The following is a 51704-nucleotide window of genomic DNA, read 5'->3' on the forward strand; positions in this document are numbered from 1 at the left end:
AGCACCTGACTGATGGTCGCGCCCTTGTTCAGGGATTTGCCCTTGAGGCGAATCATCAGCGGCGAGGTGACGGGGATCGGCTGCTGGCTGGACTGGCGTTGACTGCCGACCACCACCGAATACTCGGTGACTTGCAGCAGTTGTTGCTGTTCCGGTTCCGCGTCACGCAGGTTCAGGTCATCCGGTGGCAGGAATTGCCCGTGCATGGGGGCCGGGGCGGCCGCCAGAGGCAGGCTGAGGGTCAGCAACAGGGCGGCGCAGCAGCGGATCAACAGACTCATGACGGACTCCGGAATCGGGGCCGTGCACTCTAGCATGGGTTTAAAAGCAAAAGATCGCAGCCTGCGGCAGCTCCTACAGGATGAACATCAAACCCTTGTAGGAGCTGCCGCAGGCTGCGATCTTTTGATCTGGCTTGAATCAGTCGAACTGCGCGCGCATCCAGGCCTGATACTCGGCAACACCGGGCTCGCCTTCACGTGGCGCCCAATGAGCCAGCTCACCTTCGCCGACCGGGCGGTAGGGGCCCGCCTTGCACTCGAACATCAGGCTATCGGCTTCAAGCACCACCAGGCCGTGGAACACACCCGTAGGCAGGTCCACGCCGACACACTCGCCACCTGCCTGCAAGACCGTCTTGCTCACGACAGCGCCGGATTCGTCGAAGATCAACACGCCCAGCCGCCCCTTGAGCACCAGCAAGGTTTCGGCCTTGTTGTCGCCCAGGTGACGATGAGGCGGGATATACGTCGAAGGTTGCAAGCCCACGGCCATGCGATGGCAGGCGTCTTCCATCTGATGGAAGTTGTGATGCTGGCGTCCGCGAGGGTTGGCCGCCGCTTTCTCGGCCAATTCCGCGAACAGGGTGTGATCAAGAAAGCGAGGCGTGGTCATGTCTTACATTCCTTTAACGGCAAAAATCCCGTTAGCGTTGCGCCAGTAGCCTTTGTAGTCCATGCCGTAGCCGAAGATGTAACGGTCGATGCACGGCAAACCGACGAAATCGGCCTTCAGGTCCGGACGAGCCTTGCGGTCGTGGTCCTTGTCGATCAGCACGGCAGTGTGCACTTTACGCGCGCCGGCGTGCTTGCAGAAGTCAATGATCGCGCCCAGGGTATGACCTTCATCGAGGATGTCGTCGATGATCAGTACGTCACGGTCGATGAACGACACTTCCGGCTTGGCTTTCCAGAACAGCTCGCCACCGCTGGTTTCGTTGCGATAGCGAGTGGCGTGCAGGTAGGACGCTTCCAGCGGGAATTGCAGGTGCGTGAGCAGCTTGCCGGCAAAAATCAGCCCGCCGTTCATCACACAGAACACCACCGGATTGCTGTCCGCCAGTTCATCGTTGATGTGTGCACCGACGCGGGCAATGGCTGCCTCGACTTCAGCTTCGGTGTACAGGCAGTCAGCCTCTCGCATGATTTGACGGATATGCTCGAGATCAGCGGACATGGCGCTCTCCAGGGATGGCGGTTTCGGAAAAGCCGGCAAAGGTACGCATCTGGCGAGGCCAGATCAAGCGATTGTGGACTAACGTACTCTATGTCTATAGGACATCAACCTCGGATAGATTAATCTAGGCCGGTTTTTTTGCCCGCCGCCGGAGCCTTTCCCATGCCCATCCTCGAGATCCGCCACCCGCTGATCCGCCACAAACTTGGCCTAATGCGCCGCGCAGACATCAGCACGAAGAATTTCCGCGAGCTCGCTCAGGAAGTCGGTGCCCTGCTGACCTATGAAGCCACCAAAGACCTGCCGCTGGAAACCTACGATATCGAAGGTTGGTGCGGCACCGTGTCGGTGGAGAAGATCGCCGGCAAGAAGATTACCGTGGTGCCGATCCTGCGCGCCGGTATCGGCATGCTCGAAGGCGTGCTGAGCCTGATCCCGGGCGCCAAAGTCAGCGCCGTGGGCGTGGCCCGCAACGAGGAAACCCTCGAAGCCCACACCTACCTCGAGAAGCTGGTACCGGAAATCGACGAACGCCTGGCGATGATCATCGACCCGATGCTCGCCACCGGCGGCTCGATGGTTGCCACCATCGACCTGCTGAAAAAAGCCGGTTGCAAGGACATCCGCGCCATGGTGCTGGTCGCTGCACCAGAAGGTATCGCCGTGGTCGAGAAAGCTCACCCGGACGTGATCATCTACACCGCTTCCATCGATCAGAAGCTCAACGAACACGGTTACATCATCCCGGGCCTGGGCGATGCTGGCGACAAAATCTTCGGCACCAAGCAGAAGGACGCGTGAGCATGCAGCAAGAGTTCAACGATCCGCTCTGGCGCACGGTGCTGTCTGGCGCCCAGATGCTGTTCGTGGCCTTCGGCGCCCTGGTGCTGATGCCGCTGATCACGGGTCTCGACCCGAACGTGGCATTGTTCACCGCGGGCCTGGGGACGATTCTGTTCCAGGTCGTCACCGGGCGCCAGGTGCCGGTGTTCCTGGCGTCGAGCTTCGCGTTCATCACCCCGATCATTCTCGCCAAGGGCCAGTTCGGCCTCGCCGCGACCATGGGTGGCGTGATGGCGGCCGGTTTTGTCTATACGTTCCTCGGCCTGGCAGTGAAAATCAAAGGCACCGGTTTCATCGACCGCCTGCTGCCGCCCGTGGTGATTGGCCCGGTGATCATCTCCATCGGACTGGCCATGGCGCCGATCGCCGCCAACATGGCGATGGGCAAGGCCGGTGACGGTAGCGAGCTGATCCATTACCAGACGGCAATGCTGATCTCGATGCCGGCGTTGCTGACCACCCTGATCGTCGCCGTGTTCGGCAAAGGTATTTTCCGCCTGGTGCCGATCATTTCCGGCGTGCTGGTGGGGTTTGCCATGGCGTTCTACTTTGGCGTGGTCGATACCGCGAAAATTGCCGCTGCACCCTGGTTCGCCATTCCCCACTTCACCGCGCCCGAATTCAACTGGCAGGCGATCCTGTTCATCGTTCCGGTGGCCCTGGCCCCGGCCATCGAGCACATCGGCGGCGTGATCGCCGTGGGTAGCGTGACCGGTCGCGATTACCTGAAGAAGCCTGGGCTGCATCGCACCCTGCTGGGTGATGGCATTGCCACCACCGCCGCCGGCCTGTTCGGCGGTCCACCCAACACCACGTACGCCGAAGTCACTGGCGCGGTGATGCTGACCAAGAACTACAACCCGAAAATCATGACCTGGGCAGCGATCTTCGCCATCAGCCTGGCGTTCATCGGCAAATTCGGTGCGTTGCTGCAAAGTATTCCAGTGCCAGTGATGGGCGGGATTCTCTGCCTGTTGTTCGGCTCGATTGCGGCCGTGGGGATGAACACGTTGATCCGCCACAAGATCGACCTGGGCGAAGCGCGCAACCTGGTGATCGTCTCGGTGACCCTGGTGTTCGGTATTGGTGGCGTGCTGGTCGGTACGGGCACAGGTCCCGACGACTTCGGCCTCAAAGGCATCGCGCTGTGCGCGGTGGTGGCGATTGCGCTGAACCTGATTCTGCCGGGCAATGACAGCTGGAAGCACAAGAAGGCGCAAGATCCGTTGATCTAAGCACCCTGTGGCGAGGGGATTTATCCCCGTTGGGCTGCGCAGCAGTCCCATTTCTAGGGCCGCTGCGCGACCCAACGGGGATAAATCCCCTCGCCACAATTGGGAACGATCACAACACCAACGGTGCTCGCTCGCACAACGCACTCAACGCCTTCGCCCACTGCGGGTCATCGTTGAGGCACGGCACCAGCACCAACTCCTCTCCCCCCGCTTCGCGGAATTGCTCCAGCCCGCGATCGCCGATTTCTTCCAGCGTCTCGATGCAATCGGCCACGAAGGCCGGGCACATCACCAGCACTTTCTTCACGCCGCTTTTGCCAAGCTCATCCAGGCGGGCTTCGGTGTAGGGCTCGATCCACTTGGCTCGCCCCAGGCGCGACTGGAATGACACCGACCATTTGCCGTCCGGCAATCCCATGCGCTTGGCGAACGCTGCGGCGGTGCGAAGGCATTGACCGCGATAACAGGTCGCGACCACTTGCGGCGGTGCACCGGCGCAGCAGTCGCCCCCGCCTTCGAAGCTGTGCCCCGGGTTGAGCTTCGTCAGGTGCCGCTCCGGCAAACCATGGAAGCTCAACAGCAGGTGATCGTAATCCTGTTCCAGATAGGGCCGGGTCGTGGCTACCAGCGCATCAAGGTATTCCGGTTGATCGTAGAACGGCTGGAGCACCGACAATTGCACGTCGAGGTTTTTCTCACGCACTACGCGCTTGGCTTCTTCGATCACCGTCGTCGTGGTGCTGTCGGCGAATTGTGGATAAAGCGGTGCCAGTGTTATCCGCTTGTGCCCTTGGGCTGCCAGGCGTACCAGTGTCGATTCGATCGACGGCTCACCATAGCGCATGGCCAGTTCCACCGGGCCGTGATGCCACTGCGCCGTCATGGCCTGTTGCAGGCGCCGGCTGAGCACCACCAGCGGCGAGCCCTCCTCCCACCAGATCGACGCGTAGGCATGCGCCGACTGCTCCGGGCGCTTGATCAGGATCAGCGATACCAGCAAGCGCCGCAGCGGCCATGGCAGGTCGATGACGTACGGGTCCATCAGGAACTGATTGAGGTAGCGGCGTACATCCGCTACCGAAGTGGAGGCCGGTGAGCCCAGGTTGACCAGAAGCAACGCGTGATCGGTCATGCAACGTCCTATTTCAAAGGCGGCTGGAAAGGTCGTCCAGGGCCGCGCGCAAATCAGTGAACTGGAAGGTGAAACCCGCTTCCAGCAAGCGAGCCGGTACCGCCTTCTGGCCGCCCAGCAACAGCAATGACAACTCGCCCAGGCATACCTTTAACGCCAGGGCCGGCATGGGCATGAACGTCGGGCGGCTCAGCACGCTGCCCAACGTCTTGGCGAACTCGCGGTTGCGCACCGGTTTGGGCGCGCAGGCATTATAAGGACCACTGGCGCTTTGCCGATGCAGAAGAAAATCAATCAGGGCAATTTGATCGTTGATATGAATCCACGACATCCACTGCCGGCCACTGCCGATAGGCCCGCCCAGCCCCAGTTTGAACGGCAACAACAGGCGCGACAAAAAGCCGCCCTCTGCCGACAACACCAGTCCCGTGCGAATGAAGATCACGCGCACGCCCAAACCTTCGGCGCGCTGGGCAGTTTCCTCCCAGGCGATGCATAACTGACTGGCGAAATCATCTATGACCGGTGGCGAATCCTCGGTCAGCTCACGCTCACCGCCATCGCCGTACCAACCGACCGCAGACCCTGAAATCAATACCTGCGGTTTCTGTTCACGGCTTTCGAGCCAGGCCAGAAGGGTTTCCGTCAGGGTGATGCGACTGCTCCACAACAGGGCTTTGCGCTTGTGGGTCCATGGACGATCGGCGATCGGCGCGCCGGCCAGATTGACAATGGCGTCCACCGGGTCTTGCCCGATCTCTTCAAGCCGGGCAATGCCACGCACCTGGGCACCGCAGATTTTGGTGACTTTTGCAGGCGTCCGGCTCCAGACTGTAAGGCGATGCCCTTGACTCAACCAGTGACGGCAGAGCTGACGTCCTATCAAACCAGTACCGCCGGTCAGCAATATGTGCATGACTACTTCCTCGCGTGGCGTTTTACCCTGATCACTAGTCTATTTTTATAAGCAAGGGATCTTTTGGTATCGGGCAGGCCCTGTGTTTAACAATAGGCCAAGCTGTCAGAACGAGAACGCTGAAAGTTATACCAAAAAACAATATTGTACAGGTTTCAACCCCGGCGTAGTCTGTACAGACAGGTAAACGAGGCCCTTATGACTGTACCTATCGCAATCATCGGCACCGGCATTGCCGGACTCTCAGCCGCACAAGCCCTGACCGACCTGGGGTATGTCGTGCAACTTTTCGATAAAAGCCGCGGCAGTGGCGGACGCATGTCGAGCAAGCGCAGCGATGCGGGTGCCCTGGACATGGGTGCGCAATATTTCACCGCCCGCGACCGTCGCTTTGTCACCGAAGTCCAGCGCTGGCAGAGCAAGGGCTGGGTCGCCGAATGGACCCCGCAGCTGTATACCTTCCATGGCGGCCGGCTCGATCTGTCACCGGACGAACAGACGCGCTGGGTTGGCACCCCGCGGATGAGCGCCATCACCCGCTCCCTGCTGGGCGACCTGGAAGTGCATTTCGCCTGCCGCATCACCGAAGTGTATCGCGGCGAAGAACACTGGCATCTGCAGGATGCCGAAGGCTTCACCCATGGTCCGTTCAGCCATGTGGTCATCGCCACTCCGGCACCCCAGGCAACCGCGCTGCTGGCCTCCGCGCCGAAGCTCGCCGGCGCCGCCGCCGGGGTAAAAATGGACCCCACCTGGGCCGTTGCACTGGCATTCGAAACGCCTCTGGAAACGCCGATGGAAGGCTGCTTCGTGCAAGACAGTCCACTTGACTGGCTAGCGCGCAATCGCAGCAAACCAGGGCGCGACAACACCCTCGACACCTGGGTGCTGCACGCCACCAGTGCCTGGAGTCGCCAGCACATCGACTTGCCAAAAGAAGCGGTGATCGAGCAACTGCACGGTGCGTTTGCCGAGCTGTTGCACGACTCCATGCCCGCACCCAGCTTCAGCCTGGCCCATCGCTGGCTCTACGCCCGCCCCGCCAGCAGCCATGAATGGGGCACCTTGGCCGATGCGGACCTGGGCCTGTATGCGTGCGGCGACTGGTGCCTGTCCGGACGCGTCGAAGGTGCATGGCTCAGCGGCCAGGAAGCCGCCCGCCGCCTGCATGCACACTTGCAGTGAATGCAACACCCGACATGGCCTTGCCAGCGATGAACGATAACGCGGTGCGGTTGAACACTGCTGCACCTGGATCGCTGGCAACATCGCTCAAACCAGACCCTTCGTGCAAAAAACTTATACAACAAATTTGACTTGTACATCTTTGAATCTATGATGAACCTATGTTGTACAGACTTTCAGCTCTGTACAGGTTTAGATTCCGAGGTGCTCGATGCCCCTTCCCCCTGCCAAACCGAAAATCGCCATCAGCGCCTGCCTGATGGGTTTTGACGTGCGCTACAACGGTGGGCACAAGGCATCGCGACTGTGCAGACAGGTCCTCAGCGACTACTTCGACTTCGTCCCGATCTGCCCGGAAGTGGCCATTGGCCTGGGCATTCCGCGCCAGCCAATCCGGCTGGTGGGAGATTCGGATGCACCCCAGGCTGTCGGTACGGTCGACCGTGACATCAATGTCACCCAGCCGCTGGCCAACTATGGTCGGCAGATGGCGGCGGAGCTTGGCGATATCTGCGGTTACATCTTCATGCAGCAATCCCCTTCCTGCGGCCTGGAGCGGGTCAAGGTCTACCACGCCAATGGCGCACCAGTGAAGGGCGGTGGCCGGGGCATCTACGCCCGGGCGTTCTGTGCCCAGCAAGCGGACCTGCCGGTGGAAGAAGACGGCCGGTTGAACGACCCGGTGCTACGAGAAAACTTTCTCACCCGCGTATTCGCCTACAGCGCCTGGCAACAGTTGTTGCACGAAGGCTTGAGCCGCCGCGGCCTGACAACGTTTCACTCGCGCTACAAGTACCTGCTGATGGCCCACAACCCGGTGCAATACAAAATTCTCGGCAATTTGCTGGGCAACATGGGCCAGAACGATCCGAAAGAACTTGGACCGCGTTACTTCAGCCTGCTGATGGCAGCCCTGAAGCAATGCGCAACCCGCCGCACCCACACCAATGTATTGCAGCACCTGAGTGGCTATTTAAAGAAGGCCATCAGCGCCGAGGACAAGCAGGAAGTGCAACACCTCATCGCTCAATACCGCCAAGGCATCGTGCCGCTGGTGGTGCCGCTGACGTTGCTCAAGCATCACTTTCGTCAACATCCGGACCCGTACATCGATCAGCAGGCCTACCTGCAACCCCATCCGGAAAACCTCAGCCTGCGAAACGCCATCTGATGAAACCTCTACTCGACAGCAGCGCCAGTGAAGAATTTGCTGCGGACTTCAAGAAGGCCCTGGACGCCGGCTGGCTGCCGATCCGCGAAGTTGCCCGGCAGACCGGGGTGAACGCCGTGACGCTGCGAGCCTGGGAACGTCGCTACGGCCTGATCGTGCCGCAACGCACGCCCAAGGGCCACAGGCTGTTCTCGGCCGAGCATGTCCAACGCATCCTGGCGATCCTCACGTGGATCAACCGCGGCGTTGCCGTCAGCCAGGTCAAGCAATTGCTCGACACACCGCAGGCTTTCAGCGGGTTCGTTGAAAACGATTGGCAAGTGTTGCGCCATACCTTGTTCAATGCCGTCACGCAGCTGACTGAACGCACCCTGGACGACACCATCAACCAGGCCATGGCGCTGTACCCGCCGCGAACCCTGTGCGAGCAGTTACTCATGCCCCTGCTGGCGGAGCTTGAACTCCATTGGCAAGGGCAGTTCGGCACGCAGATGGAACGGGGATTTTTCTACTCCTGGCTACGAAGCAAATTTGGCGCGCGCCTCTACCATAACAATCGTCAGTTACACGGCGCGCCACTGCTGTTGATCAATCACTCGGACCTGCCCCTTGAACCCCACGTGTGGCTCACGGCCTGGTTGATCAGCAGCGCCGATTGCCCGGTGCAAGTGTTTGACTGGCCACTGCCGGCCAGTGAGCTGGCATTAGCTGTCGATCTATTGCAACCACGCGGCGTACTACTGTATTCCAGTAAAGCGATTAACCTTTCACAACTGGTGAAACTTTTAAACGGCGCCAGTTGCCCAAAAATGATCGCCGGACCCACGGTGTGTATTCACAACACCGAGTTGTCCGCAATAACTTCAGAGTTCGCGGATCTGTACCTGGCTGAAAACCCCGTGGCGGCGCACCAGGCACTCGTTCAATGCGGACTCATTTAAAGGCACTTGTGCAATGAATCGGGCGACCACCCACATGCAATTGATCTGGCTGCGCAGCGACCTGCGCCTGCACGACAACACTGCCCTCTCGGCCGCGGCGGCGTGCGGCCCGACGGTGGCGGTGTATCTGCTGAGCCCGGAGCAATGGCGCGAACATGACGACGCCCCCTGCAAAGTGGACTTCTGGCTGCGCAACCTGCAGGTACTGAGTGGTGCGTTGGGCCAATTGAACATTCCCCTGCTGATCCGCAATGCCCCCCGCTGGGATGACGCCCCGAACGTGTTGCTCGAGTTGAGCCGGCAACTGCAGATCGACGCGGTGCATTTCAACGAGGAATACGGCATCCACGAAACCCGTCGCGATGCAGCGGTGGCCCAGACCCTGGAGGCCGAAGGCATCGAGGTTCGCCGCTACCTCGATCAACTGTTGTTTAAACCCGGCAGTGTGCTGACCAAAACCGGCAGTTACTTTCAGGTCTTCAGTCAGTTCCGCAAAGTCTGTCATGAACGGCTGCATCATTCGCTGCCCGGCCTGGTATGCACACCGGCGGCGCAAGCTGCGCTGAACATTGCCAGCGACGCCGTTCCAACGCAGGTCGAAGGTTTCGACCCGCCTTCTGACAGGCTGCGTGACCTGTGGCCGGCCGGTGAAGACGAAGCCCGGCGTCGCCTCGACAGCTTTACCGAGATGCAGATCGACTACTACCAGAGCGAGCGCGACTTCCCGGCAAAACCCGGCACCAGCCAACTCTCGGCTTATCTGGCCGCGGGGGTGATTTCTCCCCGCCAGTGCCTGCACGCCGCGGTTCAAAGCAATCAGGGCGAGTTCGAAAGCGGCAAGGTCGGCGCCGTCACCTGGATCAATGAACTGTTGTGGCGCGAGTTCTACAAACACATTCTGGTGGGCTACCCGCGGGTTTCCCGTCACCGCGCCTTTCGCCCGGAAACCGAAGCCCTGGCGTGGCGCAACGCCCCCGAAGAACTGGCCGCCTGGCAGCAGGGCCGTACCGGCTTACCGATCATCGACGCGGCCATGCGCCAACTGCTGGAAACCGGCTGGATGCACAATCGCCTGCGCATGGTGGTGGCGATGTTCCTGACCAAGAATCTGTTGATCGACTGGCGCGAAGGCGAACGCTTTTTCATGCGCCACCTGATCGATGGTGACCTGGCAGCGAACAACGGCGGCTGGCAATGGAGTTCGTCCACCGGTACCGATTCGGCGCCTTACTTCCGGATCTTCAACCCGCTGAGCCAGTCGGAAAAATTCGATGCCGAGGGCCTGTTCATCAAGCATTGGCTCCCGCAACTGTCGGGGCTCGATAAAAAGGCTGTGCATAATCCGGCGCATCTTGGCGGCTTGTTCGGCGTGGCCGGTTATCCGGCACCGATCGTCGACCTGAGCACCTCCCGCGCCCGCGCCTTGGCCGCGTTCAAGAACCTGCCGTCGCGACAAACTGCCGGGAGCTTCTATGAATAGCCTCCTGCAGCATCTTTATGAACACCTGATGGAATCCAGCCAGGCATTGACCTGGCTGCAAAGGAGAATGGGATGAGGCTGACACCTCCACGACGATATTGGTTGACCGGTGCGAGCAACGGCATTGGCGCAGCGCTGGCCGAAGAAATACTCAAGAGCGGCGGCCACCTGGCCGTTAGCGCCCGTTCGCTGGCCCCGTTGAAAGTCTTGTCCCTGCGTTATCCCGGGCAAGTATTGGTGGTGGCAGGCGACTTGACCAACAGCCAGACGGTCCGTGAAATCGGCGAACAGATTGCCCGGGACTGGGGATCTCTGGACACCGTGATCCTCAACGCCGGTACCTGTGAATACGTGGATTCCAAGCGGCTCGACACCTCGATCATCGAGCATGTGGTGCGCACCAACCTGCTCGCCAGCAGCTATTGCATCGAAGCGGCGTTGCCATTGCTACGCTCCGGCACCGCGCCGCACCTGGTGGGCCTGGCCAGTTCGGTGACCTACCTGCCACTGCCCCGCGCCGAAGCCTATGGCGGCGCGAAAGCCGGGATGCGTTACCTGTTCGAATCCCTGCGCATTGACCTGGCACCGGAAGGGATCGAGGTCACCGTGGTCAATCCCGGAGGTGTCGAGACGGTACTGTCCGCGAAGAACGATTGCCCCACGCCACTCACCTGGCCAGCGGGAAAAGCTGCGCAGCACGTTTTCCACGAAATCAGGAACCGGCCACTGGAAATCGCGTTGCCGGGAATGCTCATGGCCGCTCTGTGGCCGCTGTCGAAAATGCCCGAGCGGACGAAGCTGGCGATTGGCAAACGCATGGTTCGCAGCGGCCCGCCGATCATGGATCAATTGTGATCGAAGGACTTGCAGCGGATGCCAGCGACTGAGCGTCCGTCAGAGCTTTCACACGACACCGGCTGACTGCCTTACACTGCGCGCCATGAAAACCATCCCCCACACGCAAATCGCCACAGCGGCGGTGACCTGCTCGACCTGTGCAGCCTGCTGCTGCCAGCTCGAAGTCATGCTGATCACCGATACCGGCGTGCCCGAACGATTCATCGACACCGATGATTGGGGTGGGGAGGTCATGCTGCGCCTGGACGACGGCTGGTGCGCCGCGCTGGATCGCAACACGATGATGTGCACCATCTACGAAAAACGCCCGCTGATCTGCCGGGAATTCGAGATGGGGGCACCGGAATGCATTGAGGAGCGCCAAGGGATTTCGACGGCGTATCGCTGAAGCCCAAATCACAGAAATACAAATGTGGGAGCAAGCCCCCACATTGACCAGGGCTTACAACGGCATCGTGTAATGCAGTGCGTAACTTTCTATACCGTCGTTCGGACTGGTAATCCCGGCATTGGAATAGTGCGTCGCGCGAATTCCGACTTCATGCCCGCCGGCAAAACGCAGGCCCACACCGAAGCGGTCCTCGAACTGAAACGCGCTGCCCAGTTCGTTGCTTTCGACTTCGGTACTGGCAAACACCGCCACGCCAAAACCGAGCTCGACATAAGGTTTGACGCTCTGACCGGCAAACTCGTAAACAAACACTGGCGAAAACGAAAGGCTGTGGTTGCTGGAGGTCTCTTCGCCATCCCAATAGGTGTAGGCGCCGCTCCAGTAACCGGTCAAGCGACCCACGTCGCTCTGCCACCAACTCTTGTCCCAATCGAATTGCATGCCCAGGCGATAGGTCATGCTCGATTCGCCGGTCTGGCCGACCCCGAACTCCACGCCTGCCGCTTGTGCAGTGAAACTGTGCCCCATCAGTGCAGCCGCAATCGCGGCCAAGCAAAATAGTCGCTTCATAGAAACATCCTTTTCCGAACGATTACGTTTGGTTTTTTTGTTGCTCTACGTTCACAGCTATAGAAGTCGACGGTTATTCAGAAGTTCAGCCCAAATTCTTCCCCTGCCCCGAAACTTGCTTACCCTTCAAAGCTTCGCACAACGCCAGCGTTATTCCACAAGGTCGGCAATATATTTGTGAAATGAACGGGATCGGCGCTCGTCCAGAATTGCGCAGAACGGGCAGGCCCGGCGGCGAGCAGTTCGCGCTCGGCCAGCAAGCGTTGAAGCTGACGCGCGACCGCCGCACCGGTGTCGATCAGGCTGATGTCGTCGGGGATCATCTGCTTGAGTAGCGGCTTGAGGAACGGGTAATGGGTGCAGCCCAGAATGATGGTGTCGGCACCCTCGCCAAGCAGCGGCTGGACGTAACCCTCCAGCAACTGACGCAGGGCGGGACTGTGCAGGTCGCCTTTTTCGATCAACTCAACCAACCCTGGGCAAGGTTGGGTGATGACCCGAACGTCGGTGGCGAAACGGTCGAGCAACGCGGCGAACTTGGCACTCTGCAAAGTGCCCGTAGTGGCCAGCACGCCGACCACGCCACTGCGGGTAGCGGCGGCGGCCGGCTTGACGGCGGGCTCCATGCCGACGATGGGCCACTGCGGGTAATCGCGGCGCAAGTCGGCAACACCGGCGACCGTGGCGGTGTTGCAGGCCAGGACCAGGGCCTTGGCACCCTGGCCTTGAAAAAATTCGGCCATGACGCTGCAACGCTGGCGGATGAATTCCGGGGTTTTCTCGCCGTAGGGAATGTTCCCGCAATCGGCGACATACAACAGGGATTCGTCAGGCAACAGGCGCTGGATCTCGGCCAGCACCGAAAGCCCACCGACACCGGAGTCGAACACGCCGATCGGCGCTTCACGCATGCTTGGGCCCACAGACGCTGCAACCCGGATCACGCTTGACCCGCAACTCACGGAAGCGCGTACCCAAGGCGTCGATCAGCAACAGGCGCCCCACCAGCGGCTCACCAAATCCTGCCAGTAATTTCAACGCTTCAAGCGCTTGCAGACTGCCGACCAGCCCCACCAGCGGCCCGACCACCCCGGCTTCGCTGCAGGTCAATTCGGCTTCGCTGCCGTGCCCGTATAAACAGTGGTAGCACGGACTTTCTGGCCGACGCGGGTCGAACACCGACAATTGCCCTTCAAGGCGTATCGCCGCGCCGCTGACCAGTGGTTTACCGGCGCTCACGCAAGCCGCGTTAGCCGCTTCACGGGTGGAGAAATTGTCGGAGCAATCGAGCACCAGATCCACGGCGGCGACAGTAGCCGCCAGGGAATCTTCATCCAGCGCTGCACGATGAGCGATCAAGCGGATCTCGGGGTTGATCGCGGTCAGGCGCTTGATCGCCGAATCGACTTTGCCCATGCCGATGCTGTCGGTGTCATGGATGATCTGGCGTTGCAGGTTGGTCAGGTCGACCGTATCGAAGTCCGCCAGATGCAATTCGCCGACCCCTGCGGCGGCGAGATACAGCGCCACCGGCGCGCCGAGGCCTCCGAGGCCGACGATCAATACGCGGCTGTCCTTGAGCCGCAACTGGCCGTCGATATCGATGTGTTGCAGCAGGATCTGACGGCTGTAACGCAGCAATTCTTGATCATTCAGCACGGCAGGCGCCCCAGACTGATGCGTTGGTGACCGCCCAGATCGGTGCGGCTGTGAATGTCCTCAAAACCGCGGGTCAGCAGTAAATCGCGGACCGCCTCGGCCTGATCATAACCATGCTCGAGCATCAACCAGCCGCCAGCGTCGAGATGGTCCGGTGCCTGGGCAATGATCAGGCGCAAATCGTCGAGCCCGTCGACACCGGCCACCAAGGCGCTGGCCGGTTCGAAGCGTACGTCGCCTTCCACCAGGTGCGGGTCGGCGGACGCGATATACGGCGGGTTGCTGATGATCAGTTGAAAACGCTGACCTTCCAGGGCGCTGAACCAATGGCTGCTCAGTACCTTGGCGTTATTGAGGTGCAGGCGCTGGCGATTGCGTTCGGCCAAGGCCACGGCTTCCAGCACGCGATCCACGGCGGTGACGTTCCAGGCCGGACGCTCGCTCGCCAGTGCCAGGGCAATCGCGCCACTGCCAGTGCCCAGGTCGAGGACGTTGGCGGGGGTGGCTGGCAACAGCTCCAACGCGGCTTCCACCAGCAACTCGGTGTCCGGGCGCGGGATCAGCGTGTGCGGCGCGACTTCCAGGTCGAGCTTCCAGAAACCTTGCTGGCCGAGAATGTACGCCACCGGTTCACCGCTGCGGCGGCGCTGCAAATACTCGGCGAAGGTCAGCGCCGCTTCGCTCGGCACGATGCGTTCCGGCCAGGTGTGCAGGAAGCTGCGGGACTTGCCCAACGCGGCCGCCAGCAACAATTCGGCATCCAGGCGCGCCGTGGGCGAGTCGGGCAGATCGGCCGCACGCAACAAACTGGCAATGATGGTCATTTATTCACCTATCGCCGCCAGTTGATCGGCCTGGTACTCGGCCAGCAACGGCTCGATCACGGCATCGACGCCGCCAGCGAGGATTTCGTCGAGCGAATACAGCGTCAGGTTGACCCGGTGATCGGTGACCCGGCCCTGGGCAAAGTTGTAGGTGCGGATACGTTCGGAGCGATCGCCCGAGCCCACCAACAATTTACGCTCACTGGCGATGGCGTTGGCGGCGGCACTGGTTTGCTGGTCATTGAGCTTGGCCGACAACCAGGCCATCGCCCGCGCACGGTTCTTGTGCTGCGAACGTTCTTCCTGGCACTCGACCACGATGCCGGATGGCAAGTGTGTGATACGGATCGCCGAGTCGGTCTTGTTCACGTGCTGGCCGCCCGCACCGGAGGAACGGTAGGTATCGATGCGCAGGTCCGCCGGGTTGATCTCGATCGCTTCCTGTTCGTCCGGCTCGGGCAACACCGCCACGGTGCAGGCCGACGTGTGGATGCGCCCCTGGGACTCGGTCGCCGGCACCCGTTGTACGCGGTGGGCACCGGATTCGAACTTCAGCTTGCCGTAGACGTTGTCGCCCTCGACTCGCGCGATGACTTCCTTGTAGCCACCGTGTTCACCCTCGTTTTCCGAGAGGATCTCCACCCGCCAGCCGCGACGCTCGGCGTAGCGCGAGTACATGCGGAACAGGTCGCCGGAGAAAATCGCCGCCTCGTCACCACCGGTGCCGGCGCGGATTTCGAGGAACACGTTGCGCCCGTCGTTCGGGTCCTTGGGCAGCAACATGCGCTGCAGGTTGGCTTCGAGCTCGACCAGGCGCTCCTTGGCTTCGCGGACTTCTTCCACGGCCATCTCGCGCATGTCCGGGTCGCTGTCCTTGAGCAGGGCCTGGGCGCCTTCGAGGTCGCCCTGCACCTTAAGCAACTGTTTGTAGGTTTCGACGATCGGCTCGACTTCCGCGTATTCCTTGGAATAGGTGCGGAACTTGTTCTGATCGGAAATGACCTCGCCATCGCCAAGCAAGGCGGTCAATTCCTCGAAACGGTCCTGGAGGATGTCCAGCTTATTGAGCAGTGACGCTTTCATTGCGGTTTCTTATCCGAAAAGCTATCCGATGAGCCCTCACCGAGGGCAAAGAGTTCCTGGGCCATCGCCAGCGCATCCAGGCGACCTTCGGCAGAGAGCTTTTTCAACTGCACGCTCGGTGCGTGCAAGAGTTTATTGGTCAGGCCGCGTGCCAATTGCACCAGCACCTCTTCGGCGCTGCTGCCGTTGGCCAGCAAACGCTGGGCTTTTTGCAATTCCTCATCGCGCAAGCGTTCGCTCTGTTGACGATAGGCCTTGAGCACATCCACCGCCGCCAGTTCGCGCAGGCGCACCATGAAATCTTCGGCACCCACCGAGACCATTTCTTCCGCCGCCTGGGCTGCACCCTGGCGACTCTTGAGGTTCTCGGCGACCACTTCGTGGAGATCGTCGACGCTATAGAGGTATACGTCGTCCAATTCGCCGACTTCTGGCTCGATATCCCGCGGAACGGCGATATCAACCATGAAGATCGGCTTGTGCTTGCGCAGCTTCAGGGCGCTTTCAACAGCACCCTTGCCAAGGATCGGCAACTGGCTCGCCGTGGAGCTGATGACAATGTCGCTACGCACCAGCTCCGCCGGAATGTCCGACAGCAGCACCGCATGGGCGCCGAACTGCTCGGCCAGTATGCTTGCGCGCTCCAGTGTACGGTTGGCGACCACGATACGCTTCACGCCAAGGTCGTGCAGATGGCGGGCGACCAGGGTGATGGTCTCGCCGGCGCCGATCAGCAAGGCCTGGCTGCGTTGCAGGTCACTGAAAATCTGTTTGGCCAGGCTGACCGCGGCAAATGCCACGGACACCGGGTTCTCGCCGATGGCGGTGTCGGTGCGCACTTGCTTGGCCGCATTGAACGTTGCCTGGAACAAACGCCCGAGCAACGGCCCGACGGTGCCGGCCTCCCGGGCCACGGCGTAGGCCGATTTCATCTGGCCGAGGATTTGCGGTTCGCCCAACACCAGCGAATCGAGCCCGGAAGCCACCCGCATCATGTGACGAACTGCCGCATCGTCTTCGTGCACATAAGCGCTCGCGCGCAGCTCATCGAGGCTCAAATGATGATATTCGGCCAGCCAGCGCAGCACGGTATCCGCCGACAGGTGATCCTGTTCTATATAGAGTTCACTGCGATTGCAGGTGGAGAGGATCGCAGCTTCGCGGCTGTCGGTGAGTCGGCAGAGCTGCTGCAAGGCCTCGACCAGCTGCTCAGGGGTAAAGGCCACGCGCTCGCGGACGTCTACTGAAGCAGTCTTGTGGTTAATACCGAGTGCAAGGAAGGCCATTCAAGGTCGCTGGTGGTGACGTGAAGCCGGCAATTGTCCTACTTCGTCAGATTCAGAACAACTACTCGATATCTATTGTCCTGGTAGGTGATGCCGAGGATTGCGAGCGGTTCTCGTTTACATGAGCGCGCGACTGTAGGAGCTGGCTTGCCAGCGAAGGCGTCCTGAAGCCTTGCATTGGTCTTCCGGGCGTCTTCGCTGGCAAGCCAGCTCCTACAACGACGTGTGTCCACGGAAATTGCCGGGGCGGTTATGTTTGACCGAAGGCTTGTGTCATGATGATCCGACCGCAGGTTAGTCGTCCTTTTCCTATATGAATAGATCTTCCGCGTTGCTCCTCGCCCTTGTCTTTCTCAGCGGCTGCCAGGCCTTGGCTCCCGTGTCGACGGATGACCCGTCGCCGGTCGAAGACACCACCGCAGCCCCTGAAAAGCCCAAGGTCTACAGCTCATTCAGCGAAGACACCGTCTTCAGCCTGCTGAGTGCGGAGCTGGCTGGCCAGCGCAATCGTTTCGATATTGCCCTGGACAACTACGTGACCCAGGCCATCAACACCCAGGATCCGGGCATCTCCGAGCGGGCATTCCGCATAGCCGAGTACCTGGGCGCCGACCAGGCCGCCCTGGACACGGCACTGATCTGGGCCAGGAACGCGCCGGACGACCTCGAAGCCCAGCGGGCCGCCGCCGTGCAATTGGCGCGCGCCGGGCGCTATGACGACTCCATGGTCTATATGGAGAAAGTGCTGCAAGGCAAGGGCGATACCCATTTCGACTTCCTTGCACTGTCCGCGGCCGATACCGACCAGGACACACGCAATGGCCTGATGAAAAGTTTCGACCGTTTGTTGCAGCGCCACCCGAACAATGGCCAGCTGATTTTTGGCAAGGCCTTGCTGCTGCAACAGGACGGCGACACCAAAGGTGCGCTGACCCTGCTGGAAGACAATCCGCCGGACGACGGCGAAATTGCCCCGATCCTGCTGCGCGCCCGCCTGCTGCAAGCCCTTGATCGCGGTGACGAAGCCTTGCCGCTGCTGCAAAAAAGCATCAAGAAGTACCCCGATGACAAGCGTCTGCGCCTGACCTACGCGCGCATGCTGGTTGAACAGGACCGCATGGATGACGCCAAGGCCGAGTTCTCAAGCCTGGTGCAGCAATACCCTGAAGACGACGACCTGCGTTATTCCCTGGCGCTCGTCTGCCTGGAGGCCAAGGCCTGGGACGAGGCCAAGGGCTACCTGGAAGACCTGATCGCCCGTGACAGCCATGTCGATTCGGCACACCTGAACCTGGGGCGCATCGCCGAAGAACGTAACGATCCGCAAGGCGCGTTGATCGAATACGACCAGGTCGGCCCGGGTAACGACTATTTGCCTGCGCAACTGCGTCAGGCCGACATCCTGATGAATAATGGCAAGACTGCCGAAGCCCAACGCAAACTGGCAGCAGAGCGCGATGAGCAACCGGACTACTCGATCCAGCTGTACCTGATCGAAGCCGAAACCCTGTCCGCCAACAAACAGGGGGACAAGGCCTGGAAAGTCCTGGAACAAGCCCTGCAAAAATACCCGGACGACCTCAATCTGCTCTACACCCGCGCCATGCAGGCGGAAAAACGCAATGACCTGGCACAAATGGAAAAAGACCTGCGCCTGATCATCAAGCGCGATCCGGACAATGCCATGGCATTGAACGCCCTCGGCTATACCCTGTCTGACCGCACGACGCGATACGCCGAAGCCAAGGCGCTGATCGAACAAGCACACCAGATCACGCCGGAAGACCCGGCGGTTCTCGACAGCCTCGGCTGGGTGAATTACCGCATGGGCAATCTCGACGAAGCCGAGCGCCTGCTGCGCCAGGCCCTGGAACGCTTCCCCGACCAGGAAGTCGCCGCCCACCTGGGCGAAGTCCTGTGGGCCAACGGCAAACAACGCGAAGCACGGCAAATCTGGGGCAAGTTCCTCAAGGAACAACCCGACAGCCCTACCCTGCGCAGCACCATCAAGCGCCTGACCGGATCAGAGACTCTTTAAGATTATGTTTTTGCGCCACCTCATCGTTTTCAGCCTCATCGCCCTGCTCGCCGGCTGTGCGGGTTTTACTTCCCGCGAATCGGTCGTGGGCCACGGCAACCCCGCGCAATGGCGCGAGCACAAACTGCAGCTTGCAAGCCTTGATGGCTGGCAGATCGACGGCAAGATCGGCATTCGCGCGCCAAAAGACTCCGGCAGCGGCACGCTGTTCTGGCTGCAACGCCAGGATTACTACGACATCCGCCTCTCGGGCCCATTGGGTCGCGGTGCGGCGCGCCTGACCGGGCATCCGGGCAAGGTTTCCCTGGAAGTCGCCAACCAGGGGCGCTACGAAGCGCCGTCCCCGGATGCCTTGCTCGAAGAGCAGCTTGGTTGGAAGTTGCCGGTCGCCAACCTGGCCTGGTGGGTCCGCGGACTCCCGGCGCCGGACAGCAAAAGCCGCTTGACCCTTGATGGCGACAGCCGCCTGGCCAGCCTCGAACAGGACGGCTGGCAGGTCGAGTACACCGCCTACACCGAGCAAAACGGCTACTGGTTGCCCGAGCGGATCAAACTGCATGGCACCGACCTGGATGTCACGCTGGTGATCAAGACCTGGCAACCGCGCAAATTGGGGCAATGACATGCCAGCCAATCGCCTGACCCTGCCCTCGCCGGCCAAACTCAATCTGATGCTGCACATTCTGGGTCGCCGTGAAGACGGCTACCACGAGCTACAGACCCTGTTTCAATTTCTCGACTACGGCGACGAAATCACCTTTGCCGTGCGCGACGACGGTGTCATTCGCCTGCACACCGAATTCGAAGGCGTCCCCCACGACAGCAACCTGATCGTCAAGGCCGCGAAAAAACTGCAAGCACAATCAGGCTGCCCGCTCGGCATCGATATCTGGATCGATAAAGTCCTGCCCATGGGCGGCGGCATCGGTGGCGGCAGCTCGAATGCCGCCACCACCCTGCTCGGCCTCAATCACCTCTGGCAACTGGGTTGGGATGAGGATCGACTGGCCGCGCTGGGCCTGACGCTGGGCGCAGACGTCCCGGTTTTCGTGCGCGGCCATGCGGCTTTCGCCGAGGGTGTGGGGGAGAAACTGACCCCTGTCGAGCCGGAAGAACCCTGGTATCTCGTGCTGGTACCGCAAGTCTCTGTAAGTACGGCAGAAATTTTTTCAGATCCGTTGTTGACACGTAACACTCCGCCCATTAAAGTGCGCCCCGTTCCCAAGGGAAACAGTCGAAATGACTGCTTGCCGGTGGTAGCAAGGCGTTATCCAGAGGTACGTAACGCATTGAATTTGTTAGGTAATTTTACCGAAGCAAAACTCACCGGAACTGGAAGTTGTGTGTTTGGGGGCTTCCCAAGCAAAGCTGAAGCTGATAAAGTCTCGGCCCTTCTTACAGAGACCCTTACAGGGTTTGTAGCAAAAGGAAGCAACATTTCGATGTTGCATCGCAAGCTGCAAAGTCTGCTCTAAAGGAACCGATTACTGGGTAATCGTTGCAACAGATACAGGGGCGTCGCCAAGCGGTAAGGCAGCAGGTTTTGATCCTGCCATGCGTTGGTTCGAATCCAGCCGCCCCTGCCATTTTCTATACTCATCCAGGTTACCCTCAGCCTCTAGGTACTGCGCGTGTCCAAGATGATGGTCTTTACGGGGAATGCTAACCCCGATCTGGCTCGGCGTGTCGTACGTCAGCTGCATATCCCTCTCGGTGACATCTCTGTCGGTAAATTTTCCGACGGCGAAATTACAGCCGAGATCAATGAAAACGTCCGCGGTAAAGATGTCTTCATTATTCAGCCGACTTGCGCTCCGACCAACGATAACCTGATGGAACTGGTAGTGATGGCTGATGCCTTCCGCCGCTCCTCGGCTACTCGTATCACTGCTGTTATTCCTTACTTTGGTTATGCCCGTCAGGATCGCCGTCCGCGTTCCGCACGTGTGGCTATCAGCGCGAAAGTCGTCGCTGACATGCTTACCGTAGTCGGCATCGACCGTGTTCTCACGGTTGATCTGCATGCTGACCAAATCCAGGGTTTCTTCGATATTCCGGTAGATAACATCTACGGCTCCCCGGTTCTGGTGGATGACATTGAAGATCAGCGCTTCGAAAACCTGATGATCGTGTCCCCGGACATTGGTGGCGTCGTGCGTGCACGTGCCGTTGCCAAATCCTTGGGCGTGGATCTCGGGATCATCGACAAACGCCGTGAGAAAGCCAATCACTCTGAAGTGATGCATATCATCGGTGATGTCGAAGGGCGTACCTGTATTCTGGTCGATGACATGGTCGATACCGCCGGCACCCTGTGCCACGCGGCCAAGGCCTTGAAAGAGCATGGCGCTGCCAAGGTTTTCGCCTACTGCACACACCCTGTGCTGTCCGGTCGGGCGATCGAAAACATCGAAAATTCCGTGCTGGACGAGCTGGTAGTGACTAACACCATCCCGCTGTCCGCTGCAGCACAAGCCTGTGCGCGTATCCGTCAACTGGATATCGCACCGGTTGTTGCCGAGGCGGTCCGCCGCATCAGCAATGAAGAATCGATCAGCGCGATGTTCCGCTAAGGGCCCTGCCCTTCTCGAAATGTCTCGTTGACGAAAAGCGCCCCGCCCCGGCATTCCTGTCGGGGCGGGGCTTTTTTGCCCATATCGCCTTTAGCGCTGGTCGCAAACGCTGGGGCGAGTGTGGTTATTTTGGAGATACAACATGAACGATTTTACTCTGAATGCTGAAGTGCGTTCCGACCTGGGGAAAGGTGCGAGCCGCCGCCTGCGTCGTCTCGCAAGCCTGGTTCCAGCTGTAGTTTACGGTGGCGAAAAAGCCCCTGAATCCATCAGCATGCTGGCTAAAGAAGTTGCCAAACTGCTCGAAAACGAAGCGGCTTACAGCCACATCATCGAGCTGAACGTTGGTGGCACCAAGCAAAACGTCGTGATCAAAGCCCTGCAACGTCACCCGGCCAAAGGCCACGTGATGCACGCTGACTTCGTACGCGTTGTAGCTGGCCAGAAACTGACCGCTATCGTTCCAGTGCACTTCATCAACGAAGAAGCACCGACCAAGAAAGGCGGCGAAATCTCCCACGTTGTTGGCGAGATCGAAGTTTCCTGCCTGCCGAAAGACCTGCCTGAATTCATCGAAGTCGACCTGGCTAACGCCGAAATCGGTTCGATCATTCACCTGTCCGACATCACCGCCCCTAAAGGCGTTGAGTTCGTTGCTCTGGCACACGGCGATGACAAGGCTGTTGCCAACGTCCACGCTCCACGTGTTGCTCCAGAAGCTGCAGAAGGCGCTGCAGAGTAATTTTACTCTGCACGCCGGAGTGACCGGAAACATCGCGGACTAGAGCGTAGCGAGAAAGCGGGCGAGAACGCGGAGTTTACATCATGGTAAATGAGCAATTTTCGTCCACTTTCGCCGCACTCCCTGATTGCGGCGATGTTATCCACCACTCCATTGAAGGGCCCCTATCGTGACTGCCATCAAACTGATCGTTGGCCTGGGAAATCCAGGCGCTGAATACGAACAGACCCGGCATAACGCAGGGGCCCTTTTTGTTGAGCGCCTCGCGAACGCACAAGGCGTGAACCTTGTGGCGGACCGCAAATATTTCGGCCTGACCGGGCGCTTTTCGCATCAGGGTCAGGATGTTCGTCTGTTGATTCCCACCACGTACATGAACCGCAGCGGCCAGGCCGTAGCGGCCCTTGCCGGTTTCTTCCGCATCAAGCCTGAAGAAATCCTCGTGGCACACGACGAACTCGATCTGCCTCCGGGCGTCGCCAAACTCAAGGTGGGCGGCGGCCATGGCGGTCACAACGGGTTGCGCGACATCATTGCGCAACTGGGCAATCAGAATACCTTTCATCGCCTGCGGCTTGGCATTGGCCACCCGGGCGTTGCCAGTATGGTTTCAAACTTCGTCCTGGGTCGTGCGCCACGCGCCGAACAGGAAAAACTCGATGCCAGCATCGACTTTGCCCTCGGCGTGCTGCCGGATATCCTCGCCGGTGAATGGAACCGCGCGATGAAAAACCTGCACAGCCAGAAGGCCTGACTTTTACCCGAGGGGAAACACCATGGGATTCAATTGCGGCATCGTCGGCCTGCCTAACGTCGGCAAGTCCACCCTGTTCAACGCCCTGACCAAATCCGGGATCGCGGCTGAGAACTTCCCCTTCTGCACCATCGAACCGAACAGCGGTATCGTGCCGATGCCGGATCCGCGCCTGGACGCCCTGGCGGCCATCGTCAATCCAAAGCGCATCCTGCCGACCACCATGGAATTCGTCGACATCGCGGGCCTGGTTGCCGGCGCGTCGAAAGGTGAAGGCCTGGGCAACAAGTTCCTGGCCAACATCCGTGAAACCGATGCCATCGCCCACGTGGTCCGCTGCTTCGAAGACGAGAACGTGATTCACGTCTCCAACAGCGTCGACCCAAAACGCGACATCGAGATCATCGACCTGGAACTGATCTTCGCCGACCTCGACAGCTGCGAGAAGCAATTGCAGAAAGTCGCGCGCAACGCCAAGGGCGGTGACAAGGACGCAGTGGTCCAGAAAGGCCTGCTGGAGCAATTGATCTCGCACTTCACCGAAGGCAAGCCGGCGCGCAGCCTGATGAAGAACATGGGCACCGACGAAAAAGCGGTGATCAAGGGCTTCCACCTGCTGACCACCAAACCGGTCATGTACATCGCCAACGTCGCTGAAGACGGCTTCGAAAACAACCCGCACCTGGACGTGGTCAAGGCCATCGCCGAAGAAGAAGGCGCCGTGGTCGTTCCGGTGTGCAACAAGATCGAAGCGGAAATCGCCGAGCTCGATGACGGCGAAGAGAAAGACATGTTCCTCGAAGCCCTGGGCCTCGAAGAGCCTGGCCTGAACCGCGTGATCCGCGCCGGCTACGAAATGCTGCACCTGCAGACCTACTTCACCGCCGGCGTCGAAGAAGTCCGCGCCTGGACCGTACGCGTCGGTGCCACCGCACCACAAGCCGCTGGCGTGATCCACACCGACTTCGAAAAAGGCTTCATCCGCGCCGAAGTGATCGCCTACAACGACTTCATCCAGTACAAGGGTGAAGCCGGTACCAAGGAAGCCGGTAAATGGCGCCTGGAAGGCAAGGATTACATCGTAAAAGACGGCGACGTGATGCACTTCCGCTTCAACGTCTGACGTTCGCAGCCAGCCACAAAAAAAGCACCCTAGGGTGCTTTTTTTGTGGCCGCTACCAACGGGATTAACCCGCCACCTTCGCGCGCGCCGCGTGCAACTTCTTGTAGCTGTCGATCAGGCGCAGGTGCCTGTCGAGGCCCTCCAGCTTCATGCTGGTAGGCGTCAAGCCGAAGAAGCGTACGCTACCGTCCACGGAGCCGATCGCGGCGTCCATGCGCTCGTTGCCAAACATCCGGCGGAAGTTGGCCTCGTAATCGGCCAGCTCCAGGTCCTCGTCCAGCTGCATTTCCAGCACCACGTTCACGGCCTGGTAGAACAAGCCGCGCTCGACCGTGTTGTCGTTGTATTGGAGGAACATTTCCACCAGTTCCTTGGCCTCTTCAAACTTCTGCAAGACGAGATAGATCAGCAGCTTCAACTCCAGGATCGTCAACTGACCCCAGGCGGTGTTGTCGTCGAATTCGATGCCGATCAAGGTGGTGATGTCGGTGTAGTCATCCAGCTCGCTGTCTTCCAGACGCTTGACCAGTGCCTTCAAGCCGGCCTTGTCGAGGCTGTGCAGATTCAGGATGTCCTCGCGGAAAAACAGCGCCTTGTTGGTGTTATCCCAGATCAGGTCGTCCACCGGATAGATTTCCGAGTAGTCCGGCACCAGGATGCGACAGGCCGTGGCACCGATGTGCTCGTACACCGCCATGTACACTTCTTTGCCCATGCCTTCGAGAATGCCGAACAAGGTCGCGGCTTCCTCGGCGTTGGAGTCTTCGCCCTGGCCCGAGAAGTCCCACTCGACGAACTCATAATCCGACTGGGCACTGAAGAAGCGCCACGACACCACGCCACTGGAGTCGATAAAGTGCTCGACGAAGTTGTTGGGCTCGGTCACCGCATGACCTTCAAAGGTCGGCAGGGGCAAGTCATTGAGGCCTTCGAAGCTTCGGCCCTGCAGCAATTCCGTCAGGCTGCGTTCCAGCGCCACTTCCAGGCTCGGGTGCGCGCCGAACGAGGCGAACACGCCACCGGTACGCGGGTTCATCAAGGTGACGCACATCACCGGGAATTCACCCCCCAGGGACGCATCCTTCACCAACACCGGGAACCCCTGCTCTTCCAGCGCCTGGATACCGGCCAGTATCCCTGGGTACTTCGCCAGCACATCGGCCGGCACATCCGGCAGGGCAAATTCACCTTCGATGATTTCGCGTTTTACCGCGCGCTCGAAGATTTCCGACAGGCACTGCACCTGCGCTTCGGCCAGGGTATTGCCGGCACTCATGCCATTGCTGAGGTACAGGTTTTCGATCAGGTTGGACGGGAAATACACGACCTCGCCGTCCGACTGGCGCACATACGGCAACGAACAGATACCGCGCTCTTCGTTACCCGAGTTGGTGTCGAACAGGTGCGAGCCGCGCAACTCGCCATCGCGGTTGTAAACCCGCAGGCAGTACGCGTCGAGAATCTCCGGCGGCAGCTCATCTTTAGGGCCCGGCTGGAACCAGCGTTCGTTCGGGTAGTGCACAAACGCCGCGTTGGCGATGTCTTCTCCCCAGAACTGATCGTTGTAGAAGAAGTTGCAGTTCAGTCGCTCGATGAACTCGCCCAACGCCGACGCCAGCGCGCCTTCCTTGGTCGCGCCCTTGCCGTTGGTAAAACACATCGGCGAGTGCGCATCGCGGATGTGCAGCGACCATACATTGGGCACGATATTGCGCCACGAAGCGATTTCTATCTTCATGCCCAGGCCGGCCAGGATGCCCGACATGTTGGCGATGGTCTGTTCCAGCGGCAGGTCCTTGCCCACGATGTAGGTGCCCGCCTCCGAACCTGCATTGGCAGCCGGCATCAGCAGCGCCTGGGCATCGGCATCCAGGTTCTCCACCTCTTCAATCACGAACTCAGGCCCGGCCTGCACCACCTTTTTCACGGTGCAGCGGTCGATGGAGCGCAAGATGCCCTGGCGGTCCTTGTCGGAGATATCGGCCGGCAACTCGACCTGGATCTTGAAAATCTGGTTGTAGCGGTTTTCCGGGTCGACAATGTTGTTCTGCGACAGGCGGATGTTTTCGGTGGGGATATTGCGAGTGCTGCAGTACAACTTCACAAAGTAAGCCGCACACAACGCCGACGAAGCCAGGAAGTAGTCGAACGGACCCGGTGCCGAACCATCGCCCTTGTAGCGGATAGGTTGGTCGGCCACCACGGTGAAGTCATCGAACTTGGCTTCAAGTCGGAGGTTGTCGAGAAAATTGACCTTGATTTCCATGCGGGATACCAGAATAGCGAGCAAACGAATGGCCGCCATTATCCGGCTTTTCAGCCGGAAGTCTTGTCCAAGCTCGCGCGTCCGGCCAGCGGTGCGTTAATCAGGCCTTTTTGGTCCGTGGCAGGAAAATCGCCAATATGCCCAGCAACGGCAGGAACGAACACAGGAAGTACACGTATTCGATGCCGTGGATGTCCGCCAGGTGACCCAGCAGCGCCGCGCCAATCCCGCCGAAACCGAACATCAGGCCGAAGAACACCCCGGCAATCATCCCGACATTGCCGGGCACCAGTTCCTGGGCATACACCACGATGGCCGAGAAGGCCGAGGCGAGGATGAAGCCAATGACCACGCTGAGGACAGTGGTCCAGAACAGGTCCACATGCGGCAGTAGCAATGTGAACGGTGCAACCCCAAGGATCGAGAACCAGATCACGGCCTTGCGCCCGATCCTGTCGCCGATGGGTCCGCCGAAGAATGTCCCCGCGGCCACCGCGCCGAGAAACAGGAACAGGTGCAGTTGCGAACTGGCCACCGACAGGTCGAACTTCTCGATCAGGTAGAACGTGAAGTAACTGGTGAGGCTGGACATGTAGAAGTACTTGGAGAACACCAGCAGCCCGAGCACCACCAGCGCGCTGGTCACCCGGCCCTTGGACAGGCCGTGGGTGGCCGCCTGGCCCTGCTTGAGCTTGAACAGGTTCAAGTGGTTGGCGTACCAGCGACTGATCCGGTAGAGCACGAACAGGGCAAACACCGCGAACAGGCCGAACCAGGCCACATGCCCTTGCCCGTAAGGGATGATGATCGCCGCCGCCAGCAACGGACCGAACGCCGAGCCCGCGTTGCCGCCGACCTGGAAGGTCGATTGCGCCAGGCCAAAGCGCCCACCCGAGGCCAGTCGCGCCACGCGAGAAGCCTCAGGGTGAAAGGTCGAGGAGCCAATGCCGATCAAGCCCGCCGCGAGCAGAATCAGCGGGAAGCTGCCGACCACCGACATCATCACGATGCCAATCAGGGTGCAGACCGTACCCGCCGGCAACAGCCAGGGCTTGGGGTGGCGGTCTGTGTGGTAGCCGACCCAGGGTTGCAGCAGCGAAGCGGTCAGCTGGAACGTCAGGGTGATCAGGCCGACCTGGGTGAACGTCAGGCCATAGTTGACCTTGAGCATCGGGTAGATGGACGGCAGCACCGATTGAATCAAGTCATTGATCAAGTGCGCCAGCGCCACCGCGCCGATGATGCGCATGACCAGGGGACTGCTTTGTGACGTCGCGGGTGCCACCGCAGTGGCGGACTGAACGTTGCTGATAGCCATGAAATTTCCGAAAAACAGAGGGGTGCACACGGGCAGATGCGCCAATGTGCCATTTTTCGCTGCAACAGCGCCATCCCCTTAGCCAGCTAACGACCTCGCCATTCGGCAAATTTCCGTGCGATGGATACCCTCCCCCGGGCCGTTTTTTCGGCTCCGGAGGATAAGCGGTTGAAAGTGTAGAGAAATATTTTAAATTTACGCTTGACGCATCTCCATTCCCGGTGAATAATGCGCGCCATCTTGGCTACATAGCTCAGTTGGTTAGAGCATAGCATTCATAATGCTGGGGTCCGGGGTTCAAGTCCCTGTGTAGCCACCAAGTGCTAAAAACGGCTTACCGAAAGGTAGGCCGTTTTTTTATGCCTCGCGAAAAGTGCCGCTCCATCACTACTGTAGGAGCGAGCCTGCTCGCGATGGACTAAAGGGCACCGCGTCTAGTCAGTCAGCGCACGCCATCGTTGACGACCATCGCGAGCAGGCTCGCTCCTACAAGATCAGCAACGAACCGTCGGTAGTGCCGACAATCCCCGCTCCCAGATCTGCCACGTGCGCAACCAGACCATGGCCTGCCAATCGCTATCCGCCGGATAGAACTGCTCAAGCAGGTTCAACTTGATCTCTCGCCCTACGCCATCACTCGGATTGCCGTGCAGATGCAGCCAGTGGTCATCGCGCAGATGCCGATGAACGTCCGGCCCCGGATACGTCCCGCATTCGATGACGAATGGCATCAACCGCACCTGCGGCAGCGCATTGAGCAGCGCCTGCGAGGTGTAGCCGGTCGCAGTGGCTGCAACACCGGTTTCGCTCAGCGTGTCGGCACCGGTGTGCAACGTGTAGAGCCACGGGCCGTAGATCTTCTGGGCATCGGCCAGCGCCGGATAAGCTCCCTCGGTGATCGTCAACAACATCGGATGCCCATACTCCCCGGCACCAGTGTGCAAGTCGAAACACAGGGCGACGTCAGCATGGGCCATGTGCTGTTGCATGATCTGCTGCAACGTACGGTTCGACCAGCTGGGGGCCACCCCGCCGTAGAACAATCCATCCGGATGCGCATGCTGGCCACCCTCGACAACCGACATGACCGCAGGCCATCCCTGCAGGCGGATCTGCTCTTCAAGCAAGGCATCGGCCCGCTCACGCTCGGGCCCTCGCAGTTGCGTGCAGGCATAAATGTCGTGCAGCGCTTCATAGGCCTGGTTGTCCGGCAGCGCACGTTCGAAGTCCAGGTGATTACGGTTCAGGTCGATGTTGTCTTCGTTGACCCGACGCAGCCACGCCATGCCCCAGGGGTTGATCGCATGAATCATCACCACGGCGACATCCGCCGGCAACGAGCGCTTGCCGAGCTCCTGCAGCCACTTGATCTGGCAACCCGAGCCATAGAAGCCCTCGACCCCGTGAGTGCCGCTCAGCGCGATCAGCAGGCGTTTGGCGCCAGGATCGCCGAGCACCGCCACATCGGTGCCCAGGGCCTCGCCTGACGGCCCTGTGAGTGGATGGGGGTACTCGCTCAGCGTCGCACCGGCCGCGGTTGCCGCCGCCAGGAATTGTTCGCGCTGGGAACGGTAGCTCGGCTGGGTTGGAAACTCGCTTTGCATGTCTGCCTCTTGTGGGTCTTCTGGCCTGATCGCTGGCAATGACCCTACCGAAAATCCGCCCATTGATGAAGCACAACCGCATCCTCACCCCAGGACCTGGTTTGCGTCACTGCGAGGTCGCCGATACAGTCCCCGGTACCTTTATCCAACGGACGGAGTGCCCCCGTGTTCCCAGCCTCCCCTTCGCGCCGCGCGCGCCTGCCAGCCCTCGCGCTGATCATCACCGCGCTGACCCTTGGCGCCTGCCACAACGCGTCAGCCCCGATGCTGCCCACAGCACCGGAAAGCGCCTCCGGTTACCGCACCGACCTGCAGACCCGACACGCTTCACGCCACATGGCGGCAGCCGCCAACCCACTGGCGGCCGAAGCCGGACGGGAGATGCTGCGTCGCGGTGGCTCGGCCATCGATGCCGCCATTGCCATGCAGGCGGTGCTGACGCTGGTCGAGCCGCAGTCCTCGGGCATCGGTGGCGGTGCGTTGATCGTGCTCTGGGATGGCCAGGCCGTGCGCACGTACGACGGGCGCGAAACCGCCCCGGCCGGTGCCACCGAGAAGCTGTTCCTGCAGGCTGATGGTCAACCAATGCCCTTCCCCCAAGCCCAGATCGGCGGGCGCTCGGTGGGCACGCCGGGGGTGTTGCGAGCCCTTGAACTGGCCCATCGCAAACACGGTCGCCTGCCATGGGCACAACTGTTCGAACCCGCCATCAAACTGGCAGAGCAAGGCTTTGTCATCTCACCCCGCTTGCATCGACTGATCGCCGCGGACTCGTCCATAAGGCGCTCTGCAGAGATGACCGCCTACTTCCTGAATGCTGATGGCAGCCCGAAAGCCAGCGGCACCCTGTTGAAAAACCCGCCCTTGGCCGCCGCGCTGCAACGCATCGCCAAGGAAGGGCCGGATGCCTTGTACAAAGGGCCCATCGCGCAAGAGATCGTGGCCAAGGTCCAGGGTCACGCCAACCCGGGCAGCCTGTCGTTGAGCGACCTGGCCAACTACCGCGCCAAGGAACGCGCGCCCTTGTGCACCGACTACAAGCGCTGGCAGGTCTGTGGCATGCCGCCTCCCTCGTCGGGCGGGATCGCCATGGCGCAGATCCTCGGCACGCTGCAAGCCCTGGAGACACGCGACAAGCGCTGGGCCCTGGCACCGATGCAACCGCTGAAAACCAGCACGCCCGCCGGCTTCGAACCAACCGCCGAAGCCGTGCACCTGATCAGCGAAGCCGAGCGCCTGGCCTATGCCGATCGCGCGCAGTACGTGGCCGACTCGGACTTCGTGCCGGTGCCCGTCAATGGCCTGGTTGACCCGGCTTACCTGGCCAGCCGGGCGGCACTGATCGGCGAGCTCAGCATGGGCACGGCCAAACCCGGCACGCCGCCGGGCATCCAGGTCGCCTACGCGCCAGACCGCTCCCCCCTGCGCATCTCCACCTCGCAAGTGGTGGCGGTCGATGACCAGGGCGGCGCGGTGTCCATGACCACCACCATCGAATCCGCTTTCGGCTCGCATGTGATGGTCCAGGGCTTCCTGCTCAACAACGAGATGACCGACTTCTCGTTCATTCCCGAGGAGAACGGCCAGAAAGTCGCCAACCGCGTCGAGCCCGGCAAGCGTCCGCGCTCGTCCATGGCCCCGACGCTGATCTTCGACCGCCAGAGCGGCGAATTCGTCGCCAGCGTCGGCTCTCCCGGCGGCTCGCAAATCATCGAATACGTGGCCAAAACCACTGTCGGCCTGCTCGACTGGAACCTCGATGCACAAACAGCCATCAACCTGCCCAACTTCGGCAGCCGAAATGGCCCGACCGAACTGGAGAACGGCCAGTTCAGCCCCGCGCTGATCCAGGCACTCAAGGACAAGGGCCACAGCGTCAACGAAATCGACATGACCAGCGGCACCCAGGCGATTGTCCGGGTCAAGGATGCACAGGGGAAGGCGTCGCTGGCCGGTGGGGCCGATCCCAGGCGTGAAGGGGAAGCATTGGGGGATTGAGTCGTACAAAGGCGTGGGAAAGGGCCTACTGGAAGGTAGGCTCTTAGTTATTGGTGGCAGCTCCTGATCGCCTTAAAAAGCGGCCCCTTCCTACCCGCAAAAGTTGGTTACTTCAGTAGACTTTACTACGGGCGAACTCAAAACAGCCCATGACATACAGGTCACTCAAACCGTACGACGCAATCGACGCTGACACCGTCGAGATGGAGTAACTCATGAAAATTCGCCCCATTCGCACCGACGAGGATTACCGTGAAGCCCTCAAGAAGGTGTCAGCGCTGTTCGACAACGAGCCAGAGCCCGGCACCCCTGAAGGCGACTACTTCGAGATAATGATCACGCTTATCGAAGCTTATGAATCAAAACAGTTTCCAGTAGACCTGCCCAACCCGATCGACGCGATAAAATTTCGAATGGAGCAATCCGGCCTATCGGCCTCTGATCTTGCGCCAGCCATTGGTCGAACAAATCGAGTCTACGAAGTACTCAATGGTAAGCGCGCATTAACGCTTCCTATGATTTGGAAACTTCACGAACTCTTCGGCATACCAGCCCAGAGCCTGATCAAGCCGATGAAACAGGCTTGATCAGGTGCCCGCCTACTTTAGAAATCAAACCGACACACTCGCTTAACGACTGATTTTCAGCGCACGTCGAGCTTGGTGTTTTTCCAGTGCCAGGTCGATCAGCCGCGTGACCAGTTCACTGTAGGTCATGCCCGCTGCCTGCCACAGCTTCGGGTACATGCTGATGCGGGTGAAACCCGGTAGCGAATTGATTTCGTTGATCACCACTTCGCCGCTGTCAGTCAGAAACACGTCGACCCGCGCCAACCCTGAACAACCCAGTACCTGAAACGCCTCTACGGCCATGGCACGAATGCGTTCACTGGCTTCGACGCTGATATTGGCCGGCACCACCACTTCAGCGGCTTTGTCATCGATGTACTTGCTGTCGTAGGAATAGAAGCCACTGTGCACCACGATTTCGCCACAACCGCTGGCGATGGCGTCTTCGTTGCCGAGCACCGCGCATTCGATCTCGCGCCCCTTGACCGCCGACTCGATCAGCACTTTTTCATCGAAGCTCAATGCCAGCTCGACCGCCGCCGCATATTCGGCTTCGTCGGCCACCTTGCTCACCCCGACGGAAGAGCCCTGGTTTGCCGGTTTGACGAACAGCGGCAGGCCGAGCTTGCCGCAGACCTCGGCGAAGCCTGTGCGCGCGGCGCTGGCGCGGGTCAGGGTGACGAACGGCGTGACGGCCAGGCCGGCGTCACGTAACAGGCGCTTGCTGATGTCCTTGTCCATGCAGACCGCCGAACCCAGCACATCGGAGCCGACGAACGGCAAGTCGGCCATGCGCAGCAAGCCCTGCAGGCAACCGTCTTCGCCCAGGGTGCCGTGGACGATCGGGAAGATCACGTCGACGTGGCCCAGCAACTCGGGACCGGCGGTTTCCACCAATTGCTGGCGGGCCTTGCCCGGAACCACGGCCAATTCGCGATTGGATTGATTGAGCGCGATCAAGGCCGGGTTTTCCTGGTTCAGCAGGAAGTTCGAAGGGTCGTTAAGGTGCCAGTGGCCTTGCTTGTCTATACCGATCAGCACCGGCTCGAAGCGCGAACGATCCAGTGCATCGACAATGTTTTTTGCCGACTGCAGCGACACCTCGTGCTCGGCCGAGCGGCCCCCAAAAATAACGCCAACACGCAGTTTACTCATTGCCTGACCTCATTGTGGATGGCTTGCGACCGGGTAGCCGCCACGTTACGACTGCAAGGTCTTGCCGTCCAGCGGCTCGCCGATGGTCAGGAAGTGCCCGCCCGCGACGTGGTGCAAGGTGCGCAACGCGTCCTGTCCCTCGAAGTGCCAGCGGCCATCACTGAACACGCGCTCGTCGGCCTGGGCGGCAATCACTTCAGCCAGGAACAGATCGTATTGCTGGTGATTATCGGGCTCCGGCAACAGTCGACATTCCAGCCAGGCGACACAGCCCTCGAGCATCGGTGCATCAATCAACTCAGCGTCGAAGGTCGGCAAGCCATAGACCTGGAATTTGTCGCGTCCCTGGTCCCTGGTCAATTCCAGGCCGGAAGTCGAGCCTACGGTCTGCACGATATCGGCCTGGGCTGCACAGGGGACGTTCAGCACAAAGGTCGCCGAGGCCTCCAGCAGCTTTCGGGTCCAGGTGGACTTGTCCAGAACCACTGCAATTTTTGGCGGTTCGAAATCCAGCGGCATCGCCCAGGCTGCCGCCATGATATTGCGCTGTCCGCCATGGGCCGCGCTGACCAGCACGGTCGGTCCGTGGTTGAGCAGGCGATAAGCCTTGGACAACGGGACCGGACGGCGATGGGAGACGCTCATGGATATCTGCTCCTTGGGGAAAAGAGCCGATTGTAGCCGGATAAAAAACCTGAATTGAAAAGATCACCCAAGGCGATCTTTCCATTGAGCGAGTTCAGAGCGCGCAGGTCAGCTCGCCAACTGATTGGCAAACTGCCCCACCGCATTCACCACTTTCTGCGCACCGTCCTGGATCTCGACGATCACCGAGCCCGCTTCCGCCGCCAGCGCCAGCCCCTGTTCCGCCTGGAGCTTGCCGTCAGCCATCAGGGCCACGGCGTTACGCGCCATGTCCTGGTTTTGCCGCACCACGAGGACGATCTCGTCGGTGGCCTGGCTGGTGCGCGAAGCCAGTTGCCTGACCTCATCCGCCACCACGGCAAAACCTCGCCCCTGCTCACCGGCACGGGCCGCTTCGATGGCCGCGTTGAGCGCCAGCAGGTTGGTTTGTTCGGCAATCCCGCTGATGGTCTTGACGATGGTGCCGATCACCAGCGATTGCTCGTTCAAGGCTTCGATGCCATCGCCAGCGGTTTGCATGTGCTTGGCCAGGTCACGCATCACATCCACCGCCTGCGTCACCACGGCGTTGCCGCGCTGGGCGCTTTGATCGGTTTGCTGCGAGGTGCCGTAGGCAATGTTGGCCGCTTCGGCCACAGCCTGCTCCTGGTTGACCTGATCGGTGATCACCGTGGCGAATTTCACCACTTTGTAGAGCTTGTTGTTGGCATCGGTTACCGGGTTGTAGGAAGCCTCCAGCCAGACCGTACGACCGTGGCTGTCTACGCGCTTGAAACGGCCGGCCACGAACTCACCGGCGTTCAGGCGCCGCCAGAAGGCCTGGTATTCGGCGCTGTTACTGTCCTCGGGAAAGCAAAAAGCGCGGTGATGTTTGCCCTTGATCTGCGCCAGGCTGTAGCCCATGCCACTGAGAAAGCGGTCGTTGGCGGTCAGTACATTGCCGTTGAGATCGAACTCGATCACCGCCGTCGAGCGCACCAGTGCACCGATCAGGTTTTCATGCTCGCGGGAGGCCTCGATGGTGCGGGTCAGGTCGCTGGAAAAAATCGAAAAATGCTTGATCCGGCCGTCTGCCGAGCGCACGGGCTGCACGATCGAACGCAGCCAGGCTTCCTGGCCAGTGCCGCGCAACAGGCGCACCGCACCGGCAAAGTGCTCGCCACGGCTCAGCGCAGTCTTGAAACGTAGCTGGAACGGGTCGTTTTTCACATGGTCCGGAACGATCTCTTCGATGTGCCGGCCGAGCAACTCGTTGCTCTTGTAGTGCATCTCACTGAGGAAGTTCTGGTTGACCGACTGCACCCGCCCATCAATATCGAGGGTCAGCACGAGCATCTCGCTTTCCAGGCTTTCCTTGACTTGCTGCAGGCTGGAGAGTTCTTCGCGAAGAGCCGACAGCTCCTGCTTCAAGCGTTTATTGAACATGGGGGACGCACCGATGGGCTGGGATGGAAAGCGACTTTCAGCCTAGCCATCGGCCTTGCGGGGGTTTTCTGAAGAGCGCTTGAGGATTGCCCTACAAATATAATGAAACCGCGCCAATCGCCCCCCGCCTGTCACGCCGTACCGGCGGCCGGGCAACTGGTGACTCTTGGCATCCGCGTGCCGAAATACGCCGCACTGCCCACGCCCACCGCGCCCATCACCGCGCTGAAGATCACGCAGATCCAGGGGCTCCACGGCATCAGACCGATCAACAGCAAAGGTGTGATGCTCGCCCAGGCGGCGTAGGCAATGTTGTAGGTGAAGGAAATGCCCGAGACGCGAATCCGTGCCGGGAACAGGCCGACCATCACCGACGGCACCGCACCCACTACTCCGCAACTCAGTCCAGCTACCGCGTAAGCCAGGCCGATCCAGTTGCCGCCGCTGATCAGGCAGGTGTAGAGCACGCCGATGCCCAAGGGCAGCAGCAGGCTATAGAGCATCACGGTGCGCCAGGCGCCGATGCGGTCCACCAGCAAACCGGCGAGCACGCAGCCGATGTTCAGGAAAACGATGCCCAGTGCGCTCAGGGCGAAGGTGTGGCTGGCGGTCATGCCGAAGGTTTTCTGCATCATGGTCGGGGTGATGACCACGAACACCACCACCGCCGACGTCAGCACGCAGGTGAGGATCATCGCTGGCAGCAGGGCCAGGCGATGTTCGCGCAGGACCGCCCGCAACGGCAACTCGACGGCCGACTCGCGCCGGGCCTGCATGGCCATGAACACCGGGGTTTCGCTGAGCCAGCGCCGCAGCCAGACGCCAATCACGCCGAACACGCCACCCAGCAGGAACGGGTAACGCCAGGCGTAATCAAGGATTTCAGCCGGGGTAAAGGCCTGCGCCAGGAACGTTGCCGTCAGGGCGCCGAGCAAGTAACCGAAGGTCAGCCCCGCCTGCAGGAAGCCCAAGGCGTAGCCGCGATGGCCGGCCGGCGCGTGCTCGGCCACGAATACCCAGGCGCTCGGCACCTCGCCACCCACCGCCGCGCCCTGGAGGACGCGCAAGGCCAACAGCAACAGTGGCGCGAAATAGCCGATCTGCGCGTAGGTCGGCATGATCCCGATCAGCAGGCACGGCAGCGCCATCATCAGGATGCTCAGGCTGAACACTTTCTTGCGGCCCAGGCTGTCGGCGAAATGCGCCATCAGGATCCCGCCCAGGGGCCGCGCCAGGTACCCGGTGACAAAAATGCCGAAGCTTTGCAGCAGCCGCAGCCACTCAGGCATTTCCGGCGGGAAGAACAGCTGGCTCAAGGTCAGGGCGAAAAATACGAAGATGATGAAGTCGTAGATTTCCAGCGCGCCGCCGAGGGCCGCGAGCCCCAGGGTCTTGTAGTCCGCACGGCTGAACGGTTGCGGACGTGGATCGGTATTGGCAGTCATGAAAAGAACTCTGGCACAGGCAAAAACCAAGGCGCCCATGGTCTACGCAAACGCGCCGGCGGACAACCCGTTAGACCAAAGTCCCATAGCCGCAAAACAGCGCCGCAAAACGCACTCGCTTGAATTAAGGTTGGCGTCTGTCCAGAGGGGCCTGTGCTGCCCCGAAGACCACAACAAACATAAAAATTCGAGGTAGTCCCGTGGCCGCTGATATCGAAGATACCCGCTCCGCCCGCTTTGCCCTGCGCTGTTCAAGTTTTGCCGAACGCTGGTTCCCCGACTCCTGGGTATTCGCCGCCCTGGCGGTGATCATCGTCGCCGTGGCCACCATGGCCATGGGCGCCAAGCCGACTGACGCGGCCATGGCCTTTGGCGACGGTTTCTGGAGCCTGATCCCGTTCACCATGCAAATGGCGTTCGTGGTGATCGGCGGGTATGTGGTCGCCAGTTCGCCACCGGCGGTTAAGCTGATCGACCGCCTGGCCAAGCTGCCGAAAAACGGACGCTCCGCGGTAGCCTGGGTGGCGCTGATCTCCATGGTCGCGTCGCTGCTCAATTGGGGTTTGTCCCTGGTGTTCGGCGGTCTGCTGGTGCGCGCGCTGGCCCGCCGCACGGACCTGAAGATGGACTACCGCGCCGCGGGTGCGGCCGCGTATCTGGGGTTGGGCGCGGTGTGGGCCCTGGGCCTGTCTTCGTCTGCTGCGCAGTTGCAGGCCAACCCGGCCAGCCTGCCGCCGTCGATCCTGTCGATTACCGGGGTGATTCCTTTCACCCAGACGATCTTTCTCTGGCAGTCGGGCGTCATGTTGCTGGCCTTGATCGTCATCTCGCTGATCATCGCCTACGCCACCGCCCCCGGCCCGAACACGGCGCGAGACGCCCAGGCCTGTGGCGTCGACCCGAGTTTCAACCTGCCGCCGCTGCAGCCGCGCACCCGTCCCGGCGAATGGCTGGAACACAGCCCTCTGCTGACCATCCTCTTGGTGCTGCTGGCCGCTGGGTGGCTGTTCCATGAGTTTTCCACCAAGCCGGCGATCAGTGCGATTTCCGGCCTGAACACCTACAACTTCCTGTTCATCATGCTCGGTGCCCTCCTGCACTGGCGCCCGCGCAGCTTCCTCGACGCGGTGGCCCGTGCGGTGCCGACCACCACCGGCGTGCTGATCCAGTTCCCACTGTACGGTTCGATCGCCGCGCTGATGACCACGGTCAAGGGCGCCGATGCGCAGACCCTGGCCCACCACATCTCGACCTTCTTTGTCAGCATTGCCTCCCACGACACCTATGCCCTGCTGATGGGCGTGTACTCGGCGATCCTCGGCTTCTTCATTCCGTCCGGCGGCGGCAAGTGGATCATCGAAGCGCCGTACGTGATGCAAGTGGCGAACGACCTGAACTACCACCTGGGCTGGGCGGTGCAGATCTACAACGCCGCCGAAGCCCTGCCCAACCTGATCAACCCGTTCTACATGCTGCCGTTGCTGGGTGTGTTGGGCTTGAAGGCACGGGACCTGATCGGCTTCTCGTTCGTGCAGTTGCTGGTGCACACACCGCTGGTGCTCCTGTTGCTGTGGGCGCTGGGGACGACGCTGGCGTATACGCCGCCGGTGATGCCATAAAACGATTGTAGAGAGTAAAGGGGCGCGCTTTTCTTCCTGGTCCCCCATCAGCGAGTGGGACCAGGGAGAAGCGAAGTCGAACCAAACCGACAGACTGAAAGATCCCTTCTTACAAAACGCGCAGCGTTGTCCCACTCAATACGAAGGCAAGTGCTGACTCTTGCAGCCAGCCTCCTTGAATTAACCTGTCCCGGAGTATCAATCACCAAAAACCCAAGGAAGATCCGATGACACCGATATCCAAGACACTGGAAGAGTTGATCAATGAAATTTACCAGGACGGTAACGTCTCGGTGTTTGAGTACAGGGCCCTGCGAGACGATGCCGATCGCCGCATGGACGCCGTTGTCGACGAATTTGGCCAGCACAACAACGTGACGGCCTTTCAGAAAGCGATGGATGTCGCCATGCAGTTATTGCAGAGCGCCGTCCTCGATGCCAAAAAAGCCAGGCTGAGCGATACCGGTGAGGCTATCGTCAAGGATGCGGTTACCGCACAGGTTGAATACTTGCGCGCCGGCAGCCAATTGGCGCTGCGTCTCCTGTGATCGACTGACCTCACGCCACCGGCAAACGTTGATCGCGGGCTGGGTCGCACACTTCGAAAAAAAAGTGCTTGAGGCCTACTTTTCTGCATCATTGTGTTGATCCAGTATGACGTGCATCTTGGTATCGCGACCACGCTGAAAAGGATCTGAGCATGTTAAGACTCGCAGGCCTCACCTTCGCGGCCCTCACCCTCGGTGCCCTCAGCCTGAGCACCGCTGCCCACGCCGATATCGCGCTGAAGCTGGGCAGCACCGAACGGGTCAGTCGTTTGTTCGCCTACCCCAATAACTGCAACGTGATCTGCTTTCGCAACTGGACGCTGGAGCAGACCGTGGAGCACTACCTGACGCAAAGCGTGCAGCGCGATGGCTACAGCGACGCCAAGGTTCTGGTCAAGACCGATAACGGTCAACTCCATGCCGAAATCACGGGTGTGCCCAGGCGCTATGAAAAGCCCCTGGCAGCACTGCTTGACGCCGGCGACCTGGCCTACAGCGGCGCCAGCAAACTGAATGCCGACGGCAAGTGGGCCTATAGCTGGCATTTTTTCCTGCCACTGGGCATGGCCCTGGATAACCGCAGAAGCGTTGAGCTGCTGCACTTCCCGCCTGATTATTCGCTGACCCAGGCCCAGGATTACCTGAAGTCGGCCACCTCTGATCGCTGGGCCACGCTGCTGACCGCCAATGACGTCCCGGCCGAGCAGCTACCGGGCTACCAGACCATCATCGATATCGCGCCGATTGCCGCACCGTCGAACGCCGGCAAAGACCTGGAAGGCGTCTACGACTACTTCAAGGACTACCAGACCAGCATGGTCAAGCAGGTCACCGTGCATTCCAGCGGCGCGGCCTTGCCAACGGTTGCCTTCGGTGTGCCGGTGCGCAACTGGGTCAAGCAACAATACGGACCCACCGTGAATGTGTTGAGCCTGGTGACAATCAGTCCGGTCGATGGGGTAAAGGTACCGGTGTTGGGCGCCAACCATCCCAGCTACATCTGGTACGCCGCCGATCCGGCCAGCTACACCGGTAAAGATGCCCAGGCCCAGGCCGATACCGCGGGCCTGAAAGTCATGGGCCAGGATTTGAGTGCCGCGTGCTGGCAGGCCGCGATGGGCCGTGAAACGGACACCAATCCCGATATCGAGCTGAAAAGCTGCACCCAGACCTGGCAAGTGGCCCAGGCCGATAAAACCTGTGCAATGTTCTACACCTCGATCCGCAAGCTAACCCCCGGGCAGGCCGCGGGCAAATGTGCGACGGCATCGATCAAGGCCCAGCTCAAATTGCTCAAGGTGCCAGCGCCAGCCCCGGCGATACCCGCTCCTGGGCTATAGGCTGGATGCTCAACTGACGGAAGGCGCCGACGACCAGATGTTCTTGCAACACTGGCGTCGGCAAAGCCTCTGCTGCGAAGGCTTACAACTTCTCGACCGGTCGTAGCCGGTATTGCGGCGGCAATTGCTCGAAACCGCTGATGGTGGTGTTCAGGCTTTTCCAGCGACCGTCCTTGATGCCGTAGATGCAACCGTGGATCGACAGGTTCTGCCCGCGGTGCCAGGCATTTTGCACAATGCTGGTGTGGGCGACGTTGGCCACTTGCTGAATCACGTTGAGTTCGCAGAGGCGGTCGACCTGCTCCTCTTCGGTCGCCAGTTTGGCGAGTTCTTCGCGCTTCTCGTAGTAAAGGTCGCGAATCGAACGCAGCCAACCGTCGATCAGGCCGAACTGGCGATCCTGCATCGAGGCGCGCACGCCGCCACAACCATAGTGACCGGTCACGAGGATGTGTTTGACCTTGAGCACGTCGACCGCGTACTGGATCACCGACAGGCAGTTGAGGTCCGTGTGCAACACCACGTTGGCCACGTTGCGGTGTACGAACAGGTCGCCCGGCAGCATGCCGACGATCTCGTTGGCCGGCACCCGCGCATCGGAACAGCCGATCCACAGGTACTCCGGCGTTTGTTGACGGGCCAGCTTGGCGAAGAAGTCAGGATCTTCTTTTGTGATCGCGTCGGCCCAGCGCTCGTTGTTATCAATCAGATCTTGTAATTCGTTCATGCAATGAAGCCTCGATAATGGTGCGCTGCTTTGACAGACAACCGTCCGTCGGGGTCACGCGCTTTATGCAAATGCCCGCTGCTGCCCGTTCATGGCGCTCCTTGCCGGTGGAATTCTCTGCAACCCAGTGGGTCCATCCTATAAGGCTAACAGTATGAGGACATGCCATGACTGATTCACGACGTCCGTACGATGCGGTGCAACCGGAACCCATCGATGATAACGAAGATCGCATGGGCTCAGTGCATGAGCTGGACTTCGACACGGAAGAACCCAGCGCAAAAATCGGCGATGAACTGCCGCAAAAGGAACGCAAGCAACTGATGCCCGAAGATCGCGTGCGTGAAGCCGGCCTCACGGGCGCATCGACCGACGACCATGAAGCCACCGATGATGACATGAGCCCGGAAACGCTTATCCGTGAAGACGGTGCCCGGGATGCCCAGGAAGAGGGCGAAGGTGATCCGGCCGATTGGGATTTGAGCGTTGTCGATGAAGACGACATTGGTGGGGGCAATGGGCTGGATGAGGCGGAGCTGGCGCAGCGCGATCCGCTGGATAGAAAGCGTTGATCTTCAGTGTCTCTAATATTGCCATCGCGAGCAGGCTCGCTCCCACAGTGTAGGAGTGAGCCTGCTCGCGATGCTTCTGATGTTCAATCTACTAACGTACAGGCCATGACCACCGCATCTTCGCGTCCGCCCACCGCTGGGTAATAATCACGTCGACGCCCGATCTCGTTGAAACCATACCGCTCATACAACTTGAACGCCGCGGTATTGCTGTCACGCACTTCCAGGAAGCATTCCCGGGCATCGGCCTTGTAGGCGATCGACATCAAATGCTCGAGCAAGGTCAAACCCAGGCCTCGGCCCTGGTTTTCCGGCTTGACGGTGATGTTGAGCAGATGCGCCTCGTCAAGAATGATCTGCACCACCCCATGGCCCACCTGCTGCTGACCTTCGAACATCAGCCAGATCTGATACTTGCCCAGTCCATCGAGAAAAATCCCGCGGGTCCAGGGATGGCTGTAGGCCGCATATTCGATCTTCAGAACAGTTTCCAGGTCCGCCTCGGTCATCGGGCGGAACGATACAGCGTCACTCATTCGATTCTTTCCAGCGCGCCATCAGCCGACGCATGGCTTGCCACACGGCGGCCTTGCGCTGTGGCTCTTCCATTAACAATTCCAGGCCCGGTACCGCCCACGCCGAGCCCAGACCTTCGATCTGCAGTTCGCGGTTGAACGCCTCGGCATCCGCCTCACCGGCAAACCGCACCGCGGGCAGGCCGATCAGCCAAAGGCAGGCGCATGGCGCTTCTTCCATGCGCACCGAGAGGAAACCTTGCACAAAGTCACGGGCCGCCTCCGGGCCCTGGTCCATCGTCCCACGCACCAGCAGCGGCCAGCGTACCGGCTCGCCGACGATCTGCGGACTGTCCGGCAGACCGGCGGCGCGCAGCATGTCCTTGAGCAACAGGTAAGCGGGGTCGCGCGCCTGGAAGGATTCGCCTGTGGGTAACTCCACCAGCAGCAGGCAGCGGCCGGCTCGCAGCAATTGCAGGGCAAAGCGCGGCGGCGGCACCGGCGCGACCCTGGCGACAACCGGTGCCTCCTCGACGACAGGTGTTGCGCCAGTGCGCGTACTCGCCAGCGATGGCCGCGGCACCTCGATTTTCACCCGTTCGGCCGGTTTTACCGCAGGCGTAACGGGCGCCTTGACCACCGGCACAGGCGCCACGGGAGCCTCGACCAGCGCCTCGGGGGGCTCCAGCAGCTCGGGCCGCGACGGGGCGGCAAAGGGCAATTCGGTGCGCGGCAGCCAGTTGACCACCTGCATGGCGTTCAAATAAGCGCGACGACGGGACTCGATAAGCAAAGGTCGGCCACTTGTGGATAACTAAAGTGCGCAGATTCTACCGCCCTTAGCTGAAGATCGCGCGCTGTTGATCGATAACTTCACTGATAGAAAAAGCGACAGCCCGTCCCGAGAGTGAATCGCATCGCGCCTGATGCAGTACAATCGCGGCTTTTAATCGCCAACCAGCTGGCCATTCCGATGATCGAACCCAAGCGCGTCTTGCGCGCCCTCGCTGAACACTGGGCACTTCTGGAGCCACTGTGTGAGCATTTCGACCAAGGCACCCTGAGCCTCAACGAACTGCGCACGCAACTGGCCGCCCAGCAACTCGACAGTACGCAGCAGGACATCACCAGCCTGCTGGACGTGTGGATTCGCCTCGATATCCTGGTTCCGGTGGCGAAAAGCCCGAACCGTTTCGAGCTCAACGCGCAAATTCACGACTTCCTCGCCTACCTGCGCCGTGAACACCGTTTGGGCCTGTGCCTGGAAATCGAAGCCTATCTGCGCCATCTCGAGCGCCTGGCCGGTTACATCCAGGACGCCTTCGACATCCGCGATGGCAACGACCTGGCGCGCCAGCTACGCCTGCTCGACATGCGGGTTCGCGATGTACTGAAAAAGCTCGATAACGACGAACAGGCACTGGTGGCCGTCGCCGAAAGGGCAAAAACCAGCGACCGACAGATTCCGCTGCGCCAGCGTTACGCCGAGGTACTGGCGACCTGGGACGAATACGTCGAGCCGATGATTGATCTGGTGAACGCCGACGGCGCCTTCGAACAAGGCGTGCGCAAGGTCGAAACCGTTCTGTTGAAGATGCTCTCCGAGCAACAACGCCTCGGCCATCTGGTCGATGACGACATGTTGCTGCGTACTCACGCGCGCATCCTCGAAATGCAGACCAGTGCCCAGTTGACCCTGCGTCACGCGCGCGAACTGCTCCTGCCGCTGCGTGAAGAGGCACGTCGCCACAACGCCGTCACCCGTGGCGCGGCACTGGCCCTGGCCGCCATCCGGCGAAAAGGCATCGACGCCGTGCCGCAGGCGGCAATGCCGCTGTTCACGCGCCCGCAAAGCACCTTCCTCGGCAGTGCCAGCCAGGTCGAGGCCTACGTTTACGCCCTGGCCCGTTTCGAACCGAAACCGGCGCGCTTCCCCAAGGCCCACAAGACCCAGAAAGGCGAAGCCCCGCGTGCGCCACGCACCGTTCGGGAAATGCTCGAGCGCTGCGAAGACGCCCTGCCAATGCCGGACCTGATGACCTGGCTGCTGGAGCAGGAGCCGGACGGCGCCACCGACGAATTGCTGTACTGGTTCTCGCGACTGTCCCGGGAAAAACGCTTCAAGCGCGAACGCCTGGAACGCCGCGACTACTTCACACACGAGCACCAGGTCAGCCTGCGCTCCTTCGCCCTGCTCTCGGCCGGCGATGACGCCACCGAGAATTCTGCGAGCATCCCACATGCATCTTGATCTATCCGAACTGTCCCAGCTGGCTCCGATTTTTCGCGAACTGTTCAAGGGCTACCACGTCAGCCGCCGCGATCCCGAGCTGTATGCGCAGCTGTCGAACTTCCAGGACCAGTACCGCACGCTGTTCAAGGCCCTGGGTTTTGAACTGGTCTGTGACACCCGTGGTTTCTACTATTTCGTGCCGGACCTCGCCGCTGCAGCAGTAAACAAAACCGCGCAACGATTGGCACTGTTCACCTTCATTCTCGTCGAGCACCTGGCCGACCAGGGCCGCGACCCGATCGCCGTGCTCGACGGCGGCAGCCTCGGTCGCGATGAACTGCCATCGCTGCTGGAAAAGTACCGCGACCTGTTCATCCAGGCCGAAGTGCAGACCCAGGATGAGCTGGAAGAAAAAATCATGCGGCGCATGACCCAGCTTGGCTTCGCCGGCGAAGAAAACGGCGTGTACCGTTTCCTGCCGCCGATGCACCGTTTCCTCGATGTGTGCCTGTCGGTGCAACAGGATCGCGATCTGGCCGCCAGCCTGCACAGCGTCCTGCCGTTGCCGGTACCGGTGCTGATCGACGAAGACAGCGACGAAAAACTGCTGCAGACCGACGACCCGCTCGACTTGGCGGAGTTTGAAGAAGACAGCGAAAGCGAAGAAGACGCCCTCGCCCGCGCCATTGCCGAAGAACAGGAGCTCGACGCATGAGCAAGGAACGCTACGGTATCCGCCGCTTTGCCCTTTTGAACACCGCCGGCTACAGCCTCGGCCTGTTCCCGCTGGAAGAGCCGCTGTCGGTTTATGGCGCGAACAACCTCGGTAAATCCGCTTCGATCAATGCGCTGCAGTTCCCGATCCTGGCGCGCATGTCGGACATGAGCTTCGGCAAGTACAGCCTGGAGCAATCCCGGCGCTTCTACTTCGCCTCCGACACCAGCTACATCCTGGTGGAAGTGAACCTGCCCCATGGGCCTCACGTGATCGGCGTGGTCGGACGCGGCCCGGGTGGCGGCTTCGGTCACCAGTTCTTTGCCTATGCCGGCCAGTTGGACCTGGCCCACTACCAGAAAAACGACACCTGCCTGCGCCAGAAAGAACTGTTCAGCAACCTTGAACGCGAAGGCCTGAAAGCCTACGAGCTCAAGCCCGATGAACTGCGGCGCCTGCTGGTCGGTGGGCACACCTCGATCCCGCTGGACCTGACACTGATTCCGCTACGCTCCACCAGCGAGCAGAGCCTGAAGACCTTCCGCGCACTGTTCATCAACCTGCTGCACATGCGTGAAATCACCGCGGCCAAGCTCAAGCAACTGTTCCTCGATGCCTTCGAGCACAGCCTGCGCTCCGGCAGTGTCGATTACATCGCCGCGTGCGAAGAAGCCTTCCGCGATGTACGACGCATGGAGCAGGACTACCACTCGCTGGTGGCCGCCGGGCCGCTGGTCGAGGCCCTGGCCAACGGCGTGAAACAGCGCGACATCCTGCGTGGCAAGCTGCACCGGATCTCGCCGCTGCTCGACTCCCTGCTCGGCACCTGGTCGGACTACGCCAGTGCCCGCAAGGAAGAGCTGACCATCCAGGCCGAGCACTATCGCCACGAGCAGGACGCCCTGCAGAACGATCAGCGTGGCGGCACCCAGGAGCTGATGCGCCTGGAGCGGGAAATCACTGGCATCCAGCGCTGGCTCGGCGAGCTGGCGGTGCTCAAGCATCGCTTTGCCCTGGTCGATGACGTCAAGGTGCTCGAGCAACAACTGCTCGCGGCCAAGGACGCCCACGACGAGCTGGCAGGTGCCCTGGCGCAGTCGCGACAGTTCAGTGCCGAGGACCTGGAAGAACGCCTGCGCGACCTGGAAAAACGCCTGAAGTCGGTCAAGCAACAACTCGACCACGCCGACAACAACAGCTACGCCCGCCTGCGCGAGGAGTTCTCGCAACAGGACGTCGAGCGCCTGATGCGCCTGTTCAACAGCGCACTGTTCAGCCTGCCGCTGGGCGAGCACGGCATTGCCCTCGACGACAACGGCGATTGGGTGAAATCCGTGGAGCTGATCCTCGACGGTTTCAAGGGCGAGCGTTTCGAAGTGCCAGGACTGTCCATCGACATCTCGCACATCGAGCCACCGGCCCTGCAAGCCTTGGCGGACCGCGCCGCACTGCGCGACCAGAAAGAGCGCCTGGAAAAAGAACTCAAGCAACTGAAAACCCAGCAAGCCGTGGCGGCCGACCGCGCCGCGAGCAAGACCCAGACCGAAGCGCTGTACCAGCAGGTGCTGGATGCCCAGAAAGCCTTGGAAGACTTCCGTCGCGCGCAGACCCTGAGCGCCGAAGAAGGCGACAAGCTGGAGCAGCTGGCGCAGATGGAAGCCGCCCAGGACGAATTGAAGCGTTCCAGCGATGCCTTCACCGAACGCGTCCAGCAACTGTCCGCCAAGCTGCAACTGGTGGGCCGGCAGATCGGTGACATGGAAGCCAAGCAACGCACCCTCGACGATGCCCTGCGCCGCCGACAGCTGTTGCCGGCGGATCTGCCGTTCGGTACGCCGTTCATGGATCCGGTCGACGATTCCATGGACAACCTGCTGCCGCTGCTCAACGACTATCAGGACAGCTGGCAAGGCTTGCTGCGAGCCGACGGGCAGATCGAAGCGCTGTACGCCCAAGTGCGCCTCAAGGGCGTGGCCAAGTTCGACAGCGAAGACGATATGGAACGTCGCCTGCAACTGCTGATCAACGCCTATGCGCACCGCACCGACGAAGCCCTGACCTTGGGCAAGGCCCGGCGCGCGGCCGTTACCGACATCGCCCGGACCCTGCGCAACATCCGCAGCGACTACGACAGCCTCGAGCACCAACTGGCGCTGTTCAACCGCGAGATCAACAAGCGCCAGGTGTCCAACCTGCAAAGCTTCCGCATCGTGCTCGCGCCGAACAAGGAAGCACTCAAGCACATCGACCAGATCATCCACAGCGCCGGTCAGTACGAAGAAGGCGAGACCCTGTCCGTCTTCGACCTCAGCCAGAGCGCCGAGCAGGACAACAAGAACGAAGAGGCCAAGGAATACCTGGCGCGGCTGGTGGCGGCGAACCACAACCAGCTCGGCCTCAAGGACTTGTTCGAACTGGCGTTCGAGATCACCAAGGTTAACGGCCAACCGGTGATCCACACCGACATCGACGGCGCCGCGTCCAACGGCACCACCATGACCATCAAGGCGCTGACCAACATGTATTTGTTGCTGCACTTGATGGACCGCGACCTGGCCGGGCGAGTGCGCTTGCCCTACTACCTCGACGAGGCCGCGGACATCGACGAGAAAAACCAGGCGGCGTTGCTGGAAACCAGTCTGCAGCTGGGCTTCGTGCCAATCCTGGCCAGTGTGAAGCCACAGGTTTGCGCCAGTGTCGCCATCGACCTGGAAGGTGGCAGCGGCCCGGCAGGCATCTACATCGATGAGGACGACTGGAAATACATTCGTCGTCATGAGCCGGTGAAGGCGACTGTGAGTGTTGAAGCGGATGAGCCGGAGCCGGAGCTGGATGCGGTTTGAGTTGAACCGTTAGATACGAAAAAGGCCGCGCTCCAATGGATCGCGGCCTTTTTTGTGGGGCTTTCAGTGCTCTTCAGGGCCTCTTCGCGGGCAAGCCCGCTCCTACAGTGGAGCGGTGTACATAAATCCATTGTGGGAGCGAGCCTGCTCGCGAAGGCGGCATCACAGCCGCCAATAAACTACTTGCCGAGTGAAATCTTCGGCGCCCAGGTCAGCCATTCCTCTTCGAACTTGTCGAACAGCGGGAATGTCTGCTCCGGTCGCGCCGGGTTGCCCATGCGTTCACCGTCTGGCGTAGCGAAGGCGACACCGCCCTGAATCATCGTCTCCAGCGATTCGGTACGCACCGTCGCCCCCCTGAACAGGCCAACATCAAAGTCAAAACCGCTGGTGTTCCAGAAGCGCGTGCCGCTGCGAACCAATGGCGCGTACTTTGGCTCGATCAGGATGCGGATCAGCACACGATCAGCCGTCTGGCCCAACTCATAACCTGTAACCTTGCCCACGGTGATTTCGCGATACGTCACCGGTACACCCGCCTTCAGCGAACCACGGCGAGGAGCGCTCAACACCAGGCTCAAACCGGCTTCCTGTTTGGCAGTTTCCGGGGGATTGGCCAGCGCCACGAAGTTCTTCTGCGGCCCCAGGTTCTTCGCTGCCGGTTGCACCTCGATGTATTGCCCGGTGACCAATGTTTCCAGGTTCGAGGTCTTGATCAGCCCCAGTTCGGGCTTGACCACCCAGAACTGACTGCCAACGCGAGCGATGCGTTCCGGAACCTCATCGATACGCGCAGTCAGCAGCACCGACTGCAGATCTTCACTCAGATCCACGTCTTCAATCTTGCCGACATCCAACCCCTTATAGCGGATCGGTGTGCCAGTACGCAGGCCATCGGCACGGTCGACCTTGATGGTGATCATCGCGCCTTTCTGGTTGGCTTGCTCATGGTTGTCGAACAGGCGGAAACGCGGGATGCGCTTCTGCAGGGGCGCCTTGGCCTCCGGTGTTTCAAAGGCGATGCCGCCGGCCATCAGGCTTTGCAACGATTCACTCTTGACCTGGATCCCGCCCGTCAGCCCGCCCGTCAACGTGATGCCACTGGCATTCCAGAACCGCGTCGAGGCGTTGACCAGGTCTTCGTATTCCTTCTCGATATGAACCCCAATCACCAGCTGTTTCTTTTTGCGCGAAAACTGATAGCTCTGTACCGAACCCACCTTGACCTGCTTGTAGAGGATCGGGCTGCCGACATCCAGCGAGCCGAGGGTATCGGTGAACAACACCAGGTGCAGGCCCGGTGAACGCAAGTCCAGCGGCGGCGCCTTGGGCCGTGCGACAAACTCACGTTGCGGCGCGGCGCCTTTGTCCCCCGGGCGTACGGCGATGTAGTTACCCTTGACCAGCGCTTCAAGGCCGGTGATACCGGCCAGGGAAATCGACGGCTTGACCACCCAGAACTGAGTGCCATCGACCAGGTAGTCCTCGGCCAGTGGATCCAGGGTCAGCTCGGCGCTGGCACCGGACAAATCGGGATCGACCTTGAGCGCCTTGAGGGTGCCGACCTGAATGCCTTTGTACATCACCGGCGTGCGGCCAGCCTGTAAACCTTCGAAGTCACTCAGCTTGACCTTGACCTTGATCCCGGCGGCGGCCGCATCGAAATCCTCATAAAGGCGGAACGGCAGGCTCGGATCGGTCGGCGGGCTGTCCTTGCGGTTTTCAGGCGTGGCAAACGCAATACCGCCGGCAACGATACTGGCCAGGGACTCACTGCGTACTTTCACACCGGACAGGTTGGCATCGATGCTGATGCCGCTGGCGTTCCAGAAACGCGTGTGTTTGCGCACGAGCTTGGCGTAGGTCGGCTCGATGAAGACCTTGAGTTCGACCGTACTCTGGTCCTCGGAAAGCACGTAGCTTTTGATCTGCCCGACCTTGATCTGCTTGTAGAACACCGGGCTGCCACGGTTCAGCGAGCCCAGGCGATCAGCCTTGATCGTCAGGTGCAGGCCGGGTTGGGCGTCCGACAGCGGCGGTTCCTGGGCCAGGGCCTTGAACTTGCGGGCAGGCTCGCCCTCACCGGGGCTGATCGCGACATAGTTACCCGAGACCAGCGTCTCCAGCCCGGTGATGCCGGCCAGCGTCACGCTCGGCTTGACCAGCCAGAAGCGCGTGCTGGTGCGCAGGTATTGCTCCACGTCCTTGTTCATCTCGACGGTCGCGATCACCCCTTTGGAGCTGCCTTCATCATCGAGCTTGAGGGCTTTCACCTTGCCGACCGGCATGCCTTTGTAGACAACTTCGGTCTTGTTGGCCTGGATGCCTTCGCCGCTTTCGAAACGTACCTGAACCTCGATACCGGTCTCGGTGTAGGCGCGCCAGCCAAGCCAGCCACCAATGATCAAGGCAATCAGGGGCAACACCCAGATGGCCGACCAGTTCGAAGCCGGTCGGGTTTTAGCTGTAGGCAGATCAGTCATGGTCGTCGTCCGACTCCGTGTTATCCCAAATCAGTCGGGGATCGAAAGTTACTGCGGCAAGCATCGTCAGAATCACCACGCTGGCGAACGCAATGGCGCCCAGATCAGCTTCGATGGTGGCAAGCCGTCCAAAATTCACGAGCGCCACCAGGATGGCGATCACAAAGATATCGAGCATCGACCAGCGGCCGATGAACTCGATAAAGCGGTACATCCATATGCGCTGGCGAGCCGACAGTGGCTGGTGACGCTGCACGGAAAACAGCAGCAAGGCGATACCCACCAGTTTGAACGTGGGCACCACAATGCTGGCGATAAACACCACAGCGGCGATGGGAATCATGCCGTGCTGAACCAGTTGGATCACACCGGACATGATGGTGCTGGGATCACCCTTGCCCAGGGAGCTCACGGTCATGATCGGCAACACATTGGCCGGTATGTAAAGAATGGCGGCGGTGATCAGCAACGCCCAGGTCCGCGCCACACTATTGGGACTGCGGGCATGCACCAGCGCACCGCAGCGAGTACAGACCTGTTCATCGGTATCAGCTTCCTGCTTGTTCAATTCATGGCATTCGGCGCAAATCAGAATGCCTGCATCAATCGCCCGCATGGGCATCCTCTCCTGATAAAGCCTGCCAGATCTGGTGAGGCGACATCACAACCTCCAGCCAGACCTGAACCAACAACAATCCAATGAAACACGCCAGGCCCAGGCCAATGGTCATTGCTGCCATATCTGCCAGCTTGACGATCGCGACCAGTACGCCCATGAAGTAAACCTCAAGCATCCCCCAGTCCCGTAAATGGTGGTAAATACGGTAAAGCAGCAAGCCGTAGCTACGTCCGACGTCGAAACGGATACTCAGCAACACGGCCAGTTGGCAGAGCAGCTTGAGCAGCGGAATCGCCATGCTGCTCAGGAACACAATGACTGAAACGCTTTGCATGCCGGTATCGAAAAGCCCGACAACCCCACTCCAGACAGTGTCTTGCGACGATTGCCCGAGCAGATTGAGTTGCATGATGGGTAAAAAGTTCGCCGGGATATACAACAGCAGTGCCGCGATAACCAGGGCGAGACTGCGCTGCACGACGTTGTATCGATGGGCATAGAGCTCGTAACCACATCGCGGGCACAGGGCTTTCTCGCCATGGTCGAGCTTGGGCTTGCGCATCAGCAAGTCGCACTCGTGGCATGCCACCAAATCGTTCAGCGGTAATTCTGACAGCCTTGAGGCGTCAACCGGATCTGGCATATAACGCTCTGACTCCGAAAAGGTTGGGCCTATTCTAGTGCCCTGAACCGAAAATAACTGTGCCAATTTGTGCACGAGTCATCGTGATTTTCTTTCGGCAAAAGACAAAACCCCTACCTGCATACGCAGATAGGGGTTTTGGAATTTAATCTTGACGATGACC

At 60.4% G+C, this 51704-nt stretch carries 48 protein-coding genes and 2 tRNA genes (1 of these 50 cut by a window edge); 26 read left to right on the forward strand and 24 right to left on the reverse strand.

Annotated features, from left to right (window positions below; genetic code table 11):
* From HFK74_RS22260 to HFK74_RS22270, 3 genes are all read right to left on the reverse strand, one after another.
* Positions 1 to 281, reverse strand: partial view of a hypothetical protein gene (locus tag HFK74_RS22260; RefSeq protein WP_180205350.1) — the 5' portion only. The gene continues 205 nt to the left of window position 1, outside the view; only the first 281 of its 486 coding nucleotides appear in the window; it begins with the start codon at positions 279 to 281; its stop codon lies beyond the left edge, outside the window.
* 139 nt (positions 282 to 420) lie between these two features.
* Positions 421 to 894 (reverse strand): WbuC family cupin fold metalloprotein, encoded by a 474-nt coding sequence (locus tag HFK74_RS22265; protein ID WP_180205351.1) that lies wholly within the window; start codon positions 892 to 894, stop codon positions 421 to 423.
* A 3-nt stretch (positions 895 to 897) separates the two neighbouring features.
* A complete protein-coding gene (locus tag HFK74_RS22270; protein ID WP_008060214.1) occupies positions 898 to 1455 on the reverse strand; it encodes a hypoxanthine-guanine phosphoribosyltransferase in 558 nt (185 codons plus the stop codon).
* 162 nt (positions 1456 to 1617) lie between these two features.
* Between HFK74_RS22270 and upp the strand changes: the two genes are divergently transcribed.
* Together upp and HFK74_RS22280 are read left to right on the forward strand one after the other, a co-directional pair.
* Positions 1618 to 2256, forward strand: a complete 639-nt coding sequence (upp, locus tag HFK74_RS22275) for a uracil phosphoribosyltransferase (RefSeq protein ID WP_008060213.1) — start codon at positions 1618 to 1620, stop codon at positions 2254 to 2256.
* Positions 2257 to 2258: 2 nt separating this feature from the next.
* Positions 2259 to 3533 carry a uracil-xanthine permease family protein gene (locus HFK74_RS22280; RefSeq protein WP_180205352.1) on the forward strand — a complete coding sequence of 425 codons (1275 nt, stop codon included), beginning with the start codon at positions 2259 to 2261 and terminating at the stop codon, positions 3531 to 3533.
* Positions 3534 to 3642: 109 nt separating this feature from the next.
* Here HFK74_RS22280 and hemH read toward each other — a convergent pair whose 3' ends face one another.
* Together hemH and HFK74_RS22290 are read right to left on the reverse strand one after the other, a co-directional pair.
* A complete protein-coding gene (hemH, locus tag HFK74_RS22285; protein ID WP_180205353.1) occupies positions 3643 to 4665 on the reverse strand; it encodes a ferrochelatase in 1023 nt (340 codons plus the stop codon).
* A gap of 13 nt (positions 4666 to 4678) precedes the next feature.
* Positions 4679 to 5581 (reverse strand): TIGR01777 family oxidoreductase, encoded by a 903-nt coding sequence (locus HFK74_RS22290; protein ID WP_180205354.1) that lies wholly within the window; start codon positions 5579 to 5581, stop codon positions 4679 to 4681.
* A gap of 198 nt (positions 5582 to 5779) precedes the next feature.
* Here HFK74_RS22290 and HFK74_RS22295 point away from each other — a divergent pair, with 198 nt between their 5' ends.
* The 6 genes from HFK74_RS22295 to HFK74_RS22320 all read left to right on the forward strand — a co-directional run bounded on the left by HFK74_RS22295 (position 5780) and on the right by HFK74_RS22320 (position 11604).
* The gene (locus tag HFK74_RS22295) at positions 5780 to 6766 is read left to right on the forward strand and encodes an NAD(P)/FAD-dependent oxidoreductase (RefSeq protein WP_180205355.1); all 987 of its coding nucleotides are present in this window, start codon (positions 5780 to 5782) and stop codon (positions 6764 to 6766) included.
* Between the two features lie 211 nt (positions 6767 to 6977).
* Complete coding sequence (locus HFK74_RS22300; protein ID WP_180205356.1) at positions 6978 to 7937, forward strand: DUF523 and DUF1722 domain-containing protein; 960 nt, start codon at positions 6978 to 6980, stop codon at positions 7935 to 7937.
* The gene (locus HFK74_RS22305; RefSeq protein WP_180205357.1) at positions 7937 to 8878 is read left to right on the forward strand and encodes a MerR family transcriptional regulator; all 942 of its coding nucleotides are present in this window, start codon (positions 7937 to 7939) and stop codon (positions 8876 to 8878) included. Before HFK74_RS22300 ends, HFK74_RS22305 begins: the two co-directional genes overlap by 1 nt.
* 34 nt (positions 8879 to 8912) lie before the next feature.
* Complete coding sequence (gene phrB, locus HFK74_RS22310; RefSeq protein WP_180205395.1) at positions 8913 to 10358, forward strand: deoxyribodipyrimidine photo-lyase; 1446 nt, start codon at positions 8913 to 8915, stop codon at positions 10356 to 10358.
* A gap of 72 nt (positions 10359 to 10430) precedes the next feature.
* Positions 10431 to 11213, forward strand: a complete 783-nt coding sequence (locus HFK74_RS22315; RefSeq protein ID WP_180205358.1) for an SDR family oxidoreductase — start codon at positions 10431 to 10433, stop codon at positions 11211 to 11213.
* Between the two features lie 85 nt (positions 11214 to 11298).
* A complete protein-coding gene (locus HFK74_RS22320) occupies positions 11299 to 11604 on the forward strand; it encodes a YkgJ family cysteine cluster protein (protein WP_008060195.1) in 306 nt (101 codons plus the stop codon).
* 54 nt (positions 11605 to 11658) lie between these two features.
* Here HFK74_RS22320 and HFK74_RS22325 read toward each other — a convergent pair whose 3' ends face one another.
* The 6 genes from HFK74_RS22325 to hemA all read right to left on the reverse strand — a co-directional run bounded on the left by HFK74_RS22325 (position 11659) and on the right by hemA (position 17029).
* Complete coding sequence (locus HFK74_RS22325) at positions 11659 to 12177, reverse strand: acyloxyacyl hydrolase (RefSeq protein ID WP_180205359.1); 519 nt, start codon at positions 12175 to 12177, stop codon at positions 11659 to 11661.
* A 119-nt stretch (positions 12178 to 12296) separates the two neighbouring features.
* Entirely contained in the window at positions 12297 to 13088 is a 792-nt protein-coding gene (murI, locus tag HFK74_RS22330) for a glutamate racemase (protein ID WP_180205360.1), read from the reverse strand.
* Positions 13081 to 13836: a molybdopterin-synthase adenylyltransferase MoeB gene (locus HFK74_RS22335; RefSeq protein WP_180205361.1), complete on the reverse strand. Its 756-nt coding sequence runs from the start codon at positions 13834 to 13836 to the stop codon at positions 13081 to 13083. The genes murI and HFK74_RS22335 overlap by 8 nt, the downstream gene beginning before the upstream one ends.
* Positions 13830 to 14660 carry a peptide chain release factor N(5)-glutamine methyltransferase gene (gene prmC, locus HFK74_RS22340; protein WP_180205362.1) on the reverse strand — a complete coding sequence of 277 codons (831 nt, stop codon included), beginning with the start codon at positions 14658 to 14660 and terminating at the stop codon, positions 13830 to 13832. The genes HFK74_RS22335 and prmC overlap by 7 nt, the downstream gene beginning before the upstream one ends.
* On the reverse strand, positions 14661 to 15743 hold the full coding sequence (gene prfA, locus HFK74_RS22345; RefSeq protein WP_180205363.1) for a peptide chain release factor 1: 1083 nt from the start codon (positions 15741 to 15743) through the stop codon (positions 14661 to 14663).
* The gene (gene hemA / locus HFK74_RS22350; RefSeq protein ID WP_008060183.1) at positions 15740 to 17029 is read right to left on the reverse strand and encodes a glutamyl-tRNA reductase; all 1290 of its coding nucleotides are present in this window, start codon (positions 17027 to 17029) and stop codon (positions 15740 to 15742) included. The genes prfA and hemA overlap by 4 nt, the downstream gene beginning before the upstream one ends.
* A gap of 313 nt (positions 17030 to 17342) precedes the next feature.
* Between hemA and HFK74_RS22355 the strand changes: the two genes are divergently transcribed.
* From HFK74_RS22355 to ychF, 8 genes are all read left to right on the forward strand, one after another.
* Positions 17343 to 19067, forward strand: a complete 1725-nt coding sequence (locus HFK74_RS22355; protein WP_180205364.1) for a tetratricopeptide repeat protein — start codon at positions 17343 to 17345, stop codon at positions 19065 to 19067.
* A gap of 4 nt (positions 19068 to 19071) precedes the next feature.
* Entirely contained in the window at positions 19072 to 19689 is a 618-nt protein-coding gene (lolB, locus tag HFK74_RS22360) for a lipoprotein insertase outer membrane protein LolB (protein WP_180205365.1), read from the forward strand.
* A gap of 1 nt (position 19690) precedes the next feature.
* Positions 19691 to 20542, forward strand: coding sequence for a 4-(cytidine 5'-diphospho)-2-C-methyl-D-erythritol kinase (ispE, locus tag HFK74_RS22365; RefSeq protein ID WP_180205366.1), 852 nt, complete (start codon positions 19691 to 19693; stop codon positions 20540 to 20542).
* Between the two features lie 36 nt (positions 20543 to 20578).
* Positions 20579 to 20653 (forward strand) — tRNA-Gln (locus HFK74_RS22370).
* Between the two features lie 45 nt (positions 20654 to 20698).
* Positions 20699 to 21640, forward strand: a complete 942-nt coding sequence (locus HFK74_RS22375) for a ribose-phosphate pyrophosphokinase (RefSeq protein WP_003171603.1) — start codon at positions 20699 to 20701, stop codon at positions 21638 to 21640.
* Between the two features lie 142 nt (positions 21641 to 21782).
* Complete coding sequence (locus HFK74_RS22380; protein WP_180205367.1) at positions 21783 to 22382, forward strand: 50S ribosomal protein L25/general stress protein Ctc; 600 nt, start codon at positions 21783 to 21785, stop codon at positions 22380 to 22382.
* Positions 22383 to 22551: 169 nt separating this feature from the next.
* A complete protein-coding gene (pth, locus tag HFK74_RS22385) occupies positions 22552 to 23136 on the forward strand; it encodes an aminoacyl-tRNA hydrolase (protein ID WP_008060172.1) in 585 nt (194 codons plus the stop codon).
* A 22-nt stretch (positions 23137 to 23158) separates the two neighbouring features.
* Positions 23159 to 24259 (forward strand): redox-regulated ATPase YchF, encoded by a 1101-nt coding sequence (gene ychF, locus HFK74_RS22390; protein ID WP_180205368.1) that lies wholly within the window; start codon positions 23159 to 23161, stop codon positions 24257 to 24259.
* A gap of 64 nt (positions 24260 to 24323) precedes the next feature.
* Here the strand turns inward: ychF and HFK74_RS22395 are convergent, their stop codons facing one another.
* Together HFK74_RS22395 and HFK74_RS22400 are read right to left on the reverse strand one after the other, a co-directional pair.
* Positions 24324 to 26525, reverse strand: a complete 2202-nt coding sequence (locus HFK74_RS22395; protein ID WP_180205396.1) for an OsmC domain/YcaO domain-containing protein — start codon at positions 26523 to 26525, stop codon at positions 24324 to 24326.
* A gap of 100 nt (positions 26526 to 26625) precedes the next feature.
* Complete coding sequence (locus HFK74_RS22400; protein WP_180205369.1) at positions 26626 to 27843, reverse strand: MFS transporter; 1218 nt, start codon at positions 27841 to 27843, stop codon at positions 26626 to 26628.
* 242 nt (positions 27844 to 28085) lie between these two features.
* On the opposite strand from HFK74_RS22400, the gene HFK74_RS22405 reads away from it, so the two are divergent.
* Positions 28086 to 28162: transfer RNA gene (locus HFK74_RS22405), tRNA-Met, on the forward strand.
* A 175-nt stretch (positions 28163 to 28337) separates the two neighbouring features.
* On the opposite strand, the gene HFK74_RS22410 is transcribed toward HFK74_RS22405, so the two are convergent.
* Positions 28338 to 29447 (reverse strand): DUF2817 domain-containing protein, encoded by a 1110-nt coding sequence (locus tag HFK74_RS22410; RefSeq protein ID WP_180205370.1) that lies wholly within the window; start codon positions 29445 to 29447, stop codon positions 28338 to 28340.
* Between the two features lie 165 nt (positions 29448 to 29612).
* Between HFK74_RS22410 and ggt the strand changes: the two genes are divergently transcribed.
* Together ggt and HFK74_RS22420 are read left to right on the forward strand one after the other, a co-directional pair.
* Positions 29613 to 31445: a gamma-glutamyltransferase gene (gene ggt, locus HFK74_RS22415; RefSeq protein WP_180205371.1), complete on the forward strand. Its 1833-nt coding sequence runs from the start codon at positions 29613 to 29615 to the stop codon at positions 31443 to 31445.
* Positions 31446 to 31660: 215 nt separating this feature from the next.
* Entirely contained in the window at positions 31661 to 32032 is a 372-nt protein-coding gene (locus HFK74_RS22420) for a type II toxin-antitoxin system HigA family antitoxin (protein WP_180205372.1), read from the forward strand.
* Positions 32033 to 32074: 42 nt separating this feature from the next.
* Here the strand turns inward: HFK74_RS22420 and ddlA are convergent, their stop codons facing one another.
* The 4 genes from ddlA to HFK74_RS22440 all read right to left on the reverse strand — a co-directional run bounded on the left by ddlA (position 32075) and on the right by HFK74_RS22440 (position 36684).
* Entirely contained in the window at positions 32075 to 33169 is a 1095-nt protein-coding gene (gene ddlA / locus HFK74_RS22425) for a D-alanine--D-alanine ligase (protein WP_180205373.1), read from the reverse strand.
* A gap of 45 nt (positions 33170 to 33214) precedes the next feature.
* The gene (locus HFK74_RS22430) at positions 33215 to 33814 is read right to left on the reverse strand and encodes a flavin reductase family protein (RefSeq protein WP_180205374.1); all 600 of its coding nucleotides are present in this window, start codon (positions 33812 to 33814) and stop codon (positions 33215 to 33217) included.
* Positions 33815 to 33922: 108 nt separating this feature from the next.
* Positions 33923 to 35239 (reverse strand): PAS domain-containing methyl-accepting chemotaxis protein, encoded by a 1317-nt coding sequence (locus HFK74_RS22435; RefSeq protein WP_180205375.1) that lies wholly within the window; start codon positions 35237 to 35239, stop codon positions 33923 to 33925.
* A 131-nt stretch (positions 35240 to 35370) separates the two neighbouring features.
* Entirely contained in the window at positions 35371 to 36684 is a 1314-nt protein-coding gene (locus HFK74_RS22440; protein ID WP_180205376.1) for an MFS transporter, read from the reverse strand.
* A 200-nt stretch (positions 36685 to 36884) separates the two neighbouring features.
* On the opposite strand from HFK74_RS22440, the gene HFK74_RS22445 reads away from it, so the two are divergent.
* The 3 genes from HFK74_RS22445 (at position 36885) to HFK74_RS22455 (ending at position 40191) form a co-directional block, all read left to right on the forward strand.
* A complete protein-coding gene (locus HFK74_RS22445; protein ID WP_180205377.1) occupies positions 36885 to 38303 on the forward strand; it encodes a TIGR00366 family protein in 1419 nt (472 codons plus the stop codon).
* Positions 38304 to 38530: 227 nt separating this feature from the next.
* Positions 38531 to 38851 (forward strand): hypothetical protein, encoded by a 321-nt coding sequence (locus HFK74_RS22450; protein ID WP_180205378.1) that lies wholly within the window; start codon positions 38531 to 38533, stop codon positions 38849 to 38851.
* A gap of 152 nt (positions 38852 to 39003) precedes the next feature.
* Complete coding sequence (locus tag HFK74_RS22455) at positions 39004 to 40191, forward strand: hypothetical protein (protein ID WP_180205379.1); 1188 nt, start codon at positions 39004 to 39006, stop codon at positions 40189 to 40191.
* An 82-nt stretch (positions 40192 to 40273) separates the two neighbouring features.
* Here HFK74_RS22455 and can read toward each other — a convergent pair whose 3' ends face one another.
* Positions 40274 to 40918 carry a carbonate dehydratase gene (can, locus tag HFK74_RS22460; RefSeq protein WP_008055619.1) on the reverse strand — a complete coding sequence of 215 codons (645 nt, stop codon included), beginning with the start codon at positions 40916 to 40918 and terminating at the stop codon, positions 40274 to 40276.
* 167 nt (positions 40919 to 41085) lie between these two features.
* Between can and HFK74_RS22465 the strand changes: the two genes are divergently transcribed.
* Positions 41086 to 41490 carry a serine kinase/phosphatase gene (locus HFK74_RS22465; protein ID WP_180205380.1) on the forward strand — a complete coding sequence of 135 codons (405 nt, stop codon included), beginning with the start codon at positions 41086 to 41088 and terminating at the stop codon, positions 41488 to 41490.
* An 83-nt stretch (positions 41491 to 41573) separates the two neighbouring features.
* Here the strand turns inward: HFK74_RS22465 and rimI are convergent, their stop codons facing one another.
* Both rimI and HFK74_RS22475 read right to left on the reverse strand, forming a co-directional pair.
* Positions 41574 to 42026 (reverse strand): ribosomal protein S18-alanine N-acetyltransferase, encoded by a 453-nt coding sequence (gene rimI, locus HFK74_RS22470; RefSeq protein WP_007978046.1) that lies wholly within the window; start codon positions 42024 to 42026, stop codon positions 41574 to 41576.
* Positions 42019 to 42759, reverse strand: coding sequence for an energy transducer TonB (locus tag HFK74_RS22475; protein WP_180205397.1), 741 nt, complete (start codon positions 42757 to 42759; stop codon positions 42019 to 42021). The genes rimI and HFK74_RS22475 overlap by 8 nt, the downstream gene beginning before the upstream one ends.
* A gap of 219 nt (positions 42760 to 42978) precedes the next feature.
* On the opposite strand from HFK74_RS22475, the gene mksB reads away from it, so the two are divergent.
* From mksB to mksF, 3 genes are read left to right on the forward strand one after another with little or no spacing between them, the layout of a single operon-like run.
* Positions 42979 to 44256, forward strand: coding sequence for an Mks condensin complex protein MksB (mksB, locus tag HFK74_RS22480; RefSeq protein ID WP_180205381.1), 1278 nt, complete (start codon positions 42979 to 42981; stop codon positions 44254 to 44256).
* Positions 44246 to 44953 carry an Mks condensin complex protein MksE gene (mksE, locus tag HFK74_RS22485; RefSeq protein ID WP_180205382.1) on the forward strand — a complete coding sequence of 236 codons (708 nt, stop codon included), beginning with the start codon at positions 44246 to 44248 and terminating at the stop codon, positions 44951 to 44953. The genes mksB and mksE overlap by 11 nt, the downstream gene beginning before the upstream one ends.
* On the forward strand, positions 44950 to 47796 hold the full coding sequence (gene mksF / locus HFK74_RS22490) for an Mks condensin complex protein MksF (RefSeq protein ID WP_180205383.1): 2847 nt from the start codon (positions 44950 to 44952) through the stop codon (positions 47794 to 47796). The genes mksE and mksF overlap by 4 nt, the downstream gene beginning before the upstream one ends.
* A 179-nt stretch (positions 47797 to 47975) precedes the next feature.
* Here mksF and HFK74_RS22495 read toward each other — a convergent pair whose 3' ends face one another.
* Genes HFK74_RS22495 through HFK74_RS22505 form a run of 3 tightly spaced genes read right to left on the reverse strand, consistent with a single transcriptional unit; the run spans position 47976 to position 51541 of the window.
* Positions 47976 to 50279, reverse strand: a complete 2304-nt coding sequence (locus HFK74_RS22495) for a PqiB family protein (RefSeq protein ID WP_180205384.1) — start codon at positions 50277 to 50279, stop codon at positions 47976 to 47978.
* On the reverse strand, positions 50272 to 50895 hold the full coding sequence (locus HFK74_RS22500) for a paraquat-inducible protein A (RefSeq protein ID WP_008055603.1): 624 nt from the start codon (positions 50893 to 50895) through the stop codon (positions 50272 to 50274). Before HFK74_RS22500 ends, HFK74_RS22495 begins: the two co-directional genes overlap by 8 nt.
* Positions 50882 to 51541 (reverse strand): paraquat-inducible protein A, encoded by a 660-nt coding sequence (locus tag HFK74_RS22505; RefSeq protein ID WP_180205398.1) that lies wholly within the window; start codon positions 51539 to 51541, stop codon positions 50882 to 50884. Before HFK74_RS22505 ends, HFK74_RS22500 begins: the two co-directional genes overlap by 14 nt.
* Positions 51542 to 51704 lie beyond the last annotated feature (163 nt).

It is taken from the genome of Pseudomonas sp. SbOxS1, from assembly GCF_013416725.1.
In the GTDB taxonomy this organism is placed as follows: Bacteria; Pseudomonadota; Gammaproteobacteria; order Pseudomonadales; family Pseudomonadaceae; genus Aquipseudomonas.

What these genes read in the sequence shown, in the direction of transcription:
- HFK74_RS22435 (WP_180205375.1), bottom strand. Translation starts at nt 35,239, where the DNA reads ATGTTCAATAAACGCTTGAAGCAGGAGCTGTCGGCTCTTCGCGAAGAA.
- HFK74_RS22450 (WP_180205378.1), top strand. Translation starts at nt 38,531, where the DNA reads ATGACACCGATATCCAAGACACTGGAAGAGTTGATCAATGAAATTTAC.
- ychF (WP_180205368.1), top strand. Translation starts at nt 23,159, where the DNA reads ATGGGATTCAATTGCGGCATCGTCGGCCTGCCTAACGTCGGCAAGTCC.
- HFK74_RS22320 (WP_008060195.1), top strand. Translation starts at nt 11,299, where the DNA reads ATGAAAACCATCCCCCACACGCAAATCGCCACAGCGGCGGTGACCTGC.
- HFK74_RS22315 (WP_180205358.1), top strand. Translation starts at nt 10,431, where the DNA reads ATGAGGCTGACACCTCCACGACGATATTGGTTGACCGGTGCGAGCAAC.
- HFK74_RS22325 (WP_180205359.1), bottom strand. Translation starts at nt 12,177, where the DNA reads ATGAAGCGACTATTTTGCTTGGCCGCGATTGCGGCTGCACTGATGGGG.
- HFK74_RS22440 (WP_180205376.1), bottom strand. Translation starts at nt 36,684, where the DNA reads ATGACTGCCAATACCGATCCACGTCCGCAACCGTTCAGCCGTGCGGAC.
- lolB (WP_180205365.1), top strand. Translation starts at nt 19,072, where the DNA reads ATGTTTTTGCGCCACCTCATCGTTTTCAGCCTCATCGCCCTGCTCGCC.
- ispE (WP_180205366.1), top strand. Translation starts at nt 19,691, where the DNA reads ATGCCAGCCAATCGCCTGACCCTGCCCTCGCCGGCCAAACTCAATCTG.
- HFK74_RS22355 (WP_180205364.1), top strand. Translation starts at nt 17,343, where the DNA reads ATGAATAGATCTTCCGCGTTGCTCCTCGCCCTTGTCTTTCTCAGCGGC.
- HFK74_RS22280 (WP_180205352.1), top strand. Translation starts at nt 2,259, where the DNA reads ATGCAGCAAGAGTTCAACGATCCGCTCTGGCGCACGGTGCTGTCTGGC.
- HFK74_RS22420 (WP_180205372.1), top strand. Translation starts at nt 31,661, where the DNA reads ATGAAAATTCGCCCCATTCGCACCGACGAGGATTACCGTGAAGCCCTC.
- prmC (WP_180205362.1), bottom strand. Translation starts at nt 14,660, where the DNA reads ATGACCATCATTGCCAGTTTGTTGCGTGCGGCCGATCTGCCCGACTCG.
- HFK74_RS22400 (WP_180205369.1), bottom strand. Translation starts at nt 27,843, where the DNA reads ATGGCTATCAGCAACGTTCAGTCCGCCACTGCGGTGGCACCCGCGACG.
- mksE (WP_180205382.1), top strand. Translation starts at nt 44,246, where the DNA reads ATGCATCTTGATCTATCCGAACTGTCCCAGCTGGCTCCGATTTTTCGC.
- HFK74_RS22295 (WP_180205355.1), top strand. Translation starts at nt 5,780, where the DNA reads ATGACTGTACCTATCGCAATCATCGGCACCGGCATTGCCGGACTCTCA.
- can (WP_008055619.1), bottom strand. Translation starts at nt 40,918, where the DNA reads ATGAACGAATTACAAGATCTGATTGATAACAACGAGCGCTGGGCCGAC.
- prfA (WP_180205363.1), bottom strand. Translation starts at nt 15,743, where the DNA reads ATGAAAGCGTCACTGCTCAATAAGCTGGACATCCTCCAGGACCGTTTC.
- HFK74_RS22265 (WP_180205351.1), bottom strand. Translation starts at nt 894, where the DNA reads ATGACCACGCCTCGCTTTCTTGATCACACCCTGTTCGCGGAATTGGCC.
- HFK74_RS22290 (WP_180205354.1), bottom strand. Translation starts at nt 5,581, where the DNA reads ATGCACATATTGCTGACCGGCGGTACTGGTTTGATAGGACGTCAGCTC.
- HFK74_RS22475 (WP_180205397.1), bottom strand. Translation starts at nt 42,759, where the DNA reads ATGCAGGTGGTCAACTGGCTGCCGCGCACCGAATTGCCCTTTGCCGCC.
- mksB (WP_180205381.1), top strand. Translation starts at nt 42,979, where the DNA reads ATGATCGAACCCAAGCGCGTCTTGCGCGCCCTCGCTGAACACTGGGCA.
- phrB (WP_180205395.1), top strand. Translation starts at nt 8,913, where the DNA reads ATGCAATTGATCTGGCTGCGCAGCGACCTGCGCCTGCACGACAACACT.
- HFK74_RS22505 (WP_180205398.1), bottom strand. Translation starts at nt 51,541, where the DNA reads ATGCCAGATCCGGTTGACGCCTCAAGGCTGTCAGAATTACCGCTGAAC.
- HFK74_RS22395 (WP_180205396.1), bottom strand. Translation starts at nt 26,525, where the DNA reads ATGGAAATCAAGGTCAATTTTCTCGACAACCTCCGACTTGAAGCCAAG.
- ddlA (WP_180205373.1), bottom strand. Translation starts at nt 33,169, where the DNA reads ATGAGTAAACTGCGTGTTGGCGTTATTTTTGGGGGCCGCTCGGCCGAG.
- HFK74_RS22500 (WP_008055603.1), bottom strand. Translation starts at nt 50,895, where the DNA reads ATGCGGGCGATTGATGCAGGCATTCTGATTTGCGCCGAATGCCATGAA.
- HFK74_RS22270 (WP_008060214.1), bottom strand. Translation starts at nt 1,455, where the DNA reads ATGTCCGCTGATCTCGAGCATATCCGTCAAATCATGCGAGAGGCTGAC.
- HFK74_RS22300 (WP_180205356.1), top strand. Translation starts at nt 6,978, where the DNA reads ATGCCCCTTCCCCCTGCCAAACCGAAAATCGCCATCAGCGCCTGCCTG.
- HFK74_RS22455 (WP_180205379.1), top strand. Translation starts at nt 39,004, where the DNA reads ATGTTAAGACTCGCAGGCCTCACCTTCGCGGCCCTCACCCTCGGTGCC.
- HFK74_RS22495 (WP_180205384.1), bottom strand. Translation starts at nt 50,279, where the DNA reads ATGACTGATCTGCCTACAGCTAAAACCCGACCGGCTTCGAACTGGTCG.
- hemH (WP_180205353.1), bottom strand. Translation starts at nt 4,665, where the DNA reads ATGACCGATCACGCGTTGCTTCTGGTCAACCTGGGCTCACCGGCCTCC.
- HFK74_RS22380 (WP_180205367.1), top strand. Translation starts at nt 21,783, where the DNA reads ATGAACGATTTTACTCTGAATGCTGAAGTGCGTTCCGACCTGGGGAAA.
- HFK74_RS22430 (WP_180205374.1), bottom strand. Translation starts at nt 33,814, where the DNA reads ATGAGCGTCTCCCATCGCCGTCCGGTCCCGTTGTCCAAGGCTTATCGC.
- mksF (WP_180205383.1), top strand. Translation starts at nt 44,950, where the DNA reads ATGAGCAAGGAACGCTACGGTATCCGCCGCTTTGCCCTTTTGAACACC.
- murI (WP_180205360.1), bottom strand. Translation starts at nt 13,088, where the DNA reads ATGCGTGAAGCGCCGATCGGCGTGTTCGACTCCGGTGTCGGTGGGCTT.
- rimI (WP_007978046.1), bottom strand. Translation starts at nt 42,026, where the DNA reads ATGAGTGACGCTGTATCGTTCCGCCCGATGACCGAGGCGGACCTGGAA.
- upp (WP_008060213.1), top strand. Translation starts at nt 1,618, where the DNA reads ATGCCCATCCTCGAGATCCGCCACCCGCTGATCCGCCACAAACTTGGC.
- HFK74_RS22465 (WP_180205380.1), top strand. Translation starts at nt 41,086, where the DNA reads ATGACTGATTCACGACGTCCGTACGATGCGGTGCAACCGGAACCCATC.
- hemA (WP_008060183.1), bottom strand. Translation starts at nt 17,029, where the DNA reads ATGGCCTTCCTTGCACTCGGTATTAACCACAAGACTGCTTCAGTAGAC.
- HFK74_RS22410 (WP_180205370.1), bottom strand. Translation starts at nt 29,447, where the DNA reads ATGCAAAGCGAGTTTCCAACCCAGCCGAGCTACCGTTCCCAGCGCGAA.
- HFK74_RS22305 (WP_180205357.1), top strand. Translation starts at nt 7,937, where the DNA reads ATGAAACCTCTACTCGACAGCAGCGCCAGTGAAGAATTTGCTGCGGAC.